A 45,385-nucleotide genomic window follows, 5' to 3' on the forward strand; every position below is an offset into this window, starting at 1 on the left:
GACCCTGGCGTGCACGGTCTGGATGTTCGGGTTCCACCGGCGGTTGGTGCGCCGGTGAGAGTGTGAGACCGACTTGCCGAAGCCCGGCCCCTTGCCACAGACGTCGCACACGGCAGCCACGTCGAACACTCCTCGAAAAGAATCGGTAAACGAACCACCCGGCGGCACCGGGCAACTCGAATAGCGTAACTGGTGCGCTCTCCGCCGCCTCAGCGGGGTCGCTACCCTCGCCTGCGGATGCCTCGATACCGGCTATGGAGGATACGCGGGTGCGGGCCTTGGACGCGGAGGCGATACGGGACTGGGTCGACGCCTGTGTGCGCGAGCTGCGCGCGTTACGGGCCGAGATCGACGAGATCAACGTCTATCCCGTGGCCGATTCCGACACCGGCTCCAACCTGTTGCACACGGTGACCGCCGCGCGGAACGCGCTGGCGGAGGCCGCTCCGCCGGACGCCGGTACGGCCCTGACCGTCCTGGCCGACGCCGCGGTACGGGCGGCGAAGGGCAACTCCGGGATCATCCTGTCGCAGGTGCTGCGGGGGATGGCGCGCTCGGCCGGAACCACACGGGAACTGGACGGCCCGGCGTTGGCGGACGCGTTGCGCGCTGCCGACACCACGGCGACGACCGCCGTGGCGCGGCCCGTGGCGGGCACGATGCTCAGCGTGCTGCACGCCGTGACGACCGCGCTCGACGAACTCGTGGCCGACCCGGACCCCGGCGACGTCGCCACACTGGCCGCCAAGGTCGCCGCCGACGCGCTGGCGCAGACCCCGCACCAACTTGCTCCTCTCGCCGTGGCGGGAGTGGTGGACGCGGGCGGGCGCGGACTGCTCGCCGTCCTCGACGCACTCGTGGAGGTCCTGACCGGAACGCGGACCCGAACGCCCGTGGACGTCGTCGAGACGGTTCCCACCGACCCCGCCCCCCAGGTGTGGGAAGTCATGTACCTACTCACCGTGTCGGACGAGAACCGGGCGGAAGACCTGTCCGGACTGCGCCGGGAGCTGTCGGCGTTGGGGGACAGCGTGACGGTGGCGGAGGCGGGCGAGTCCGAATACGCAGTCCACGTGCATTGCGCCGACATCGGCGCGGCACTGGAGGTGGGGATCGACCACGGCAGGCCCCATCACGTGCGGGTCGAACCGTTGCTCACCCCGAAACCCACCGACACGGCCGCCACGGGCGCTGACCGCGCCGTGGTGGCGGTGGTACACGGTGACGCGCTGGCTCGGCTCATCGACGGCGAGGGCACATCGGTGCTCGCCGTGGACGCGGACCGGGAACCGACCACCGAGGAACTCCTGACCCTGATAGGCGGGGCGGCCGCCACACACATCACCGTCCTCCCCGGGGGTGTCCGGCTGACCGCCGCCGCCGAACGCGTCACCAACCATCCGATGTTGGCCGGACGGGACGTCGTCGTGGTGCCGTGCGCCTCGCCGGTACAGGTGCTGGCCGCACTCGCGGTCCACGACCCGGACCGCAGGGCCGGCGCCGACGTGGTGGCTATGGCCGAGGCCGCGGCGGCCACCCGAAGAGGTGAACTCACGGTCGCGGCCGAGGACGCCATCACGTGGGTCGGCCGGGCCGCCGCGGGGGACGTGGTGGGATTCATCGACGGCGAGGTGGTGCTGATCGAGCCGAGGGAAACGGCCGGTCGAGTGGAACGCGCGGCGATCGGGGTGCTCGACCGCATGCTCGCGGTGGGCGGCGAACTGGTCACCGTGCTCGTGGGAGACGACGCGCCCGAAGGCATCGCCGACGTCCTGGCCGAACACGTGCGCGCTGAACGGCCGGATGTCGAACTGGTGTGCTATTCCGGTGGACAGACCGATGCGATGCTGTTGATGGGTGTGGAGTGACATGGCCGGGTTGGGTGACGGGCTCACGGGTGTGGTGGGCGCGAGGACGGCGAAAGCGCTGGCCGCCTCGCTCGGCCTGCACACCGTCGGAGACCTGCTACGGCACTATCCGCGCCGCTACGCGCGCAGAGGCGAGCTCACCGACATCGCGGGCCTGGAGATCGGCGAGCACGTCACCGTATTGGCGCGCGTGGAACACGTCACGAAGAAACCCATGCGGTCCCGTAGGGGCTCGATCCTGGAAGCCACCATCACCGACGGCCAGCGCAGACTGACATGCGCGTTCTTCGGCAACCAGACATGGCGGGAACGGGAATTGCGGCCGGGCCGGACGGGATTGTTCGCGGGCAAGGTCACGATGTTCCGCCGCACCCTCCAGCTGGCCAACCCCGAGTACGAACTGATCGACACGGGCTCGGCCGACCCCGCCGACGGGTTGTCGACCGTGGACGACTTCCTGTCGCAGATCATCCCGGTGTACCCGGCCGCCCAGGGGCTGCCGTCGTGGCGCATCGCCAAGGCCGTGAGTCAGACACTGGAGTTGCTCGACGAGGAACCGGACCCGCTCCCCGAGTGGTTGCGCCTCGAACACCACCTGCCCACGCTGTTCGAGGCGTTGCACGGCATTCACCGCCCACGCAGCGACGCCGACCTCCAGGCCGCCCGCACCCGCCTCAAGTGGGACGAGGCACTGGCGGTGCAGCTGGTGTTCGCGCGGCGACGACACACCACCGGCGCCCGACCCGCGCCCGCTTGCCCGCCACGGCAGGGCGGTATCGCGGAGGCGTTCGACGCGCGACTGCCCTTCCGACTCACCGAGGGGCAGCGTGAGATCGGAGAAGCCATCAGCGCCGACCTGGCCGGGGAACACCCGATGAACCGCCTGCTGCAGGGCGAGGTCGGCAGCGGCAAGACCGTCGTCGCGCTACGCGCGATGTTGCAGGTGGTGGACGCGGGCAGGCAGGCGGCCCTGCTCGCCCCGACCGAGGTGCTGGCCGCCCAACACGCGCGGTCGTTGCGGGAACTCCTCGGTGACCTGGCGAAAGCGGGAGAACTGGGCGCTTCGGAAGTGGCGACCCGGGTCACGTTGCTCACCGGCTCCCTACCCGCACGGGAACGCAAACAGGCGTTACTCGACACGGCCAGCGGTGCGGCGGGGATCGTGGTCGGCACCCACGCGCTGCTCGGGGAACACGTCTCGTTCGCCGACCTGGCGTTCGTGGTGATCGACGAACAGCACCGCTTCGGTGTCGAACAACGCGACGCCCTGCGCTCGCGAGGAGCCGAGAACACCAACCCACACGTGTTGGTGATGACCGCGACCCCTATCCCCAGAACCGTCGCGATGACCGTCTACGGCGACCTGGAGACCTCCTCGCTGCGACAGCTGCCGTCGGGCCGATCGCCGATCTCCACCACCGTGGTACCCGCGGCGGAGAAACCGGCCTGGTTGGAGCGGGCCTGGGAACGACTGCGGGAGGAGGTCGCCAAGGGACACCAGGCGTACGTCGTGTGCCCACGCATCGGCGACGAACCGCCGTCGGACAAGACCGAACGCCCCCCGATCGCGGTACTGGATCTCGCGCCCGAGCTGGAGAACGGTGCGCTCGCCGGGCTGCGGATCGGAGTGCTGCACGGTCGACTGCCCGGGGACGAGAAGGACGCGGTGATGCGTGCTTTCGCCGCGGGCGAACTCGACGTGCTGGTGGCGACGACCGTCGTCGAGGTCGGTGTCAACGTCCCCAACGCCACCATCATGATCATCATGGATGCCGATCGGTTCGGAGTCAGCCAGCTGCACCAGTTGCGCGGCCGGGTCGGCCGAGGCGACGTGCCCGGCCTGTGCCTGCTCGTCACCGAGGCCGTCGACGGCACGTCCACCCGAGCGCGGTTGGCGGCCGTCGAGTCCACCACCGACGGTTTCGAACTGTCGAAACTCGACCTGGAACTGCGCAGGGAGGGCGACATCCTCGGATCCGCGCAGTCGGGTAAACGTTCGGGGCTGAAGCTGTTGTCGCTGTTGCGGGACGAAGAGCTGATCGCCACGTCACGGCGAGTGGCGCAGCGGATCGTGGACGCCGACCCCGAGCTCGTCGAGCACCCGGGACTCGCCAAACTGGCGGCCGACACGATCGACGACGAGCGTGCCGAGTATCTCGAGAAGAGCTGAGCGCCGTGTCCGCAGGTTGTGCAGCTGTGTCCGCACTTCCCGTAGTCGTGTCCGCAGGTGGCGTAGTTGTTCCTACGCCACACCTCGCGGACACGACGCCGTGGGCTGCGGACACGACGCCGTGGGCTGCGGACTGTCCCACATACCGGGCGCATGAGCCCCGTCACGGTAGGGTGACCTCCCGCTGGGCGGGAAACCCGGGGTAACGTGCCTTTCGCGACCGATCCGAAAACAGGAAGGACCGGGCATGTTCCGCAAGGTACTCGTCGCCAACCGGGGTGAGATCGCGATCCGCGCGTTCCGCGCAGCCTACGAGCTGGGCGTCGGAACCGTCGCGGTGTTCCCCCACGAGGACCGAAACTCACTGCATCGGCTGAAAGCCGACGAGGCGTACGAGATCGGCGAGTCGGGACATCCGGTGAGGGCCTATCTGTCGGTCGACGAGATCGTGAGCGCCGCGAGGATGGCGGGCGCCGACGCGATCTATCCGGGTTACGGCTTCCTTTCCGAGAACCCGGACCTGGCCCGGGCGTGCGCCGAAGCCGGGATCGCGTTCATCGGGCCGAGTGCCGAGGTGCTGGAGCTGACCGGCAACAAGGCACGCGCGGTGAATGCGGCGAGGCAGGCCGGTGTTCCCGTGCTCGGTTCCTCGGAGCCCTCGTCTGATGTGGACACATTGGTCGAGGCGGCCGAGGAGTTGGGCTTCCCGGTGTTCGTGAAGGCCGTCGCCGGTGGTGGGGGCCGCGGTATGAGGCTGGTGCAGGACCGGGCCTCGTTACGTGAGTCGATCGAGGCGGCGGCGCGCGAGGCTGAGTCGGCTTTCGGTGACCCGACCGTGTTCCTGGAGAAGGCGGTCGTCCAGCCTCGCCACATCGAGGTACAGATCCTCAGCGACGGTACCGGCGACGAGAACGGTGTCATCCATCTGTACGAACGGGACTGTTCGGTACAGCGGCGGCACCAGAAGGTGGTCGAACTCGCTCCGGCCCCCAATCTCGATCCCGAGCTGAGGGAACGCATCTGTGCCGACGCGGTGCGGTTCGCCCGGCAAATCGGCTACCGTAACGCGGGCACGGTGGAGTTCCTCGTGGACCGCGACGGCAACCACGTGTTCATCGAGATGAACCCGCGCATCCAGGTGGAGCACACGGTGACTGAGGAAGTCACCGATGTGGACCTGGTGCAGGCACAGATGCGCATCGCCGCGGGGGAGACCCTGGCCGATCTCGGGTTGTCGCAGGAGGCTGTGTACCTGCGCGGCGCGGCGTTGCAGTGCCGCATTACCACCGAGGACCCCGCCAACGGGTTTCGTCCCGACACCGGCATGATCAGCGCATATCGGTCGCCCGGTGGTTCGGGGATCCGGCTCGACGGTGGTACGGCGTTCGCGGGCGCGGAGGTCAGCGCGCACTTCGATTCCATGCTCGTGAAGCTCACCTGCCGGGGCCGTACGTTCGCCGCGGCCGTGGACAAGGCGCAGCGCGCGGTGGCCGAGTTCCGCATTCGAGGGGTGGCCACCAACATCCCGTTCTTGCAGGCCGTGCTCGACGACCCCGATTTCCGTGAGGGGCGGGTCACCACGGCGTTCATCGAAGAGCGGCCGCATCTGTTGACGGCCCGGCGTTCCGCCGACCGTGGCACCAGGTTGCTGACCTATCTCGCGGATGTGACCGTCAACAAACCCAACGGTGAGCGGCCCCGCCTGATCGATCCTGAGAAGAAGCTGCCGAAGGTGCCGGAGGGCGACCCACCTTTCGGGTCGAAGCAGAAGCTGGAGGAGCTCGGTCCCGAGGGCTTCGCGCGGTGGATGCGGTCGTCGCCGACTCTCGGGGTCACCGACACGACGTTCCGGGACGCCCACCAGTCGCTGCTCGCCACCCGGGTGCGCACCAAGGACCTGCTGACCGTGGCGCCGGTCGTGGCGAGGACCACGCCGGAACTGCTGTCGGTGGAGTGCTGGGGCGGCGCCACCTACGACGTCGCGCTGCGGTTCCTCGCCGAGGACCCGTGGGAGCGCTTGGAGGCACTGCGTAAGGCCATGCCGAACATCTGTCTGCAGATGTTGCTGCGGGGCCGTAACACCGTGGGGTACACGCCGTACCCCACGGAGGTGACCGAGGCGTTCGTGGAGGAGGCGACCGCCACCGGCATCGACATCTTCCGCATCTTCGACGCGCTCAACGACGTCGAGCAGATGCGCCCGGCCATCGACGCGGTGCGGGCAACGGGGAAGGCCGTGGCCGAGGTGGCGTTGTGCTACACCTCCGACCTGCTGGATCCCGACGAGAAGATCTACACGCTCGACTACTACCTCAAGCTCGCCGAGCAGATCGTCGGCGCGGGGGCGCACGTCCTCGCGATCAAGGACATGGCCGGGCTGTTGCGGGCGCCCGCGGCGGCCAAGCTCGTGGGAGCGTTGCGCAAGGAGTTCGACCTGCCGGTGCATGTCCACACGCACGACACGGCGGGTGGGCAGCTGGCGACCTATCTCGCCGCCATCGGCGCGGGTGCCGACGCCGTGGACGGGGCCGTGGCGTCGATGGCGGGTACCACGTCACAGCCGTCGCTGTCTGCTCTCGTGGCCGCCACGGATCACTCCGATCGGCCCACCGGGCTGAGCCTGCAGGCCGTCGGCGACCTGGAGCCGTACTGGGAGACCGTGCGCAAGATCTACGCGCCGTTCGAAGCCGGGCTGGCTTCGCCCACCGGCCGGGTCTACCACCACGAGATCCCCGGTGGGCAGTTGTCGAACCTGCGTACCCAGGCCGTCGCGCTGGGGCTGGGTGACCGGTTCGAGGAGATCGAGGCGATGTACGCCGCGGCCGACCGCATTCTCGGCCGGCTTGTGAAGGTCACACCGTCGTCCAAGGTGGTCGGTGACCTCGCCCTGCATCTGGTGGGCGCGGGGGTGTCTCCGGAGGAGTTCGAAGCCGAGCCCGGCAAGTACGACATCCCCGATTCGGTGATCGGCTTCCTGCGGGGTGAGCTGGGTGACCCGCCCGGTGGCTGGCCCGAGCCGTTCCGCAGCAAGGCGTTGCAGGGTCGTGCGGAGTCGCGGCCGACCGTGGAGCTGTCCGCCGAGGACCGCCGGGAGCTGGAGAACGATCGGCGCGCGACGTTGAACCGGTTGCTGTTCCCGGGGCCGACGGAGGAGTTCGAGGCACACCGCCACGACTACGGCGACACGAGTGTGTTGCCGAGCAAGGACTTCTTCTACGGGCTGCGTCCGGGCGAGGAGTACGCCGTCGACCTCGAACCCGGGGTTCGGTTGCTGATCGAGTTGGAGGCGATCGGGGAGGCCGACGAGCGCGGCATCCGTATCGTCATGGCGACTCTCAACGGGCAACTTCGGCCCATCCAGGTACGGGACCGTTCGGTGGCCGTCGACCTGCCCGCGAAGGAGAAGGCGGACAAGGACAACCCGAAACACGTCGCCGCGCCGTTCGCGGGTGTGGTGACGGCGGCGGTGTCGGAAGGCGACTCGGTCGAGGCGGGGGACACCGTGGCCACCATCGAGGCGATGAAGATGGAGGCCGCCATCACCGCTTCGACGAGTGGCACGGTGTCGCGACTGGCGATCAACTCGGTGCAGCAGGTGGAGGGTGGCGACCTGCTGATAGTGCTGGAGTAGTACCGGCTTTTTCCGGCGGCATCGCCGACGCTGTCGATGTCGCCGAGGTCGCCCGATTCCGCTGTGGTGCCCGTAGGGTGAGTGCCATGCGAGTGCATGCGGTACCGCAGTGGCAGGGCGCGGGTTGGGACGGAGCGTCGTCCCGGCTGACCACCGGATGCGAGGTGTTGGCCTCGCTCACCGAGGAGGTACTCGACACGCCCGTTTCGCGGGTGCCCGTCGGCCGAGAGGGCTCGCCCGTCGAACGTGGGATGGCTAACCGGGCCGCGTTGCTCGACAACCGTGGCGCACAGTTGACGGTGTTGGAGAACCCCGAGGGCCCGGTACTCACGCTCGGCGGGGACTGTGCCGTCGACCTCGTGCCGGTCGGTGTGGCCCGGTACCGGTACGGGCCCGGACTCGGTGTGCTCTGGTTCGACGCGCACGCCGACGCCAACACCCCCGACACGTCGCCGTCCGGCGCGTTTCACGGCATGGTGCTGCGGTCGTTGCTGGGGCAGGGCGACCCCGATTTCGTGGCCGATCCCGCCGTGGAGCCGGGCAAAGCCGTCCTCGTGGGCGCCCGGGTCTTCGATCCCGCCGAGCGGGCCGCTCTCGACGATGGCCTGTTGCGGCACGTGCCCGCGTCGGCCACCCCGGACGACGTGGTGAACGCGTTGCGCGCGGCGAACGTGAGCACGGTGTACGTGCACGTCGACGTGGACGTACTCGACCCCGGCGAGTTCTCCGGCCCCCACTACCACGAACCCGGTGGTCTCGGTATCGATCGGCTCGTCGCTTGTCTCGACGCCCTCGCCGAATTCGACGTCGTCGGAGCCTCCCTCACCGAGTGCACGGCCCAAGACCGGGCGGAGGTCACGCCGTTGATCCCCGTGGTGCAGGCACTGCACCGTCGGTTGGAGCCGTAACCGGACGGAATTGTCACAGCCGCACAACAGGGACGGCGGGATTTCGTCATATCGGACGCGGCCGCCCCGAACCGTCGGTTTCCGGTGATACCTTTTCTGGTCTGCTGAACTGATCGTGGCAGTGCGTCCCTCAACGGTGCGGGAAGGGAGCTTGTCAGCGTGGCAGGACGATCAGCGTATGGTGCCGCCGACTCAGTCGTGCTTTCGGGGCAACTCGCCGAGATCATGCGGCCCGAACTGGAGAGCGTGGCCGACGAGATCGTCACCGAGATCCGTGCCGTGATCCCCGAGTACCGCAGACCGCTCGACGGCCCCTACGGAAAGTCCATCAGAGCCGGTGTGCAGCACGCGGTGTCGTTGTTCCTCGCCCAGATCGCCGATCCGAGTGCGTCCAAACAGCACGCACACGAAGTGCACCGAAGACTCGGACAGTACGAGATGCGGGAGGGCCGCAGTCTCGACACGCTGCAGGCCGCCTATCGCGTGGGGGCACGGGTGGCGTGGCGGCGGATCATGGAGGTCGGTCGGCGCAGCGGGTTCTCGTCGGCGGTGATGTCGCACCTGGCCGACGCGATCCTCGGGTTCATGGACGAGTTGGCGTCGGTGGCGCTCGACGGTTTCCTGGAGGCTAAAGCGAGTTCCGCCGACGCCCTCGACACGTGGCGGCGACGGCTGCTGCAGCTGATCCTGGAACGTCCCGCCGTGGCACCCGAGGCGATCGACGAGCTCGCACAGCTCGTCGGGTGGGCGATGCCGAAGAAGGCGACGCCGGTCGCCGTGCGCCCGCTGCATCGACTCAGTCCCGCGCATCGACTTCCGCTCGACGCGGATGTGTTGGCCGAGCTGACCGGGGTCGAACCGCGGCTGCTCCTGCCCGGACCGATGACCCGAGAACGCATCGCCTCGCTCGAACAGGCGTTGCCACGGTGCCGGTTGGCTGTGGGGCCGTGTGTGCCGTTGGACGGGGTGGCCGATTCGTTGCGGTGGGCGCGTAAGGCGTTGGCGTTGGTGGACGAGGGCGTGTTGCCGCCACGTCGGGTCGTGTGGGCCCAGGAGTGCCTGCCCGTATTGCTGTTGCACTCGGACGAGGCGCTGACCACCCAGCTGCGGCGGCGTCTGCTCGCGGCGTTCGACGGGTTCACGCCGCGTCAGCGTGAACGCATGTTGGAGACCTTGCGGGCGTGGATCGACGCGCAGGGGAACGTGGTGGACATGGCCGAGCGGTTGGAAGTGCATCCGCAGACTGTGCGGTACCGGATGCGGCAGTTGGAATCGACGTTCGGTGACCGACTGCGCGATCCGGACGCCCGATTCGAGTTGGAACTGGCGTTGCGCACCATGCCGATGTCGACGGTGTCTCCGGCATTGCCGAGGCAACGTCGGCCGTGAAGCGTGCGAACGGCTACGCAGGCTGCGGACACGGTGGGCGGCGTCAGGTTTGGGCCAGGTCGGTCACCAGCCAGCGGCCGTCGTGACGTTCCACCGTCACCAGGAGTTGGGCCGCGGCGTGCGTCGGTTCACCGCCGCTTCGGGTCGCGGTCTGGTCGGCGAACACGAGTACCCGTGCGTGCTCTTCCGTCAACGACAGCACCGCAGTGTCCACCACCCGCGTGGTGACGGTGAGCCGCTGCTCCGGAGCGTTCGCGCTCACTTGGGTGAACAGTCGCCGATACTCCTCTCGCGCGTTTCTCCGCAGCAGGTCCTCGGCGGAGCGGACGGTGGCTTCCACATCGTCGAAGCGGTACGTCAGCACCTTGTTCACCGACCGCGTGACAGCCGAACGCACTTCCAGCGTGGCATCGACGTCGACGTGGGTGAGATCGAGCGCCGAGGCCGAGGTCCGCGCTTCGTGCGCCCACAGGGTGCCCGCCGCCCCGAAACCGGTGAGTAGGGAAGTGACGACCAGAAACGTCAGGAGACGGCGGTTCACGACGCACCACCGGTGGGAATCGGTTCGAACGACGCGACCTTCCAGCCGTCGTCGGTATGCCGCAGTTGCGCGCGGTACCGGTTGCGTGCGAACACCGGGTCGGCGCTCTCGCGTGCGGTGGTGACCTCCACGGAGGCCAGCAGGGTGGCGGTGCCGGCCTCGGCGTTGAACTCGCTGAGTCCGGCCGTCAGCACCGTTCCGGTCGCCACGGTGCCGGCCTGTTCCACGGCGCTGAGTGTCGCCGGTTCGGTGTCCTCCAGTTCGGAGCGCAGCGGCCCCGTGGCGACGTCCAGCCACCGACGCAGACCGCCCTCGACATCTTCGTGGTCCATTGTGGTCAGCTCGGCTACGTGTTGGCGGCCTGCCCGCAGGGCTTCGTCGCGGGCCTTCGCCGTGTCCAGGTCCTCGTCACCGGCGGCCGAGATCCAGGCCAGCACACCCCGGACCGCGAACATCGCGGCGATGACGACGACGGCGACGGCGGCGCCGGTGAGCACGCGCCGCCAGCTCATTCGTCGAGCCACAGCATGTCCTCCAGCGACTCGCGAGTGTGGTCGTCGTCGGCGAGCACACCCGGTGGTACCGCCGGTGGCAGTCCGCCTTCCGGCACGTGCTGAGAACCCCGCACGGCGCGTGGGTCCCCGTAGGGCACGGTGCACTCGGCGTCGGTGTTGAACGGCGCGTCGCCGCTGTCCTCACCGGCGCGGTGTGGCGTGCCTTCGTAGCCGCTCAGGCATGGCACCGGGTCGAAGAACGTGAGCGCGACCGAGAACTCGTCGCCGTCGAGCGCGGCGGACGTGGCCGCGGTCGCCTTCGGCAGCATGACGAACAGGTGCTCCACGCCGTCGACCCGGTCGGAGAACAGCTCGGACGTGGTCACCAGGTTCGCGATGAGTGCCGAGAGTCCGGGGTCGGTGTCGGCCAGCAGCCCACTGAGCTGTGTGGCGGCCCCGGGTGTGCGGGCGATGAGTTCGCGTAGATCCCCGTCGGCGTCGGCGAGCTCGCGGGCGAAGAGCTTGGCGTTGTCGGCGAACGAGCGCCAGGCCTCGGCCGATTCCGCCTGGGTGCGCAGCACAGTCGCACCGTCTTGGATGAGGGCGGAGGTCTGTGGCAGGTATTCGGTGGCGGTGTGGGTGAACTCGCGTGAGGAGTCGAGCAATACCTGCAGGTCGTCGCCGGTGCCCTGGAACGCGGTGTACAGCTCGTCCACCACGGTTCGCAGGGACTCGGTGGGCACGGATTCGGTGAACGCGCTGAGGTTGCCCAGCAGGGTGTGCACGGGGAGAGGGAGCGCGGTGGACTCGCGTGGAATCACCGAGCCGTCTTCCAAGTGGGGGCCTTGGCCGGTGCGGGGTTGGAGGTCCACGTACTGTTCGCCGACGGCCGACCGGTTGGCGACCACGGCTCGGGAATCGGCGGGGATCGCGGGAGCGTCCTCGTCGAGGATCAGGACGGCTTCCATGCCGTCGTCGGTGAGGCGGAGTTCGTCGACCTCGCCCACGGCCACGCCTCGGTAGGTGACCTCGCTCCCGGAGAACAGGCCGCCCCCGTCGGCGAGTTGCAGGCGGACGACGAAGCCGTCCTGGCCGAGGAGACGGCCGAGCCCGGCGTAACTAGCGCCGACGAACGCGGTGGCGATGAGTGCCACGACCACGAACGCGACGATTTGCTTCTTGACCCGACGGGTGAGCATCAGCGGTCACCTCCGTCGACTGCGGACTCGGCCGGGGTGGCGGTGGTGGGCAGCGGCAGCATGGGGATCGGTGCGGTGTAGCCGTCGGCGGGGACGATCTCGACGAGGGTGTTGAGGTAGTCGCCCTTGATGCCGTCGAGTACGGCGTCGGTGAACGGGAACGAGGCCAGGATCTCCAGGGACCGGGGCAGGGACTGTCCCGCGTCGGCGAGGCCGTCGAGGGTGGGGGCGAGCGCTTCGAGGTCGGCCACCAGGTCGTCCCTCGTCTTGTCGATCACGTCCACGGCGACGTCGGAGAGTTCGTCGAGCGACTTCAGCATGGTCACCAGTTGCTCGCGCTGGTCTCGAAGTTCCGCCAGTCCCGGGGTCAGGTCGTTGAGAGCGCCTTTGATGGCGTCCTCGCGTTCGGCGAGGGTGGCAGACAGCCGGTCGAGGCCGTCGAGCGCGGCGGTGATGTCGTGGCGGTGGGAGTCGAGATCGGACACCAGGTGGTCGATGTGGGACAGGAACTCCTTGATCTCGGTCTCGTTGCCGGCCAGCGCCTCGTTCAGTTCCCGGTTGATGGTGCGCAGTTGGGCGATGCCGCCGCCGTTGAGCAGTAGTGACAACGCGCCGAAGACCTCTTCGACCTCGACGTGCCGGTTGGTGCGGGAGGCGGGGATGAGCGTGCCGTCCGTCAGGGGTGCTCTGGGTTCGTCCCCGTGGTGTCGGGGTGCCTCGAGTTCGACGAACTTCTCGCCGAGCAGGCTGGACTGGCGGACGTTGGCCAGTGTGTCGGCGGGCAGCTCGATGCCGCCGTTGACGAGCAGCACGACCTCGGCCCGCCAGTCGTCGGTGTCGGCGAGTTCGATGGACTCCACCCTGCCCACGGCGACGTCGTTGACCTTCACCGCCGCGTGTGGCACGAGGTCCAGCACGTCGTCGAAGTGCGCGGTGACGCGGTAGGGGTCGTCGCCGAGGTCGGCGCCGCCCGGCAGGGGGAGGTCGTGAACCCCGTCGAACTCCGTGGCGCAGCCGGAGGCCAGCAGGCACACCACCACGGTTCCGGCCGCGATCGTGCGGGAAAGTCGGTTCACCGGCCACCTCCCGACGCGGAGACCAGGGGCAGGTATTCCAGCGGTGTGATGCGTCCCTGAAGGGTGCCGCTCGCCGGGTCGTAGGCGTTGTAGGCGTTCTCGGCGGCGATGGGAGCGACGTCGAGCGCCTCGGCCAGTGAGGCGCGCCGGTCCACCACCAGCCGGGTGGTCTCGGCCAGTTTGTCTACGTTGGACTTCAATGCCGCGCGGTTGTCCGCGACGAACGACTGGACGTCGGCCAGTGCGTTGCCGAGGGTGGCCAGGGCCGCGGACAGTTCCTCGCGGTCGGCGGCGAGGGTGTCGGAGACGTTGGCGAGCTGTTCGGTGGCCTCGCGTACCTGCGTGTCGTTGCCCGCCAGCATCCTGGTGAACGTCGACAACGAGTCGATGGCGGCGAACAGGTCGTCGTCGGAATCGGCCAGTGTGCGGGCCAGGTCACCGAAGTTACGCACGCTTTCGGAAAACGACTCGCCGGTGCCGTCGAGCACGTCGGACCCGGTGTCGAGCAGGTCGGACAGGGCACCGTCGGCGTTGGCGCCTTCGGGTCCGAGCGCGGTGGCGAGGTCGTCGAGACTGCGGTACAGCTCGTCGAGTTCCACGGCGACGGCGGTGCGGGCGCGGGGGATCACGGTGTCGTCCGCGAGCCGGGGACCGCCGTGGGCCAGGTCGGACAGTTGCACGTACCGGTCGGCCACCACGCTCGGCGACACGATCAGTGCGCGGGTGTCGGCGGCCACGGGTGCGTCGCCGTCCACGGTCATGGTCACGCGCACCCGGTCGCTTTCGGGGGACACCGACTCGACCTCACCGACGGCGACGCCGAGCACTTTCACGTCCGAGCCTGGGTAGACGCCGACGGTGCGGCTGAAGTAGGCCGTCACCGTCTTGTCCCCGTGGTCGGTGAACACCCACCACAGGGCGCCTGCCGTGGCCACGGCGGCCACGGCCAGCACCGTGGTGAGTCTGGTCAGTGTCCACCGGAATCGGGTCGTCACCGGATGTCACCTCCGTTCCGGGGCTTTGCAGGGATGGCGGTTGTCGGCGACCAGCCCGCACACGTACACGTCGAGCCAGCGGCCGCTGCCCACGGCGTTGTTGACGACCCGGAAGTACGGTCCGGCGAGTTCGAGAGTGCGGTCGAGTTCGTCGTGGTGCTGCCGCAGGATGTTGGTCACCGTGTCGAGTTCGGAGAGTGTGGGCGCGAGTTGTTCGGTGTTGTCGGCGACCAGTCCGGAGATCTGTTCGGCCAGGTCCTGCGCTCCGACGAGCAGGTCGTGGATGGCTTCGCGCCGGTGGTCGAGTTCGGTGAGCAGCAGGTTGCCGTCGTCGATGAGGCGGTCGAACTCGTCGCTGGAGTCGGCGAGGGTGTCGGCGACGGTGTGCGCGCTGGCGAGGAGGTCGGCGAGTTCCTCGTCGCGGGAGGCGATGGTCTGTGACAGCGAGGTCAGGCCGTCTAAGGCGCTGCGTACGTGTTCCTCGGCGCCGTCGAAGGTGTCGCCGAGGGTGCGGAAGCTCTCGGCGAGTTGTTCGGTGTCGATGGAACCCGCCGTGGTGGCGAGTTGTTCGAACGCGGTGGTGACGTCGTACGGCGTGGTGGTGCGGCCGAGCGGAATGGGGTCGTCGGGGTCCTGCACCGCGTCGCCCATGGGGTGCAGGGACAGGTATTTCTGCCCCAGCAAGGTTTTGATCTTGATCTCGGCCGATGTCCTGTTGCCGATCCAGGCGTCGGAGACACGGAACGACACGAGCACCCGGTCCTCGGCGAGCTCCACATCGGTGACCTCACCGACCTTGATGCCGGCCACCCGCACCTCGTTGGCCGGTGCGAGCCCGGCCGCCTCGGCGAACTCGGCCTGATAGGTGGTGCCGCCGCCGATGAGGGGCAGGTTCTCGTAGTTGACCGTCGCCATGGTCACTCCCGCGAGCAGGACGGTGCCCACCACACCGAGTACCAAAGGGTTGCGTTTCCGAAAGGACGTCATCGGTTACACCTCGCCGGGAGGGCTCCGTCGTTGATGTTCGTCGGCGGGTCGGTCAGCAGGATGCCGTCGCACAGGTAGACGTTCAAAAACGATCCGTACGAGGCCGTGCGCCCCAGTGCGGTGAACTTCTCCGGGGTCGTGACGAGGAACCGTTCCAGGTCGTCGGAGCCGGACACGAGGTTCGTCGACACGTCCCGCAACCCGGCGATGCTCTCCCGCAACGGCTCACGTGCCTGTTCGAACAGACCGGCCGTGGCCGTGGTGAGGGCGGCCATGCCCTCGATGGACTCGCCGATGGCCTCGCGGTCCCCTGCCAGGCCCGACACCAGTTCCTGCAGTGTCGAGACGAGGCCGGACAGCGCGTCGCCCTCGTTGTTGATGGTGTCGAGCACCGAGTTCAGGTTCGTGATGACCTCGCCGATCACCCGGTCGCGGTCGGCGAGAGTCTCGGTGAGCGATCCCGTGTGGCGCAACAGGCTTTCCACGGTGCCGCTTTCCCCTTGCAGTACCTGGATGATCTCGCCCGAGAGCTGATTGACCTCACCGGGGTCCAGGGCCGAGAACAGGGGTTGGAAGCCGTGGAACAGCTCGGTCAGGTCCAGTGCGGGCCGGGTGCGTTCCAGCGGGATCTCCGCACCCGGCCGGAGATGGTCGGAGCTCGGCGGGTCGCCGCGTTCCAGGGCGATGTAGCGCTGGCCGAGCATGTTGCGGTACCGGATGGTGGCGGTCACGTCGGCGGGCAGTCGGCGAGTCGCGTCCACCGAGAAGCGCACCAGGGCGATGTGCTGGTCGATGATCTCCAACTCGTCCACCTGTCCCACCCGCACACCGGCGATGCGCACGTCGTCACCGGTGTTGAGCGACGTGACATCGGTGAATCTGGCGCTGTAGCCGACACGTTCGTTCACGCCGACGTTCGAGATGGACACGGCCAGCAACACCATCGCCACGGTGGTGACGAGCACGAACGTCAAGCCCTTGAGCAGTGGTCCGGCGATCTTCCTCATCGCAGTGTCACCTCCGTGCCGCGGTAGACGGGTCCGAGGAGGACGCTGCTCCAGTCGGGGACCTCGTCGGCGGCGACACCCAGGTCCGCGGCGAGCAGTGTGGACAGCAACTGTCGTTCCTGCGGCGAGTTGGGCAGACCGAGGTCGGCGCCGGCTCCCGGAACAGCGGGGCCCGTCGCGTCCCGGGCGGGAGCGGGTGGTGTGTCGTCTCGCGGTGCGATGCCGCTGGGGTAGCAGCGAGGACCGGTGTCGGCGTGGGGGCGCGGATCGTCCGCGCCGGGCACGTACTTGCCGCGCGGCGAGGTGGTGACGGTGCCGTTCATCCGCAGGGCCGGGGTGTCGGTGCCCTTGCCGAGGACCGCGTCCATGGCGGGCTTGAGTTCGTCGAGGGCCTTAAGAGTGCAGCCGAATCCGGGGGAGTAGCGCGCGGCGGCCTCCAACGGTGCTCGGCTCTCGGCCGACAGCCGGATGAGGTTGTCGGCATTGGCGCGCAGGAATCCGGTGAGGTCGGTGGCGGTGACGGTCACCTGCGCGTACAGGCCTCGCAATTGGGTGCTGCGCTCCTCCACAGTCCCGAGCGTGATGCCCGCGTCGGTCAACGCGTCGAGGATGTCGGGGGAGATGTCGCCGTACAGCTGCGCCACCTCGCCGAGGTCGCGGATGTTCTCGTGCAGCTCGGGCAGGTTGGGGTTGAACTCCTCGAGGTAGTTCGCCGCGGTTACGAGGGTGTCGCCTATCTGCTCGCCACGGCCGTCCAGTGCTGTGGCCACCGCGCTGAGGGTGCTGGCGAGTTTCTGCGGCTGCACGGATTTGAGTACGGGCAGCAGTTCGTCGAACACGCGCTCCAGTTCGATGGCGTTGCTTGAGCGGTCCTGGGTGATGACATCGCCGTCGGACAGGGGAGCCGCGCCGGATCCGTCCGGAACGGACAGCTGCACGTAGCGTTCTCCGAACAGGGTCTTCGGAACGAGCAGGGCCGTGACGTCCTTCGGCAGTCGTGACACGGTGTCCGGGTCGAGCGCGAGGTCGATCTCCGCGCCGTCGGGCACGGCCCTGATCGCCCGGACCTCACCGACCAGTACGCCCCTGGCCTTGACATCGGAGTTCTCCCGTAGCTGGTTGCCCACGTGGTCGGTGCGCAACGTGACCGACACCGAGTCGGTGAACTCCTTGTTGTAGACGCGGACGGACAGGTCCACCAGCAACACGAGCACGAGACAGAAAGCCACACCCGCGAGGCGGACCCCGAGTTTGCGCAGTCGTGTGTTCCTCATCCGGCCACCCGCACGGTTGTCGTGGCGCCCCAGATGGCGAGGCTGGCGAAGAAGTCGAGCAGAGCCACGGCGACGATGGCGGTGCGCACGGCACGGCCCACCGCCACGCCGACGCCCGCGGGTCCTCCACTGGCCCGGAAGCCGTAGTAGCAGTGCGTCAGCACCACCACGACGCTGAACAGCAGCACCTTGCCGAACGACCAGAGTACGTCCTCCGGTGGGAGGAACAGCTCGAAGTAGTGGTCGTAGGTGCCCGCGGATTGGCCGTAGAACCAGATGGTGATCTGTCGCGAGGCGACGTAGGAAGTGAGCAGTCCCACGGCGTACAACGGGATGATCGCGCAGAAGCCCGCGATGATGCGGGTGGTGACGAGGTAGGGCACGCTCGGTACGCCCATGACCTCCAAGGCGTCGATCTCCTCGGAGATCCGCATGGAGCCCAGTTGGGCCGTGAATCCACAGCCGACGGTGGCGGACAACGCGAGTCCCGCCACCAGTGGGGCGATCTCGCGGGTGTTGAAGTACGCGGAGATGAACCCGGCGAACGCCGCCGTGCCCACCTGGTCCAGGGCCGTGTAGCCCTGTAGGCCCACGACCACGCCGGTGAACATCGTCATGCCGACCATCACGCCGACCGTGCCGCCGATCACGGCGAGCGCGCCGCTGCCGAAACTCACCTCGGCGAGCAGTCGCGTGATCTCACGTGGATAGCGCGCCAGCGCGCGGGGAATCCAGGCCAACGCGCGCAGGCTGAACAGGATCGACTCACCGAGCGTGTCCAAGAAAGACAGTCTTCGGTCGAGGGCGTGGACGGCGCGTTGCCGGACGGGGGTGGTCACGACTCACATTCCCTTCGGCGGCACGAGCTGCAGGTACACGGTCGTCAGCACGAAGTTGACGAGGAACAACAACAGGAACGTGATGACGACCGACTGGTTCACGGCGTCACCGACACCTTTCGGTCCGGCAGCCGGGTTGAGGCCGCGGTAGGCGGCGACGACACCGGCGACGAACCCGAAGATCAATGCTTTGATCTCGCCGATCCACAGGTCGGGCAGCTGAGCGAGCGCGGAGAAACTGGCGAGGTAGGCACCTGGGGTGCCGTCCTGCATGATCACGTTGAAGAAGTAGCCGCCACACACACCGACGACGCTGACCATGCCGTTGAGGAACACGGCGACCGCCATGGCGGCCAACACGCGGGGAACGACGAGCCGCTGCACCGGCGAGACCCCGAGTACTTCCAAAGCGTCGATCTCTTCGCGAATGGTGCGCGAACCCAGGTCAGCACACATGGCCGAGCCGCCCGCGCCCGCGATGAGCAGGGCGGTGACGATGGGGCTGGCCTGCTGGATGATGGCCAGCACGCTCGCCGCCCCGGTGAACGACTGGGCCCCGATCTGGGTCGTCAGCGACCCGACGTGCAGCGCGATCACCCCGCCGAACGGGATGGCCACCAGCGCGGTGGGCAGAATCGAGACGCTCGCGATGAACCAGAATTGCTGTACGAACTCACGGAATTGAAACGGCCTGCGAGGAATGTACCGCAGTACGTCGAGAGCGAGCGCGTACAGCCTGCCGGTCTGACGTAGTGCGGCAGCGCCGGGAAACGAACGCCCGCGTTCGCTGTCGACGTCGATGGCCACTCGCTGTCTCCTTCGGTCGGCGAAAACCGAATTCCATAAACTCATGGAACGACGGTTTTGTTCGTCGACACGCTTGTGTTGTGCGTGTGCTGACAATAACGCCGCACCGTGTCTTGTGGTTACGCTTGAATTCTAGTGCTTTCGTGACAAATTCCCGGGAAGTATTCGTGCTGCTGTGAGCATCCCGTACCCCCGCTGGGATCGGAACCGTTGGCATGCTCGCCAGGACAAAGTCCCGAGAGGATTTGATCGGATCATGACAATCGTTGCGCCGAACGAGCGAGTAAACCTTTCGGAAACATCGACATTTCTTGTTCACCGCTTGGTGAACGGCTAACGTACTGGCTGGTAGGTTGGTTCCTTCGCCTACCGGCAAGCATCGTCGGCCGATGTTCACCGCGGACTCGAGAACCACCGTCTTCCGCGTCGCTTGCTTTCGACCGTTCCCTGCTCCCGTTCGGAAAGGAATCGCTATGCGTAGGCGTGTTTCGGACATCGTCGCCACCACTGCCGCGGCAGCGCTCGCCCTCGGCTTCACCGCGATGTCGGTATCGGCCGAGCAGCAGGAGTGGATCGTCGACCCGGGCGGTGCGTACGAGGCCACCGCCGGCACGACAGTTCTGACCAACACCGCCAACGGTGTGCAGCTCACCTGCTCCGGGTCCGACGCGAGCGGGGTCCTGGAAGGCAGCGCGAGCGGTACTCCCGCACAGCTCGGCAGCATCGAGAACATCACCTTCGACGACTGCTCGGGTCCGTTGGGGCTGACCTTCGAAGTCGTTCCCGGCGGGGACGAGGACTGGACCATCAACGGCGAGTCCTACGCGGACGGTGTCACCACCGGATACATCGGCGGAGTGGTGGCCACCCTCACCGGCACCGGCTGTGAAGCCACCGTCGAAGGGGAGGCGCCCGGCACCTACGACAACGCCACCGACACGTTGGCTCCGGCACCGATCGAGGGGTCGGTGCATGAACTGGTGGTCACCTCCGTCGACTCGGGCGCGAACTGCTTCGGCCTGATCAGCGAGGGCGACACCGTGACGTTCGAGGCGTCGTACACCGTGACGCCGGGTCAGGACGTCATCCAGCAGTGATCTCGATGATCTCGATGACCTCGACGGCCTCGCGGCTGTACGAGTGAGCGGTCTGTCCGGTCGGTGCGCGGTTCGCGGCCGACCGGACAGACCTTCCCGAGGCCGACGGACTTCGGCTCCCGAGTGGAAGAGACAGCATGAAACGGACCCGGTTCGCCAGGCAACGTAAGGTGGCCCCCACCGTCGTGATTGGCGCGGTGGTGCTGGCGGGAGTGCTCGGCGTGCCGAGCGCCTCCGGCGGGCAGCCCGTGCCGGACGACGGCGCACGAGTGGAGCACGAGAGCGCGGAACTGCTCTACCACTGCGAAACGGGAACCCGGCAGCACGAGGTGAAGGTGTCGGTCGGGTTGTCGCTGCCCGAGTCGTCCCCGGTCGAGGCGACGGTCGAACCGACCGACGTGACGGTCCGGCTGGCATTGGGTGAGCCGGTCGTCGCCGAACTCGCCGAGCGCGGAGTGTCGTCGGTGACCGGCAGCACGCGGTTCAGTGCCTCGGTCGCGACCGAGGCGCAGGACGACGCCGTGCCGGGAGCCGTCGCGTTCCCCGAGCTGGCTATCGACTCGACACCGTTGCCGGACAACGGCGAACTGCGCGTGGCGGCCACCGGCGTCGGGCCCGAGATCACCCCCACCGTCCCCGGGGAACTGACGTTCTCGGCCGGTCGGCTCAACCTCATCCTCGGGTGGCAACCCGAGGAATCCGAGCCCGAAGCGGGTTCCGAGAACGGGCCGGACGACACCGACGACGGAAACCCCGACGACGGTCCGGAAACGGAGGTGCCCGCTGTCGCCTTCGACTGCGCGCCGGAATCAGGCCAGGACGTGACGATCGGATCCTTTGCGGTCCGTGGTGAGGCGCAAGAAGAACCGGGTGATGAGCAGCCGTCACCGACTCCCGGCGCCGAGGCGCCGTCTCCCGACGGCCGGGCTGCGCCGAAGAACGAAGTCGCGCAAGGGGAAGTCCCGGACGAGTGCGAGCAGATCAGCGACGAGGGCGTGGCCTGGTGCGCCTATCTCGGCGGGTACAGCAACATCGACGGATTGGGCGCGGCCAGCCGGATCGAGCCGGGAATCGTGAACCTGGCCGTGGGCTCGGCGATGTTGTGTGAAGACCGTCCGGGTTTCTGCCAGACGACCGTCGGCGAACTGAATTACCAGGGCAAGAAACAGTTCCCACCGAGCCGGAACCACTTCCACGCCTTTGATTTCATGCCCAACTCGGCGATGGTCGAACTGAGCCAACTGAGCCCGATGGAGATCGAGATCTTCTTCCTCCCGACTCCGCCGTACGACGGCCTGGTGACCGTCAACGTGGACATGTCCATTCGGGTCTACGACGTCGAGGTGAACGGTACCGCCTTGGAGGTCGGCGACAACTGCCGCACCGAAGAGCCGATGGGGGTCGTCCTGACGGCGACCTACCCGAGCTATGACGTCGACTCGGGCGGCATCCTCGACGGTTTCACCGATATCCCACCGTTCTCCGGATGCGGGAAGAACGGGGAGCTCGATGCGCTCATGACGGGACTGATCTCCGGCGAGGAATATTACGTGAAAATGACCCAGGGAGCGATCTGCGAGCTCCGTAACGGGAATGGTTGCCCGCCTCCTCACCCCGAATTGCAGCAATAGGGACGCTTTTTTGAAACGACGGATCACGAAGGAGAATCGCGATGAGGCCGAGAAGAGCGAGTGAGTCCTCACGACGGTCGAGACCCGGGCGTGGGGCGGTCGTCCTCGGCGGGACACTGGCCGCGGTCGCGCTGACCGCGGCGACGGTCTCGGCCCCGGCCGTGGCCGACGAAGCCGAGGCCGGTGTCACCGAATCCACATTGGCCGGCCAATGGGCGCCTTTCGACCGGTGCCCGGTGGACGATCCCGAGATGTTGGCCGCGGACGGCGCCGACCTGGCCGCGTTGTGCCTGGCGTCGTCGTCGGAGTCCGGGATGATGGTGATCGGGGAGAAGACCGTTCCCACCGCGGGTACCGACCTGCAGATGGGGCTTCTCGGCGACGGCGTCGATTACACGTCCGTGTCGCCCGAGGGCGCGGGTATCCGAGCCGAACCCGTGACCGTGCCAGGCGGACTGCTCAACCTCATGTGCCCCAGCGACATCCCCGTGCTCACGACCCTGTGCGAGAAAGCCGCCGACAGCAGACTCAACCGTGTGGTGGCCACCGTCGAACCCGCCGGCACACCCACGGACTTCAGTCTCGACGCCGGATTGTCCGTGGGACAGCCGATCGTCACCCTGCCGGTGAAGATCCGTCTCGACAACATTCTGCTCGGCGGTGACTGCTACATCGGTTCCGACGACGAGCCGATCCTGTTGCGTCCGCACAACACCGCCCAGCCCACGCTGGAACTCGTGCGTTACGCCCCCGATGGCACCGAGCAAGTGGACGGGGAGATGAGCAACATCGTCCTGTCCGGTGCCGACCAGGCCGATGACTCGTTCGCGGTGCCCGAGGCGAACGGCTGCGGGCTCTTCGGCGCACTCGACTGGGCCGTCAACGCGCAGTTGGGTCTGCCTTCGCCCGAGGGCGCCAACAGTCTCGTGCTCGATTCGGCCTCCACTGCGACCGGCGGTTTCTACAACCCGGCCGCCCACGCTCCCGACCAGGGCCGTCTGCTGGCCGACTACTGGCACGCCGCCGCTCGATGAGCCGAACCGGCCACCCCGTCGCACTCAGGCGGGGTGGCCCGTGGCGAACAACATCGTGGGGATCTCGTTCTCCGACAGTCCTAACAGGGCGCTCAGCGCCGCGTCGTCGAAACCGGCGACAGCGCAGCCCGCCAGTCCCAGGGCCGTGTTCACCAGGTACAGGTTCTGCACGGCCACACCCGAGTCCACATGCAGTGTCCGGTAGTGTCGCAGCGGGTACGTGCCGAACGCCACGTCGAGACGCGCCGTTATGGCCACGGTGACGGCCGCGTGCCAGGCGAACTCGTCCTGCAGGTACACCTGCTCCAGCTCCGGTCCCGGGTCGGTCTCGGTGAGCTGCACCAATTCGTGCGACACCGGTTCGTAGCGGTACACGCCCCGGTCCAGCCCCGTCACGCGCCGCACCACGGCGTAGGCGCGGAGGATGTCCAGCCCTCCCGCGCTGGGGGCCATGCTCAACGGGTATTCCTCCACGCCGTAGGCGGGGACGAACCGCTGCACGCCCATCGAGAACCGCAGTAGCGCGCTCAGCGCCGTCAGCGTGAGGTCGTCGTAGGAGTACTCGTACGACGAGTGCCGCCGCGCCAGGGTCGCCACCAGTCCCGCCTTGGGAGGGCGGACATCCGGTAGCGGGATGCGTCTGGCCAGCGGCAACGGTTCCACCGGCACGGGCCGTTGCGTGTTCAGCAGGCGATGCACCGCCAGCGCACGTTCGGTGGTTTCCTGAGGATTCACAACGGCTCCCGCCGCTTCACCACGTCACCGACCACGGCCGCATCGTAACTCGTTCGGGTGGTTCGTTGCGGAGGATCGGGAAAGCTGAGCATGTCCGGCCGACGTCGACCGGCTCGCGCCGGTCATTCCTCGGGCGTCAGCCAGTCGTCGTCGGAGGCCAGCACCGTGAGCTGCTGGGTGGCCCGGGTCAACGCCACGTACAGCACCCGCCGTCCCGTCAGCGACTCGGTGACCAGCTCCGTAGGCTCCACCAGCACCACCGCGTCGTATTCCAGGCCCTTCGAGTCGAGACTGCCGACCACCTTCAGTCGGTCGTCGTGACTCGCCAGCCAACGGCTGACCTCGGGGACCCGGTCCATGGCGCAGATCACGCCCACGGTGCCCTCGACGTCGTCGAGGAGCTCCTTGGCCGCCAACTGAGTGGCGTCCTCCAGGGTGTCCGGCTCGACCCGGCGGATCTGTGGGGGAACTCCCGTGGTCCGTACCGCGCGCGGCAACTCGTCCGGTTGCGCGTGGCCAGCCACCACCCGCGAAGCGAGCTCGAAGATCTCCGCCGAGTTCCGGTAGTTGGTGCGCAGCGCGTAGCGTCTGCGCTTGGTGCGCGCCCCGAACGCCTGGTTCCGCGCCGTCGCAGCCTCCTCGGGGTCCGGCCACGAGCTCTGCACGGGGTCGCCCACCACGGTCCAGCTCGCGTACTTGCCGCGGCGGCCCACCATGCGCCACTGCATGGGGGACAGGTCCTGTGCCTCGTCCACGACGATGTGGGAGTACTCGTCGTAGTGCTCGGGCCGGCGGCGAGGCCCCTCCTGCTGTTCCAGTTCCGGTTCCGAGCCCCGCCTGCGCCGTCGTTTCGGCGGTGGGCCGAGCAGTACCCGCAACTCGTCGAGCAGGGCGATGTCGGCCACCGTCCACTCGCGATCCCGGTCGGCCAGCGACCGGGACAGCAGAGTGATCTCCTCGGCTTTCAGCACGTTCCTCGCCGCGCGCGCCAGTCGGCGCTCGTCACCGAGCCACCGCAGCACCTGCGCGGGATACAGCACCGGCCACCACGTCACGAGGAATCGGTGGAAGTCGATGCGTTCACCCAGCTCGGTGATCAACTCGTTCCGGTCGATGGTGCGGCCGTCGGCGCTCGCGTACTCCTCCGCCTTGTCCGCCAACGCTTCCAGCAATGCCTCGGCTGCCCGGACGCGCGAGCGGTTCGGCGGGTGCGAGTAGCTGTGCACCTTGCGTCGCACCTTGTCGAGTTCCTTGGCGTTCAGCTTCAGGACCTCGCCCTTGTAGACGATCCTCATCTCGGTGGGGGCGTCCGGCGGGGTGTCCCGCAGCGCCTTGCCGAGCACCTTCCGCATCCGCAGCGAGCCCTTGATGGCCGCCAACGGCGCGGGGTCGTGGCGGGTGGCGTCCAGTCCGTCCAGCACCTGGCCCAGTGAACGCAGTTCGACGTTGGTCTCGCCCATCGACGGAAGGACACGGGAGATGTAGTTCGTGAACACTCCCGACGGGCCCACCACGAGGACGCCCGCGCCCCCGAGCTGACGCCGGTAGCGGTACAGCAGGTACGCGGCTCGGTGCAGTGCCACCGCCGTCTTCCCGGTGCCCGGACCGCCGGTGATCTCGGTCACCCCGCGCCACGGGGCGCGGATGACCTCGTCCTGTTCCTTCTGGATGGTGGCGACGATGTCGCGCATCGTGTCGCCCCGCGAACGGCCCAGCGCCGCCATCAACGCGCCTTCGCCGACCACGTTCATGTCGTCCGGAACCGCTTCCGGCATCAAGACGTCGTCGTCGATGTCGAGCACCGACTGTCCCGAGCAGCGGATCACCCGGCGGCGCACCACGTCCATCGGTTCCTCGGCCGTCGCCTGGTAGAACGCCGCCGCCGCCGGCGCCCGCCAGTCGGTGACGAGGTTGTTGAACTCCGCGTCCCGAATGCCGAGCCGTCCGACGTAGACGGGTTCCGAACTGCTGTGGTCGAGCTTGCCGAACACCAGACCCTCGTACTCGGCGTCCAACGTCTGGAGGGTCTGGTTGGCGTGGAACACCATCATGTCGCGCTCGTACAGCATCGAAGCCTGCTCGAACACGGCTTCCCGCTGCGCGCCACGGCCCAGCTCGTAGCCGCGGGCACGCATGGCCTCGGCCTGTGCACGCAACTCCGCGAGCCGGGCGTACACCCGGTCCACGTGTCTTTGTTCGATGGCGATCTCGGCCCGTCTGACCCGGGACTCCGACACTCGCGCTCCTCGCACTCCTCGCCTCGGAAAGGGTGAAGAACGACTTTACGCGATGGCCGAGCGGCCCCGACCGCGTCCCGCCTTTCGGGCCGGGTGCGAGCATGGGGGCGTGACAAGGATCGTGGCAGGCAGGGCTGGTGGGCGGACGCTGCGGGTTCCGCCCAGGGGAACCAGACCGACGACGGAGCTCGTGCGGGAGGCGCTGTTCAGCTCTCTCGAATCCGCGGGCGAGTTGGACGGCGTGCGCGTGCTCGACCTGTACTCGGGGTCCGGGGCCCTGGGGTTGGAGGCGCTGTCGCGCGGCGCGCGGGAGGCGGTGTTCGTGGAGGCCGACCGGACCGCGGCCGAGATCCTGCGCGGCAACATCGCCCGTGTCGGGCTCGGTGGTGTGGTGCGCCAAGGCAAAGTCGAGACCGTGGTGTCCGAGCCCGCGCCCGAGCCGTTCGAGTTGGTGTTGGCCGACCCGCCCTACGCGGTCGACGCTAAGACCCTGGGCGTGGTGTTGACCCGCCTGGTCGAGGGTGGCTGGCTCGCGCCCGACGCGTTGGTGGTGGTCGAACGCCGCTTGCGGGACGGCCCCCCACACTGGCCGGAGACGTTGCGGGTGCTGCGGACCCGCCGTTACGGCGACAACGGGTTGTTCCGCGCCGAGTATCCGGCCGAGTGGAGTCGGGGTAAGGCCGGGACCGAGTGAGAGCCGTTGCTCACATCTTGCGCACGACTCCGCCGCGCTTGGTAGCGTCCGCGCCATGCGGCGAGCGGTCTGTCCCGGTTCCTACGATCCAGCGACCAACGGGCACCTCGACATCATCGAACGCGCCGCCGCGCTGTTCGACGAGGTCGTCGTGGCCGTGCTCATCAACAAGAAGAAGCAGGGGCTGTTCACCATCGACGAACGGCTCGACATGCTGCGCAAGGTCACGCAGGGCCTGCCGAACGTGCGCGTGGATTCCTGGCACGGCCTGCTCGTGGACTACTGCCGCGAGCACGACATCGCCGCCATCGCCAAGGGCCTGCGTTCGGTCAGCGACTTCGATTACGAGTTGCAGATGGCGCAGATGAACCGGGAGCTGAGCGGGGTGGAGACGTTGCTGATGTCGAACAACCCGGCGTACAGCTTCCTGTCGAGCTCGTTGGTCAAGGAGGTCGCCACCTACGGCGGCGACGTCACTGACATGGTTCCCCCCATCGTCCACGAGCGACTCAAGGCGAAACTCGCCGAGCAGTCCTGACCCCGCGCACTTCGTGTCCGCAGCCTGTGTAGTCGTGTCCGCAGTCTGCGTAGCCGTGTCCGCACCGCACGCTGCGGACACGACCGGCGACCGTGGCGCGGGACGAAGCGAACACCGCCGAACACCGCCGGACCCTGCCGGATACGGCCCGGGGCACCTTGCGTAGTCGGTGGGACACGCCTGGCACGGTGATTACCACCAATCGGGCGGTGAAGGCGGCAGACTAGTGCCGTCGCGTGGAATCGATGCCGCGAGGGAGTTGCCGTGTACCGGGTTTTCGAGGCGCTCGACGAGCTCGTCACGATCGTCGAAGAGGCTCGTGGGGTCCCGATGACGTCGAGTTGTGTCGTCCCGCGGGGGGACGTACTGGAACTGCTCGACGATATCCGTGACGCCCTGCCCGGCGAGGTGGACGACGCCCAGGACGTCCTGGACAAGCGCGACGAGATCATCCGCAACGCCCGCGAGCAGGCCGACGAGACGATCAGCTCCGCCAGCGCCGAGGCGGAACGGCTGATGGAGGAGGCTCGCGCGCACGCCGAGCGGATCCTGGCCGAGGCCCGCGACGACGCTGACCGCACGATCGCCGAGGGGGAGGCCGAGTACGCCGAGGTCACCGAGCGTGCCCGCACGGAGGCCGACCGCATGGTGCAGGCCGGTCGGGATGCTTACGAACGCGCCGTCGAGGACGGCAAGCGCGAGCAGGCGCGTCTGGTGTCCCAGACGGAGGTCGTGCAGGCCGCGCATGACGAGGCCGCTCGCATCATCGACGAGGCGCACGAGGAAGCCGATCGGCAGCGCGCCGACTGCGATGCGTATGTGGACGGCAAACTCGCGGAGTTCTCCGATCTGCTCTCCACCACTTTGCGCACGGTCGATTCGGGCCGTAATCACCTGCGTTCGCCGCTGCCGCCCCCCGCGCGTCAGACGATCTACGACTATCAGGCCCAGTGACGCCCGATCTCGCGTACCCTGAGGGAGACGGCTGGCCCCGCGTCGACTCCGAGGCTCGGTCGTGCCTGTTTTGATTGTTTCGCGAATCGCGCAGAAAGCCACGCAGAAGAAACCCTGATGTCTGAAGAGACCCCCAGCCCGCAGCGTGCCGACGCACGCAATCCGTGGTTGTTCGACACCCATGAACTGAGCCGCCGCGCCGGTTCGAGTTTCCACCTGCAGCGGAAGCTGCCCGTCCCGACGACGCTCGGCGTGCCCGAGGTCATCGAGGTGCCCGAGGGTTCGATGGTGGAGGTGGACCTCCTGCTGGAGTCGGTCGTCGAGGGTGTGCTGGTGAGTGGCACCGCGTCGACCGCGACCCAGGGGCAGTGTTCGCGTTGCCTCGACCCGGTGGCGGGTGCGGTCGAGGTGAGCGTCACCGAGTTGTTCGCCTACCCGGATTCGGCGACGGACGAGACCACCGACTCCGACGAGGTCAGCAGGATCGTCGACGACTGGATCGACCTGGAGCCGCTGGTGCGGGACGCCATCGTCCTCGCGCTCCCGTTGGTCCCGTTGTGCAGCGAGGACTGCCAGGGATTGTGCTCCGGTTGCGGTATGAAATGGGCCGAGCTCGAGCCCGGACACGGGCATGAGACTATAGATCCTCGGTGGGCCGCGCTGGTGCAGCGCCTGGAGGAGACTCCGGGTGGCGACACGGCCAGCGGCTCCGACCGGTAAACCTGTCGGACAGTCCCTGTTCGACCGTATTCGCAAGACCGCTCGCTGCTTGCGAGCAGACCTGTGTGAGGAGACCCAGCCGTGGCCGTCCCCAAGCGGAAGATGTCGCGTTCCAACACTCGCTCGCGCCGCTCGCAGTGGAAGGCGAGCCCGGTGCAGCTGGTGCCCTGCCAGAACCGTGCGTGCCGGCAGCTGAAGCCGCAGCACGTCGCCTGCCCGACGTGTGGCCAGTACGGCGGCCGTCAGGTTGTCGAGCCTGCGTAAGGTCGTCGGTATGGGGGGTAAGTCGCCAACTGGACCGACAGCCGATCCCACTTCCCTTCTCGAAGCGCTTGGTGTCGATCTCGACAGCGAGCTGCTGACTCTCGCCCTGACGCACCGGTCGTACGCCTACGAGAACGGCGGGCTCCCGCCGAACGAGCGACTGGAGTTCCTCGGCGACGCGGTGCTGGGGCTGGTGGTCACCGATCACCTGTACCGTCAGCACCCGGATCTGCCTGAGGGACAGTTGGCGAAGCTGCGTGCCAGCGTGGTGAACATGCACGCGTTGGCCGGAGTGGCGCGGGGTCTCGGGGAGGGAGGTCTCGGGGCGCACCTGCTGCTCGGTAAGGGGGAGGAACTCACCGGCGGTAGGGATAAGGCGAGCATCCTCGCCGACGGTCTCGAGGCCGTCATCGGTGCCGTCTACCTGCAGCACGGCATCGAGACCGCTCGATCGCTGGTGCATCGCCTGTTCGGCAAGCTGCTCGCCGAGGCACCGCGTAGGGGGGCCGGCCTGGACTGGAAGACCAGTCTCCAGGAGCTCACCGCGTCGGCGGGTCTCGGTGTGCCCGAGTACAAGGTCGCGGACACCGGGCCCGATCACCGCAAGGAGTTCAGCGCGGTGGTCCTCGTCAGCGGCCGGGATCTCGGGCACGGTGACGGCACCACCAAGAAGGAGGCCGAGCAGAAGGCCGCCGAGGCCGCTTGGCGCGCGCTCGACGAGGAGCTGACGGCCTCGGGTGAGGCCGAGGAGCAGGTGGAGTAGCGGCGCGTGCCCGAGCTGCCTGAGGTCGAGGTCGTGCGGGTGGGTCTCGAAGAGCATCTGGTCGGGCGGGTCGTCTCGTCGGTCGAGGTGTTACATCCGAGGGCGATCCGTCGGCACGTGCCGGGCGAGGCCGATTTCGTCGGCCGTCTCGTCGGCTCGAAGATCACGGCGGTTCGTCGTCGGGGCAAGTACTTGTGGTGGGAGCTGGCCGACGGCACGGCCGTGCTCGCGCACCTCGGGATGAGCGGCCAGATGTTGATTCAGCCGCAGAATGAGGCCGACGAGAAGCATCTGCGGGTGCGGATCGAGTTCGCCGACGGCGGGCCGGAACTGCGGTTTGTGGATCAACGTACCTTCGGTGGGCTGTCGCTGTGGGATCTGGTGGAGGTCGACGGCACGGTGCTGCCTTCGGCCGTGTCCCACATCGCCCGTGACCCGATGGACCCGTTGTTCGACATCGCGGCCGTGGCTCGTGCGTTGCGGGCGCGTCGCACCGAGGCCAAACGCGCGTTGCTCGACCAGACCTTGGTGTCCGGGGTCGGCAACATCTATGCCGATGAGGCGTTGTGGCGGGTCGGGTTGCATTGGGCCCGGCCCGCGGACCGCCTCACTGTGGCGCAGGCGCGTGATGTGTTGACGGCCGCGACCGAGGTGATGGCCGAGGCGTTGCGGGTGGGTGGCACGTCGTTCGACGCGCTCTATGTCAACGTCAACGGCGAGTCGGGGTACTTCTCCCGTTCCCTCGACGCCTATGGCAGGGAGGGCGAGCCCTGTCGTCGCTGTGGTTCGGCGATCGTGCGTGAGGCGTTCATGAACCGGTCGTCGTTCCACTGCCCGCGTTGTCAGCCGAAGCCGCGTTCGCGGCGGCGCTGAGCGGTTTCTCGATATCCCGCGATCTCTTCGACATGCACCGACCCGCTCTATTTTTTATTTTTTGCACACTACTGTGCATTGCGTGGTACTGCTCACAGCATAGGAAGGGTGGGGCCGGTGGAAACGAGTCAACTGCTGAAGGGCGTGCTCGACCTCGCGGTTCTGGCGGTGCTGCGGCACGAGGACGGCTACGGCTACGAAGTGGTGCGCAGGCTGCGCCAGGCGGGACTGGAGGAGGTCGGGGACGCCTCCGTGTACGGCACGCTGCGGCGGCTGTACAAAGCCGGGCTGCTGACCACGTACGTCGTGGCCAGTGAGGAAGGCCCTCACCGCAAGTACTACGGCCTCAACGAGCTGGGCCGTGCGCGGCTCGCCGAGTCGGTGAAGACGTGGAGGGGTTTCGCGGCCACCATGGAGCATCTGTTGGGAGAGGAACCATGAGTACACACACTCAGCCCACTGTTCGCGCCTATCTGGCCTGTGTGCGGACGGCGTTGGCGGACCTGCCGGCCGGCGAGATCGACGAGGTGCCGTTCACCGTGGCCGTGCCCGGTATGCCCAGTGAATGAGGCGGTCCGTCAGAAATCGCGTTGTCCCGACATCGCCAGCTGCGCCAGCAGGTTGCGTCCGCTCTCGGCGTTGCGTGGCTGACACAGCACGTCGTAGCGGCGGGCCACCAGCTGGCTGTGGGAGATGAAGTTACGACGCTTCCGCGCGACCGCGTAGTTCGCAGCGGCGAACGCCACCCCGAAGCCCATACCGGAGAGCAGGCCGATGAAGATGGCCGTGAATGCGGGGCCGGGCGAGAACAGACTGAGCAGCAACCCGACGAACAGACCGAACCATGCACCGGACATGGCTCCGCCGCCGAGCACCCTGCCCCAGGTCAGCCGCCCGGCGACGCGCTCGACCAGCAACGGGTCCACGCCGACGATCGTCACGTCCTGCACGGGAAAGTCCTTGCCGGCGAGGTGGTCGACCGCGCGCTGCGCTTCCGCGTAGGTGTCGTAGGAGCCGATGGGCCAGCCCGTGGGCATGGTCGGCAGCCCCGATGCCTGGGGCGTCGGAGAGAACGCCGTCTGGGAAAACGCGTGGGTCATGCTTTCACCTCTGCGGTGACGCTGGTTGTGCTCTACATCAGTATCAACGTCACCGGAGGGTCGATCAGTGCCCGGAGGGGCGCAGTTCACAGTGAGACGGCGTGACGGAGCGTCACGCGGGTGTCAGTCCCTGCCGGGTGCCGTTCGTTCCGTGCATGTCGGCGATGCCGCTGGGGGAGCCCGCGGGAAGCCATTTACCGAAGTGCCGTACGGAGAACAGCTCGTCGAGCACCATGTAGGCGGCGCCCACGAGCCCTCCTTCCTCGCCGAGGCGCGCGTTCTCGATGCGTAGTTCGCGTGTGGACAGGGGAAGGGATCGGCGGTAGATGGTCTCGCGGATGATGGCGAGGAACAGGTCCCCCGCTTCCGCGACCTTGCCTCCGAGCAGGATGGTGGAGGGGTTGTAGAAGTTCACCAACGTGGCGAGCATGGCGCCGATGCGTCTGCCCGCGGCCACGAGCAGTTGTACCGCGTGGTGATCGCCCGCGCTCGCCGCGGTGGTGACGTCGGCGGCCGTGACGGTCCCTTTGGTGTTCAGGATCGCGGTGAGGACGGGGCTTTCCCCTGATCGTGCCAGCTCTTCGCCGTCTCTTGCGAGTGCGGCCCCTCCGGCGACGGCTTCGAGACAGCCGGTCTTGCCGCAGCGACACACCACGGTGTTGTCGTCGGAGACGGCCGCGTGGCCGATGTCGCCCGCGCAGCCCTGAGCGCCGCGGTGCAATTGTCCGTTGTGGCTGATGCCCGCGCCGATTCCGGTGCCGATCTTGACGTAGAGCAGGTCCCCGAGTCCGTCGGACAGGCCGGGGGTGCGGAGTTCGCCGAGGCACAGCAGGTTGACCTCGTTGTCCACCCACACAGGAGCGTTGTATCGCGCGGCGAGTCGTTCGCGGACGGGATAGTTGTTCCAGCCGGGCATGATCGGTGGTTCGGACGGGCGGGCGGTGGCGAATTCCACGGGGCCCGGCAGCCCGAGGCCGACACCCCACACGTCGGACGGCGAGCCGTGGATCTCCCGCAGCAGGTCGTCGAGTGTGGACTCGACTTCGGCGAGCACGGGATCGGGGCCTTGGGCGATGTCGCAGTCCCGGTGCCGTTTGGTGAGCACCGTGCCCATGAGGTCGGTGATGCCCGCTGTGAAGCCGGTGGCGCCGAGTTCGGCGGTGAGGATGCGACCGGCGTCCTTGCGGAAGCGCAGAGTCCTCGCCTGCCGTCCTCCGGTGGAGGGGTTGAGGTCACCCTCCTCCAACAGGCCCGCGTCGAGGAGCGTGGTCGTGCGTTGGGTGATGGCTGTTCTGCCGAGGCCGGTGCGCTGGCTCAGCGCGGGACGGGTATCGGCGATTCCGCTACGTACAAGGTCGAGCAGACGTGCGTAACTCTCCAGCAACTCTGCACTGGGCTCATCCACCGGCGGACCCCCTTATGTCTGAGTCCGCCCATCATATCGTTGGTAGAGCAAAACTTCTGTTCATCTCAGACGTTAGCGTGTAGATCGAATACTTAAGGGGGTATTCGAGGTGGTCTCGGTTATGGAGAAGGCCGCGAAAAGCGGAACGTGATTACGCCGTTCAGGCGACAGGGATGACGCAGTGTGTTTAGAAGTGTTTAGAAGGTGGTCGTCGTCGACGTGACCGACGGTGTGGGGCTGGGCGGCGCCGTCGGTGAATCGTTTCGACTCGTGCTGGTGGAGGAGACCGTGGGCGCACCGCTGGGAGAGGTGCCCCCACCGGACGTGGAGGTGGGCTCACCGCTGGGTTCGGGGTCCGGTGAGCCGGTGGGGTCGGGCTCGGGTTCGGGTTCCGGCTCGGGTTCGGGCTCGGGCTCGGACGGACTCGATGGACCATCCGTCGGCTTCGACGGGTGCGGACCCGGGGTCGAGGAGGACGAACTCTCCGTCGGCCTCGGCAGAGGGCTGCTCTCGTCGCCGCCGTCGGGAGAGGACGATCCGCCGGCCGGGGGCGCCTGCGTCGGCGAGTGGACCGACGTGCGCGTGTGGCCGTTCTCGTCGGTGGTGATGACCGTGGTGGGTGCGTCGGAGCTGGGCAGATTGCCGGTCACCGCGACACCGTCGATGACGACGGTGGTTTCGGCGGGCACGGCCTGGCCCGGAACGAGCTCGGCGGCACCTCCGCCCGTGGGCTGGCTGGTCTCGGCCGTCGGGTGCTGCGCGGACGGGTCATCGGGCTGGATGACCTGCGCGACGGTCGCGAACACCGTGCACAGCGCGAGGCCACTGGCGGCGAGGGCGAGATAGCCCGAACGAGGAAGCCGCCCCGTGGACTCGGGGGGCGGTGCGACCTGGTCGCGCGGCGGCTGCCCTGGCGAGTTGGTCATACCTGACTCCTTCGACAGATGCCGACAGATGTCCCCGAGTCTTGCGCGGCACCGTATCACCAGCGCTGATCCGGTCGCGAACGCACTCACTCGCGTGAGTAGGCCACGTCACTGTGCAGGTCGCCGTGTTTCACCGTGCCTCGCGGTGTCTCGCCGTGTCTCGCCGTGTCACCGTCCGCCCGCTGCGGCACGATGTCGGTGTGGACAGTGCGCGCGAGGAGAGTGCTGCGACCGAGCCGGTGCGTCTGACAGCGTGGGTGCACGGCCTGGTCCAGGGCGTGGGTTTCCGCTGGTGGACACGCAGCCGGGCGTTGGAACTGGGGCTTGTGGGCAAGGCGACGAACCTGGCGGACGGTCGCGTGGAGGTCGTCGCGGAGGGACCGAGGGACGCGTGCGAGCGCCTGCTGGCCGCGCTGCGTTCCGGGCAGACACCCGGTCGAGTGGACCACGTGGCGCAGCGGTGGTCGGAGCCGAAGGGCAACCTGACGGGTTTCGTCGAGCGCTGAGTCCGAACCGCCCGAACTGCCCGAGTCGTCCCACCGTCCGGTCGCCGGTCGGGCGTGCCACGCCGAGACCCGCCTACCACGTACCTGACCTGGGCAAGCGGTAGCATCATCCGATCGAAAGACGCGTCCGCGGATCGAGACGGGAACAACCGGTACGGGAAGGGTCTACGCCGCGTGCACCTGAAAAGCTTGACGCTCAAAGGCTTCAAGTCCTTCGCGTCGGCGACCACCCTGCGCTTCGAGCCGGGTATCACCTGCGTCGTCGGGCCCAACGGGTCGGGTAAGTCGAACGTGCTGGACGCACTGCGGTGGGTCATGGGCACCCAAGGGGCCAAGGACCTGCGCGGCGGCAAGATGGAGGACGTCATCTTCGCTGGCACCGCCGGACGGGCTCCGCTCGGCCGCGCCGAGGTGACGTTGACCATCGACAACGCCGACGGCGCGTTGCCCATCGAGTACACCGAGGTGTCGATCACGCGGCGCATGTTCCGCGACGGCGCCAGCGAGTACGAGATCAACGGTGACACGTGCCGCCTGCTCGACATCCAGGAGCTGCTGTCCGACTCCGGTATCGGTCGCGAGATGCACGTCATCGTCGGGCAGGGGCAGCTGTCGGAGATCCTGCAGGCCAAGCCCGAGGAACGCCGTGCCTTCATCGAAGAGGCCGCCGGGGTGCTCAAGCACCGCAAACGCAAGGAAAAGGCCCTGCGCAAGCTCACCGCCATGCAGGGCAACCTCGACCGCTTGAACGACCTGACCACGGAGCTGCGGCGCCAGCTGAAACCGTTGGGCAAGCAGGCCGAGATCGCGCGGCGCGCCCAGGTGATCCAGGCCGAACTGCGTGACGCGAAACTGCGGCTGTACGCCGACGATCTCGTCACCCAGCGCAGGGAGATCGAGAAGGACGAGGCCGACGAGAAGGCCGCTCGCGCCCGCCGGGCCGAGGTGGAGCAGACGCTGGAGTTCGTCACCTCGGAACAGACGGAACTGGAGGCCACGCTCGCCGAGGACGCGCCGAGACTCAACGCCGCCCAGGACACCTGGTACCGGCTGTCGGCGTTGGCCGAACGATTGCGCGGCACCGTGCGCCTGGCCGCCGAGCGCAAACGGCACCTGTCGGCCGAGGTCGACACCGGAGGCACCGGCCGTGACCCGGAGGAACTGCTCGCCGAGGCCGAGCAGGCCGCCGAGCGGGAGGCCGAGTTGAACGAGGCCGTGGTGGAGGCCCGGGCGACGCTCGCCGAGGTCGTCGAACGCCGCGAACACCTCGAACAAGTCGTACAGGCCGCCGAACGTGCGCATCTCGCCGCCGTGCGCGCCATCGCCGACCGGCGCGAGGGCATCGCGAAGTTGTCCGGGCAGGTCGAGGCGTTGCGGAGCAAGAGCGGTGCCACCGCCGAGGAGATCGACCGCCTCACCAGCAGCATCGAGGAAGCCACCGCCCGGGCCGAGGCCGCGATGGAGGACCTGGAGGCGGCCAGGACCGAGGGCGGCGTCGAGGAATCCGACGACGAGGAGCTGCGCGAACGCCACCAGCGCGCGGTGGAGGCCGAGAAGGCCGCCAAGGCGCGCGTGGACGAACTGGTCAAGGCCGAGCGGGCCGCCGAGCGCGACATCGCCTCCGAGAAGGCACGGGTCGACGCGTTGTCGATGGGGCTGGCCCGCAAGGACGGTGCCGGTGCCCTGTTGGGCGCGGCGGACAACGTGCCGGGCCTGTTGGGGTCGGTGGCGGCGCTGCTCACCGTCGATCCCGGCTACGAGGCCGCCCTCGCCGCGGCGCTCGGCCCGGTCGCCGACGCCGTGGCGGTGTCGGCGCGGGACAACGCGGTCGCCGCGCTCCGCTATCTCAAGGACCACGACGCCGGACGCGCGGAACTGCTGGTCGGCGACACCCCGGCTCCCAGCGACCCTGCCTCCTGGCCCGCGTTGCCGGACGGCGCGCGGTGGGCACGTGAAGTCGTCACCGCACCCGACGCGTTGCGGCCCGCCGTGGAGCGCGCGTTGGACCGGGTCGCCGTGGTGCCTTCGCTCGACGAAGCCCGCGCGCTCGTGTCCGTGTACCCGGAGGTCACGGCGGTCACCGGCGACGGCGATGTCCTCGGCGCCCACCGGGCCACCGGCGGTTCGGCACGGGACGAAAGCGTCATCGAGGTGCAGGCCGCCGTCGACGAGGCGCAGGAGCGGCTCGCCGTCGCCGAACGCGCACTGGAACGCACGGCCGCCGAGCTGGAGGGCGCCCGCGCCGAACAACAGGATCGGCGCGCCGAATTGGAGCAGGCCAAGGAAGCGCTCAGCGAGGCCAAGGTGCGCAAGGTGCGATCGGCTGAGCGGTTGTCCAGCCTGGAGAAGGCCGCCCGCTCGGCACAGTCGGAGGTCGAACGGCTGACCGAGGCACGGGCGAAGGTCGAACGCACCCGCGAGGACGTCCTCGTCCAGCTGGAGGAGCTGGAGGAGCGGCTCGCGGCCGTGTCCGAACAGCCCGTGGACACCGACGTCGACACCAGCGAACGCGACGAAGCGGCTGAGATGCTGGCGAAGGTGCGGCAGGAGGAGATGGACGCCCGTCTCGCTCTGCGCACCGCCGAGGAGCGTGCCCGCAGCATCGCGGGCAAGTCCGATGCGCTGCGTCGCGCGGCCGAGGCCGAGCGGCAGGCCCGGGAACGCGCCGAGAAGGCCCGGGTCGCGAGGGAACGCGGCGCGGCCATCGCCGCCGCCGTGGTCGAGGGCGGTGAGACCGCGCTCGAACGCATCGAGACGTCGTTGCAGCGGGCCGCCGCCGAACGGGACACCATCCAGGCGCGTCGTGAGCACACCGAACAGGCTCTGAACCAGGTGCGCAACCGGGTGCGGGAGCTGACGACCGAGCTGGAGAAACTCACCGACGCCGTGCACCGCGACGAGGTGGCGCGAGCCGAGCAACGGCTGCGGCTGGAACAGCTCGAAACCAGGATCGTCGAGGAGTTCGGTATCGCGCTCGACGACCTCGTCGCCGAGTACGGACCCGACGTGCCCGTACCGCCTGGCCCCGGGGAGATGGCCGAGTACGAGGCCGCCAGGGAACGGGGTGAGACGGTGATGGAGCCGCAGCCCATCCCGTACGACCGCGACACGCAGTCCCGCCGCGCCAAAAGGGCCGAGAAGGACCTCGCGCAGCTCGGCAAGGTCAATCCGCTGGCACTGGAGGAGTTCGCGGCGCTGGAGGAGCGCTACAAGTTCCTGTCCACGCAGCTGGAGGACCTCAAGGAGACTCGCAAGGACCTGCTGACCGTCGTCAAGGAGGTCGATGACAAGATCCTCGAGGTGTTCACCAGCGCCTACCACGACGTGGCGCGGGAGTTCGAGACCGTGTTCTCCGTGCTCTTCCCCGGTGGGGAGGGGCGCATGGTGCTCACCGAGCCCGACGACATGCTCACCACGGGCGTGGACGTGGAAGCACGCCCGCCCGGCAAGAAGGTCAAGCGGTTGTCGCTGCTGTCCGGTGGCGAGAAGTCGCTGGTGGCGGTGGCGATGCTCGTGGCGATCTTCCGGGCCCGGCCTTCGCCGTTCTACGTCATGGACGAGGTCGAGGCCGCGCTCGACGACACCAACATGCGCAGGCTCATCGGGCTGTTGGAGCAGCTGCGGGAGAATTCGCAGCTCATCATCATCACGCACCAGAAGCCCACGATGGAGATCGCCGACGCGTTGTACGGCGTGAGCATGCAGGGCGACGGCATCACCAAGGTCATCTCGCAACGGTTGCGGTCCGCCGATGCCGTGGAGCAGCCCGCGTAGCCCGGTGCGCATCCTCGGGCGGCCGAGAACATCGGGGACGCCGAGCCCTCGCCCTCGCGGATTTCATTCGATCGAGCCCACTCGACCGTGGTGTTCTGCGACGATGCGCGCATGACCGAGCAGACAGAGCATGGCTGGCCGTCGGGGGATCCACGCCGGTTCTTCGATGCGCCCATCGATCCGGAGCATCTGCGGGGCAATAGCCCGAACGTCTACCGGCGCACCCTGTGGCTGTCGGTCGGTGTCTGCGTGGGCGGTGTCCTCGTCGGCCTGGGAGTGTGGGCGATCGCCGACGGCATGGACCGCGTGGATCCTTCGTGGTGGTCGATGGTGCTGGGTGTGGTGGCCGTGCTGGCGGGTATCGGCGTGTTTCTGCGCGGGCTGTTCGCGGGCAATGCCACGAAGCCGTACCGGGGCGGGCAGCTCGTGCCCGGCATGGTGGTGGAGCAGGCCGACGCCGCCGTGCAGCTTCTGGTGCTCGCCGATACCTCCCGTGATCTGGCCTCACCACCGGAGTTCGCGTACCGGTTGGTGACTTTCAACGCCAGGGAGGGAACACGGTTCGTGCCCGGCCAGCCGGTTCCGTGTGTGGCGCACGGGTACATCGCGCCGCCGTGGAGCAAGCGGTGGTGGAGTTTCGAGGCGTCACCGGTGGCATGGGCGACCGCTGACACCGACGTGCTCGACGCCGCGGGCAAGGCGATCCCGCGGGCCGAGTGGGACCAGTTGCTCGCCGGCGCCGAGCGCGTGGCCGGCATCCGACGTCGTCTTTCCCGCCTGGGGCGCATCGGATACGAGGACCTGCACGAGTCGTTGCGCAGACCGCCGACACGGCTCGGTGTTCCCGTGGAGTGGCAGCCGGACGGTCGGGCCCGGTTCGTGGGGTCGGTCGCGCACAGCACGTCGACGTGAAACGGTCGACGACGTGAAACGGCCGGGCACCCACAAGGGCGCCCGGCCGTTTCTTCGAGGGATCAGGCTGTTTCCTTCTCCTTCGCCAGGTCCAGCTCGTCCGGGCCCGCGGCACGGTGGCGCAGCGACATCAACCCACCGACCAGCAGTGTGATCACCACGCCGAGCGGCACGTACCACGGGAACGCCAGCGGCAGTTCCTCACCGTCGCGGGTGAACGTCACGCCCAGGACGAACACGGCGGCCACGACGATCGTGCACAGGAACGCGACGATCGCGTCGGCCTGCCGCGCCCGCTTGACGAAGATGCCGAGCGCGAAGGAGCCCAGCAGCGCACCGTAGGTGTAGCTGGCGATGCTCAGGCCCACCTCGACCACCGGCTGGTCGGTGCTGGTGAACATCGAGGCGAACATCACGAACACGCCCGCCCAGATCAGCGTCCACAGTTTCGCCTGCTTCAGCACCACCTCGTCCGGCAGCTCCTTCTTCGTCACCCGCTGGTAGATGTCGCTCACGGTGGAGGTCGACAGCGAGTTCAGCGACGACGAGATCGTGCTCATGGCGGCGGCCAGGATGCCCGCGATCAGGATGCCGGACAGCCCGGCGGGCAGCTGTTCGACGATGAACATCGGGAACAGCTCGTCGTTGTTCGACAGACCCATCGAAGCCGGGTCGGCGCCCTCGTAGAACGACCACAGCATCGCGCCCACCAGCAGGAACAGCGCGAACTGCACGAAGACCACCACACCGCTGGCGATCACGGCCTTCTGGCTGTCGCGCACGTTCTTGCAGGTCAGCAGACGCTGCACCATGAGCTGGTCGGAGCCGTGCGAGGCCATCGCGAACAGCGCGCCACCCACGACGGCGGTGATGAACGCGTACTGGTTGGTGATGATGTCGGAGGTGAAGTCGAAGAACTGGAACTTGCCCTCGTCGGCCAGCGAGCCGAACCAGCCGTCGGGCAGCTTGCCCGCGAGGAAGAACACCGCGGCCACCGCGCCGAGGACGTAGATGCCCATCTGGATCGCGTCGACCCAGATGACTGCCTTGATCCCACCCAGGTAGGTGTAGACGACGGCGACCAACGCGATGGCAGCGATGATCACCCAGTAGGGGACGTCGAGGCCGAGCGCGGCGAGCACCATCTTGACCGGGATCGCCGTCGCGAACAGCCGCACGCCGTCGGCGAGCAGACGCGTGATGAGGAACGTCACCGACGCGGTGCCCTGCATGCCCTTGCCGAAGCGTTGGCCGAGGAGGCCGTATGCGCTGACGAGGTTGCCGCTGTAGTAGCGCGGCAACAACACGAAGGCCACCAGGACACGACCGATGAGGTAACCGATCGCGAGCTGTAGGTACGTGATGTTGCCCAGATAGGCCACGGTCGGCACGCTGATCACCGTCAGCGTGGACGTCTCAGTGGCGACGACGGAGAACGTCACCAACCACCAGGACACCTGTCTGTTGCCGACGAAGTAGTCGGCCGACGACTTCTGTTTGCCGCCGAGCCAGATGCCCAGCAGCGGCGAACCGATCAGGAATATCGCGATGATCGCGAGGTCCAGGGCGCGCATGGCTGTCTCCTACGGTGTGTCGGGGGGTGTGACCCGCAGGCGGGTCACGGGCTGCGGGTGTGGGGTGGGCAGCGGTAACGGACCTGACCCGGGGGTGATCGCGCCGAGCGGACGCGGTCCGGCTGCTCCGGTCGCGCTGGGCACGTTGGCGGGCAGGCCGTTCCAGGTCAGCCAGCCGAGCAGCGCGGTGAGGTAGGCCTCCTTGCCGTCGGACGGCAGACCGTTGTCATCGCTGGGCACCACGGTGACCCGGGCGCGTAACGCGTTCACGAGGGCGGGGTTGCGCAGTCCGCCGCCGGAGGCCACGACGGTGCTGACACCGTGGCGCTCGCATTCGGCCGCCACCGTTGCCGCCGTGAGCTCGGTGAGCGTGGCGAGCAGGTCGGGGCCGTCGATCTCCGGCAGTCCCTCGGTGGCCTGTCGGAGATAGGCGGCGTGGAAGTACTCCTTGCCGGTCGACTTCGGGGGGACCAGGGCATAGTACGGATCGGACAGCAGTCGCGACAGTAGGTCTTCTCGCACGGTTCCCCGCGAGGCGAGTGCGCCGTCGACGTCGCTGTGCTGCGCGCCGCCGGTCACCTCGGCGGCGGCGATGTCGAGCAACGCGTTGCCTGGGCCGGTGTCGTAGGCCAGTACCGAGCCGTCGGGGCGCACCACGGTGATGTTGGCGATGCCGCCGATGTTGAGGGCGGCGACGGGTTTGCCCTCACGTTCCGCATCGGTGCGTAGCCACAGTGCGTCGAGGGTGCTTGCCAGCGGCGCGCCGTGTCCGCCCGCGGCGACGTCCCGCACTCGCAGGTCGGCCACGACGGGCAGCCCCGTGCGTTCGGCGATCCACGCGGGCTGGCCGAGCTGCAGCGTTCCCTTGGCACTGCCTTCCTCGACCCAGTGGAACACGGTCTGGCCGAGGGAGGCGACGAGGTCGGCGTGACCGCCCGCGATCTCGTCGACGGCGGTGGCGGCGGCGTCGGCGAACGCCTGGCCGATGCGGGTGTCGAGTTTGGTGAGCTGTTCGGCGCTGCAGTCGGCCGGCGGGAGGGCCGCGAGGATGTCACGTCGCAGCTGCTCGGGATACCGGAGTTCGCGGTAGCCGAGCGGGGTCAGGGTGAGTTCGTCGTCGGCGGCGCGGAACGCGGCCACGGCTACGTCGATGCCGTCCACCGAGGTACCGGACAACAACCCGACGACACGAAACTCGGACTTGCTTTCAACCACGCCAGTGGTCTAGTCCACAGCGGCCTCGCGCGCAAGATGTTCGGTAAAGGATTGTCCAAAAAGATTTGCAATGAGTTGGATGCTGACCGTACTTGCCGAGGGTGAACTGCCGCCGACGAGGCTGGGTGCGAGGATGACAAGCGTGTCGAACACCTGGTTGTGGATCATTGTCATCGCGGCCGCTGTGCTGTTGGTCGCACTCGCGGCCGGGCTGACGATCGCACGCAAGCGCCGGATCAGCCTGGAGCGCCGCAGAGAAGAGGAAAAGCCCAAGGGAGGCCGGTACCAAGCCGGTGGCGGCATCACTCTGGCGCCGGGCGGCGAGAAAACGCCGATCCAACCCCAGGCGCCACCGGAACCGCCCCCGCACCCGGTGTCCGAGCGGACCGAGACCGACGGCGAGCCGGGCGTGGGCGAGGACGCCGCCGTGCCGAGGGACGCCCCTCGTCGCGACATCGTGGACGTCGACCTGCCCGAGCAGACGCGCGAGGTCCCCGAGACCAAGCCCGTGCCGAAGCCTCGCCCGGAGCCCGCTCCCGAGGCTAAGACGGCACCCGAGGCGGCGCCGGAGGCGGAACCCGAGGCTCCAGAGGCTCCCCAGGCGCCTGAGGCGCCCGTCACCGACGAGGCGACGCAGGCCCCCGCACCCGAGAAACCGGAGAAGGTCGAGCCGGAGGTCGCGCCCACGGCTCCCGAGGCCGAACCCGCACCCGCGCCCGAAGCAGCTCCCGAGGCACCAGTGGAGCCGAAGGAGGAGGTCGCCCCCGCGACCGGCCGGATTGAGCGACTGCGGGGACGGTTGTCGAAGTCGCGTTCCGCGCTCGGCCAGAGTCTGTTGGGGCTGTTGGGCGCCGGTGACCTCGACGAGGAGTCGTGGGAGGACGTCGAGGACACGTTGCTGATCGCCGACCTCGGCGCGGCCACCACCACCGAGGTCGTGGAGACGTTGCGGACCGAGCTGTCCGCTCGCGGCGTCCGCACGGCCGAACAGGCCCGGGCGTTGCTGCGGGAGGTACTCGTCAACGCCCTCGGACCGGACTCCGACCGGTCCGTGCGTGCCTTGCCGCACACCGTGGACGGGACGAAGCAGCCCGCTGTGGTGCTCGTGGCCGGGGTGAACGGCACCGGCAAGACGACGACCACGGGCAAACTCGCCCGGGTGCTCGTCGCCCAGGACCACCACGTGCTGCTGGGTGCCGCCGACACCTTCCGTGCCGCCGCGGCCGAGCAGCTGCAGACGTGGTCGGAGCGCGTGGGTGCCGAGGTGGTTCGCGGCAAGGAGGGCGCCGACCCGGCTTCGGTGGCGTTCGACGCGGTGAAACGCGGCATCGACAGCGGTGTGGACGCCGTGCTCATCGACACCGCTGGTCGGCTGCACACCAAGGCCGGCCTGATGGACGAGCTCGGCAAGGTCAAGCGAGTGGTGGAGAAGCAGGCGAAGGTGGACGAGGTGCTGCTCGTCCTCGACGCCACCACCGGTCAGAACGGCCTCGCGCAGGCCCGCGTGTTCTCCGAGGTCGTGGACGTCACCGGCATCGTGCTCACCAAGCTGGACGGCACCGCCAAGGGCGGCATCGTCTTCCAGGTGCAGCGTGAGCTCGGTGTGCCCGTGAAGCTGGTGGGTCTCGGCGAGGGTCCCGACGACCTCGCGCCGTTCGAGCCCGAGGCGTTCGTCGACGCGCTGCTCGCCTGAGGACGGCGTCACGCACGACCGCACGATCACGAAGGCCACCTTCGCCGCTTCGGCGGCGAAGGTGGCCTTCCGTGTTATCGGGTGTGTCGGAAAAAGGGCGGGGTCAGTTCACACAGGGCAGCTCACCGTCGGGCAGTGAGTGATCGGGCCGGTCGCCGTCGGGGGTCTCGCCGTCGAGGAACGGTGGTGTGAAGGCACGTACCTGTTCCGTATCGATGTCGATCACGGCCCTGCCGTCCGGCAGTTTCGCCTCGTCGTCGGAGAGCGGGATCGTGGCGACGGACAGACTCGGCCGTTCCATGCCGGCCAGCCGTTCGGCGAGGCCGAGTATGTCGAGCTCGGCATCGGTGCGCACGTGTCCGGCGACGACGTCGGCCACCTCTTTCAGCTGCTCGCCGCTCTGGGTCACGGAGTCGAACAGTGACCGGGTGAACGCCTGCAATCGCACGACGCGGTCGAGGTCTCCGTCGGGCAGGTCGCGGCGTTGTTCGAGGAACGTGACCGCATCGTCACCGCTGAGCTTTCGCCGCTGTTCGGTGCCCGGATCGTCAACAGGGGTGTTCACGCACACCTCCACGCCGCCGACGGTCTTCGTCACGGCACCGATGACGTCGGTGTCGACGAGCGCGTAGTGGTCGATGGTCGTGCCGGTGAGATCGGCGACCGTCGAGACGAGGGTCTGAGCGCCCGCGCGGTCGGCGGCCTCGGCGTCCTTCCCGTCGGCCAACGCTGCTTCCCGGCCGTACCGGTAGGCGGAGTTCAGTTGCTGCTCGCCGTGCCCGGGAACGTTTGTCCAGATGTTCCTGGGCAGCGACACCACAGAGACGCCGTCGGAGTGCACGCGGGTCAGCAGGATCGAGTCGGTGTAACCGTGGTCGTCCATGCCCGCGACCAGCACGGTGACAGGTGCCGAACCATCGGTCGCCGCGGCGAGCCGTTCGTCCGGTGCGTCCTGGCCCAGCAGGCGCGGGATGACCACGACGGCGGTGAGGACGACCACGGCGACGGCCACGGCCACGCCGATCAACGCGGGACCCCTACGCCGGGCCGACTCGGTCGGGCGGTTGTTCAGCCGGGCCTGTACCACCCCGGGGTCGACGGCGCGGTTGGCCTCGTATTCCAGTGCTTCCCTGAGCAGGGCTTCGGTGCGGTCGTCGGTCATGAGTGAGCCCCCTTGACGGTTTCGGTGGTGCGAGCATGGGCGGCTTCGGCCGCACGCAGGTTGGTGAGTGCTCGCGAGATGTGGCTGCGGACGGTTCCGGCCCCGCACCCCAGCGCCGTGGCGTAGCGCAGGAGCCGGTCCAGCCGTTGCTGGACGAAGTCGTCGAAGCGGTAGGGCGCCGCTTCGCGGGGTATTCGTTCTGTCACGCCGACTGAGATGCCGACGACCCCGTCGATTGTTGAACGAGGGTCGAAAAAAGTTACCGGTTCACTCGTCCCGGTTCACTCGTCGTTGCGTTGGACGAGGTGTTCCGCCAGTCGCGCCGCCGTTCGCTGCACGGCGGGGGCGATGTCGCGTACAGCTTCGTCGGTCAGCCGGCCTTCGGGGCCCGAG

General features: G+C 68.2%; 41 protein-coding genes and 1 pseudogene. 21 read left to right on the plus strand and 21 right to left on the minus strand.

What is annotated here, in order from left to right:
- On the minus strand, positions 1–120 hold a 120-nt coding region (gene rpmB / locus M7H19_RS00955), incomplete at its 3' end, for a 50S ribosomal protein L28 (protein WP_277068951.1).
- 149 nt (positions 121–269) lie between these two features.
- On the opposite strand from rpmB, the gene M7H19_RS00960 reads away from it, so the two are divergent.
- From M7H19_RS00960 to M7H19_RS00980, 5 genes are all read left to right on the plus strand, one after another.
- A complete protein-coding gene (locus M7H19_RS00960) occupies positions 270–1,868 on the plus strand; it encodes a DAK2 domain-containing protein (RefSeq protein ID WP_298175873.1) in 1,599 nt (532 codons plus the stop codon).
- A 1-nt stretch (position 1,869) separates the two neighbouring features.
- The gene (gene recG, locus M7H19_RS00965) at positions 1,870–4,038 is read left to right on the plus strand and encodes an ATP-dependent DNA helicase RecG (protein ID WP_298175875.1); all 2,169 of its coding nucleotides are present in this window, start codon (positions 1,870–1,872) and stop codon (positions 4,036–4,038) included.
- A 247-nt stretch (positions 4,039–4,285) separates the two neighbouring features.
- The gene (locus M7H19_RS00970; RefSeq protein WP_298175877.1) at positions 4,286–7,669 is read left to right on the plus strand and encodes a pyruvate carboxylase; all 3,384 of its coding nucleotides are present in this window, start codon (positions 4,286–4,288) and stop codon (positions 7,667–7,669) included.
- Positions 7,670–7,755: 86 nt separating this feature from the next.
- Positions 7,756–8,577, plus strand: coding sequence for an arginase family protein (locus tag M7H19_RS00975; RefSeq protein ID WP_298175879.1), 822 nt, complete (start codon positions 7,756–7,758; stop codon positions 8,575–8,577).
- 159 nt (positions 8,578–8,736) lie between these two features.
- Positions 8,737–9,966 (plus strand): helix-turn-helix domain-containing protein, encoded by a 1,230-nt coding sequence (locus M7H19_RS00980; RefSeq protein WP_298175880.1) that lies wholly within the window; start codon positions 8,737–8,739, stop codon positions 9,964–9,966.
- 43 nt (positions 9,967–10,009) lie between these two features.
- Here the strand turns inward: M7H19_RS00980 and M7H19_RS00985 are convergent, their stop codons facing one another.
- The 10 genes from M7H19_RS00985 to M7H19_RS01030 are packed head-to-tail and all read right to left on the minus strand — an operon-like array spanning position 10,010 to position 19,185.
- Positions 10,010–10,507 carry a hypothetical protein gene (locus tag M7H19_RS00985; RefSeq protein WP_298175882.1) on the minus strand — a complete coding sequence of 166 codons (498 nt, stop codon included), beginning with the start codon at positions 10,505–10,507 and terminating at the stop codon, positions 10,010–10,012.
- Positions 10,504–11,031, minus strand: coding sequence for a hypothetical protein (locus M7H19_RS00990; RefSeq protein WP_363321323.1), 528 nt, complete (start codon positions 11,029–11,031; stop codon positions 10,504–10,506). Before M7H19_RS00990 ends, M7H19_RS00985 begins: the two co-directional genes overlap by 4 nt.
- Positions 11,016–12,200, minus strand: a complete 1,185-nt coding sequence (locus M7H19_RS00995; protein ID WP_298175884.1) for an MlaD family protein — start codon at positions 12,198–12,200, stop codon at positions 11,016–11,018. Before M7H19_RS00995 ends, M7H19_RS00990 begins: the two co-directional genes overlap by 16 nt.
- On the minus strand, positions 12,200–13,276 hold the full coding sequence (locus tag M7H19_RS01000; protein ID WP_298175886.1) for an MCE family protein: 1,077 nt from the start codon (positions 13,274–13,276) through the stop codon (positions 12,200–12,202). The genes M7H19_RS00995 and M7H19_RS01000 overlap by 1 nt, the downstream gene beginning before the upstream one ends.
- Complete coding sequence (locus M7H19_RS01005; protein ID WP_298175888.1) at positions 13,273–14,271, minus strand: MCE family protein; 999 nt, start codon at positions 14,269–14,271, stop codon at positions 13,273–13,275. The genes M7H19_RS01000 and M7H19_RS01005 overlap by 4 nt, the downstream gene beginning before the upstream one ends.
- A gap of 6 nt (positions 14,272–14,277) precedes the next feature.
- A complete protein-coding gene (locus M7H19_RS01010) occupies positions 14,278–15,258 on the minus strand; it encodes an MCE family protein (protein ID WP_298175889.1) in 981 nt (326 codons plus the stop codon).
- Positions 15,255–16,265, minus strand: coding sequence for an MCE family protein (locus M7H19_RS01015; protein ID WP_298175891.1), 1,011 nt, complete (start codon positions 16,263–16,265; stop codon positions 15,255–15,257). Before M7H19_RS01015 ends, M7H19_RS01010 begins: the two co-directional genes overlap by 4 nt.
- Positions 16,262–17,539 (minus strand): MCE family protein, encoded by a 1,278-nt coding sequence (locus M7H19_RS01020; protein ID WP_298175893.1) that lies wholly within the window; start codon positions 17,537–17,539, stop codon positions 16,262–16,264. The genes M7H19_RS01015 and M7H19_RS01020 overlap by 4 nt, the downstream gene beginning before the upstream one ends.
- Positions 17,536–18,378 carry an ABC transporter permease gene (locus M7H19_RS01025; protein ID WP_298175897.1) on the minus strand — a complete coding sequence of 281 codons (843 nt, stop codon included), beginning with the start codon at positions 18,376–18,378 and terminating at the stop codon, positions 17,536–17,538. The genes M7H19_RS01020 and M7H19_RS01025 overlap by 4 nt, the downstream gene beginning before the upstream one ends.
- A 3-nt stretch (positions 18,379–18,381) precedes the next feature.
- Positions 18,382–19,185: an ABC transporter permease gene (locus M7H19_RS01030; protein WP_298175899.1), complete on the minus strand. Its 804-nt coding sequence runs from the start codon at positions 19,183–19,185 to the stop codon at positions 18,382–18,384.
- Positions 19,186–19,658: 473 nt separating this feature from the next.
- Between M7H19_RS01030 and M7H19_RS01035 the strand changes: the two genes are divergently transcribed.
- The 3 genes from M7H19_RS01035 (at position 19,659) to M7H19_RS01045 (ending at position 22,947) form a co-directional block, all read left to right on the plus strand.
- A complete protein-coding gene (locus M7H19_RS01035; protein WP_298175901.1) occupies positions 19,659–20,282 on the plus strand; it encodes a hypothetical protein in 624 nt (207 codons plus the stop codon).
- 137 nt (positions 20,283–20,419) lie between these two features.
- Positions 20,420–21,913 carry a DUF6801 domain-containing protein gene (locus M7H19_RS01040; protein ID WP_298175903.1) on the plus strand — a complete coding sequence of 498 codons (1,494 nt, stop codon included), beginning with the start codon at positions 20,420–20,422 and terminating at the stop codon, positions 21,911–21,913.
- Between the two features lie 41 nt (positions 21,914–21,954).
- Positions 21,955–22,947, plus strand: a complete 993-nt coding sequence (locus M7H19_RS01045) for a hypothetical protein (RefSeq protein ID WP_298175905.1) — start codon at positions 21,955–21,957, stop codon at positions 22,945–22,947.
- 24 nt (positions 22,948–22,971) lie between these two features.
- Here M7H19_RS01045 and M7H19_RS01050 read toward each other — a convergent pair whose 3' ends face one another.
- Positions 22,972–23,682, minus strand: a complete 711-nt coding sequence (locus M7H19_RS01050) for a SagB family peptide dehydrogenase (protein ID WP_298175907.1) — start codon at positions 23,680–23,682, stop codon at positions 22,972–22,974.
- Positions 23,683–23,804: 122 nt separating this feature from the next.
- A complete protein-coding gene (locus M7H19_RS01055; RefSeq protein WP_298175909.1) occupies positions 23,805–25,919 on the minus strand; it encodes an ATP-binding domain-containing protein in 2,115 nt (704 codons plus the stop codon).
- A gap of 109 nt (positions 25,920–26,028) precedes the next feature.
- Here M7H19_RS01055 and rsmD point away from each other — a divergent pair, with 109 nt between their 5' ends.
- The 9 genes from rsmD to M7H19_RS01100 all read left to right on the plus strand — a co-directional run bounded on the left by rsmD (position 26,029) and on the right by M7H19_RS01100 (position 31,294).
- Positions 26,029–26,613 (plus strand): 16S rRNA (guanine(966)-N(2))-methyltransferase RsmD, encoded by a 585-nt coding sequence (rsmD, locus tag M7H19_RS01060; protein ID WP_298175911.1) that lies wholly within the window; start codon positions 26,029–26,031, stop codon positions 26,611–26,613.
- Between the two features lie 55 nt (positions 26,614–26,668).
- Positions 26,669–27,151, plus strand: coding sequence for a pantetheine-phosphate adenylyltransferase (coaD, locus tag M7H19_RS01065; protein ID WP_298175913.1), 483 nt, complete (start codon positions 26,669–26,671; stop codon positions 27,149–27,151).
- 264 nt (positions 27,152–27,415) lie between these two features.
- Positions 27,416–28,105, plus strand: coding sequence for a DivIVA domain-containing protein (locus M7H19_RS01070; RefSeq protein ID WP_298175915.1), 690 nt, complete (start codon positions 27,416–27,418; stop codon positions 28,103–28,105).
- Positions 28,106–28,222: 117 nt separating this feature from the next.
- Positions 28,223–28,825, plus strand: a complete 603-nt coding sequence (locus M7H19_RS01075; protein ID WP_298175917.1) for a DUF177 domain-containing protein — start codon at positions 28,223–28,225, stop codon at positions 28,823–28,825.
- A gap of 81 nt (positions 28,826–28,906) precedes the next feature.
- Positions 28,907–29,089, plus strand: a complete 183-nt coding sequence (rpmF, locus tag M7H19_RS01080; RefSeq protein WP_298175919.1) for a 50S ribosomal protein L32 — start codon at positions 28,907–28,909, stop codon at positions 29,087–29,089.
- 10 nt (positions 29,090–29,099) lie between these two features.
- The gene (gene rnc, locus M7H19_RS01085; RefSeq protein ID WP_298175921.1) at positions 29,100–29,852 is read left to right on the plus strand and encodes a ribonuclease III; all 753 of its coding nucleotides are present in this window, start codon (positions 29,100–29,102) and stop codon (positions 29,850–29,852) included.
- A 6-nt stretch (positions 29,853–29,858) separates the two neighbouring features.
- Positions 29,859–30,725, plus strand: a complete 867-nt coding sequence (gene mutM / locus M7H19_RS01090; RefSeq protein ID WP_298175923.1) for a bifunctional DNA-formamidopyrimidine glycosylase/DNA-(apurinic or apyrimidinic site) lyase — start codon at positions 29,859–29,861, stop codon at positions 30,723–30,725.
- Between the two features lie 117 nt (positions 30,726–30,842).
- Complete coding sequence (locus M7H19_RS01095; RefSeq protein WP_298175925.1) at positions 30,843–31,166, plus strand: PadR family transcriptional regulator; 324 nt, start codon at positions 30,843–30,845, stop codon at positions 31,164–31,166.
- On the plus strand, positions 31,163–31,294 hold the full coding sequence (locus M7H19_RS01100; protein WP_298175951.1) for a hypothetical protein: 132 nt from the start codon (positions 31,163–31,165) through the stop codon (positions 31,292–31,294). The genes M7H19_RS01095 and M7H19_RS01100 overlap by 4 nt, the downstream gene beginning before the upstream one ends.
- A gap of 9 nt (positions 31,295–31,303) precedes the next feature.
- Here M7H19_RS01100 and M7H19_RS01105 read toward each other — a convergent pair whose 3' ends face one another.
- The 3 genes from M7H19_RS01105 to M7H19_RS01115 form a co-directional block, all read right to left on the minus strand.
- Positions 31,304–31,825: a general stress protein gene (locus M7H19_RS01105; RefSeq protein ID WP_298175927.1), complete on the minus strand. Its 522-nt coding sequence runs from the start codon at positions 31,823–31,825 to the stop codon at positions 31,304–31,306.
- Between the two features lie 112 nt (positions 31,826–31,937).
- Positions 31,938–33,230: an ROK family protein gene (locus M7H19_RS01110; RefSeq protein WP_298175929.1), complete on the minus strand. Its 1,293-nt coding sequence runs from the start codon at positions 33,228–33,230 to the stop codon at positions 31,938–31,940.
- 197 nt (positions 33,231–33,427) lie between these two features.
- A complete protein-coding gene (locus M7H19_RS01115; RefSeq protein ID WP_298175931.1) occupies positions 33,428–34,156 on the minus strand; it encodes a hypothetical protein in 729 nt (242 codons plus the stop codon).
- A gap of 200 nt (positions 34,157–34,356) precedes the next feature.
- On the opposite strand from M7H19_RS01115, the gene M7H19_RS01120 reads away from it, so the two are divergent.
- The 3 genes from M7H19_RS01120 to M7H19_RS01130 all read left to right on the plus strand — a co-directional run bounded on the left by M7H19_RS01120 (position 34,357) and on the right by M7H19_RS01130 (position 39,348).
- Positions 34,357–34,662, plus strand: a complete 306-nt coding sequence (locus M7H19_RS01120) for an acylphosphatase (RefSeq protein WP_298175948.1) — start codon at positions 34,357–34,359, stop codon at positions 34,660–34,662.
- Positions 34,663–34,836: 174 nt separating this feature from the next.
- Complete coding sequence (gene smc, locus M7H19_RS01125; RefSeq protein ID WP_298175933.1) at positions 34,837–38,436, plus strand: chromosome segregation protein SMC; 3,600 nt, start codon at positions 34,837–34,839, stop codon at positions 38,434–38,436.
- A gap of 111 nt (positions 38,437–38,547) precedes the next feature.
- Positions 38,548–39,348 carry a DUF3239 domain-containing protein gene (locus tag M7H19_RS01130; RefSeq protein WP_298175935.1) on the plus strand — a complete coding sequence of 267 codons (801 nt, stop codon included), beginning with the start codon at positions 38,548–38,550 and terminating at the stop codon, positions 39,346–39,348.
- Positions 39,349–39,410: 62 nt separating this feature from the next.
- Here M7H19_RS01130 and M7H19_RS01135 read toward each other — a convergent pair whose 3' ends face one another.
- The gene (locus tag M7H19_RS01135) at positions 39,411–40,922 is read right to left on the minus strand and encodes a sodium:solute symporter (RefSeq protein WP_298175937.1); all 1,512 of its coding nucleotides are present in this window, start codon (positions 40,920–40,922) and stop codon (positions 39,411–39,413) included.
- Between the two features lie 9 nt (positions 40,923–40,931).
- Complete coding sequence (locus M7H19_RS01140; RefSeq protein ID WP_298175939.1) at positions 40,932–42,137, minus strand: anhydro-N-acetylmuramic acid kinase; 1,206 nt, start codon at positions 42,135–42,137, stop codon at positions 40,932–40,934.
- A gap of 133 nt (positions 42,138–42,270) precedes the next feature.
- Here M7H19_RS01140 and ftsY point away from each other — a divergent pair, with 133 nt between their 5' ends.
- Entirely contained in the window at positions 42,271–43,830 is a 1,560-nt protein-coding gene (gene ftsY / locus M7H19_RS01145) for a signal recognition particle-docking protein FtsY (protein WP_298175949.1), read from the plus strand.
- 103 nt (positions 43,831–43,933) lie between these two features.
- Here the strand turns inward: ftsY and M7H19_RS01150 are convergent, their stop codons facing one another.
- The 3 genes and pseudogenes from M7H19_RS01150 to M7H19_RS01160 form a co-directional block, all read right to left on the minus strand.
- Positions 43,934–44,992 (minus strand): LCP family protein, encoded by a 1,059-nt coding sequence (locus M7H19_RS01150; protein ID WP_298175941.1) that lies wholly within the window; start codon positions 44,990–44,992, stop codon positions 43,934–43,936.
- On the minus strand, positions 44,989–45,198 hold the full coding sequence (locus M7H19_RS01155; RefSeq protein WP_298175943.1) for a hypothetical protein: 210 nt from the start codon (positions 45,196–45,198) through the stop codon (positions 44,989–44,991). Before M7H19_RS01155 ends, M7H19_RS01150 begins: the two co-directional genes overlap by 4 nt.
- A gap of 75 nt (positions 45,199–45,273) precedes the next feature.
- Positions 45,274–45,385, minus strand: a pseudogene (locus M7H19_RS01160) (IclR family transcriptional regulator); the annotation flags it as partial.

Origin of the sequence: Saccharomonospora sp., assembly GCF_027317685.1 — a bacterium.
In the GTDB taxonomy this organism is placed as follows: domain Bacteria; phylum Actinomycetota; class Actinomycetes; order Mycobacteriales; family Pseudonocardiaceae; genus Saccharomonospora.

Bases quoted from the DNA above. Each gene is read 5' to 3' on its own strand.
- recG (WP_298175875.1), top strand. From the start codon at position 1,870: ATGGCCGGGTTGGGTGACGGGCTCACGGGTGTGGTGGGCGCGAGGACG.
- M7H19_RS00970 (WP_298175877.1), top strand. From the start codon at position 4,286: ATGTTCCGCAAGGTACTCGTCGCCAACCGGGGTGAGATCGCGATCCGC.
- M7H19_RS00975 (WP_298175879.1), top strand. From the start codon at position 7,756: ATGCGAGTGCATGCGGTACCGCAGTGGCAGGGCGCGGGTTGGGACGGA.
- M7H19_RS00995 (WP_298175884.1), bottom strand. From the start codon at position 12,200: ATGCTCACCCGTCGGGTCAAGAAGCAAATCGTCGCGTTCGTGGTCGTG.
- M7H19_RS01010 (WP_298175889.1), bottom strand. From the start codon at position 15,258: ATGACGTCCTTTCGGAAACGCAACCCTTTGGTACTCGGTGTGGTGGGC.
- M7H19_RS01015 (WP_298175891.1), bottom strand. From the start codon at position 16,265: ATGAGGAAGATCGCCGGACCACTGCTCAAGGGCTTGACGTTCGTGCTC.
- M7H19_RS01020 (WP_298175893.1), bottom strand. From the start codon at position 17,539: ATGAGGAACACACGACTGCGCAAACTCGGGGTCCGCCTCGCGGGTGTG.
- M7H19_RS01035 (WP_298175901.1), top strand. From the start codon at position 19,659: ATGCGTAGGCGTGTTTCGGACATCGTCGCCACCACTGCCGCGGCAGCG.
- M7H19_RS01040 (WP_298175903.1), top strand. From the start codon at position 20,420: ATGAAACGGACCCGGTTCGCCAGGCAACGTAAGGTGGCCCCCACCGTC.
- M7H19_RS01045 (WP_298175905.1), top strand. From the start codon at position 21,955: ATGAGGCCGAGAAGAGCGAGTGAGTCCTCACGACGGTCGAGACCCGGG.
- coaD (WP_298175913.1), top strand. From the start codon at position 26,669: ATGCGGCGAGCGGTCTGTCCCGGTTCCTACGATCCAGCGACCAACGGG.
- M7H19_RS01075 (WP_298175917.1), top strand. From the start codon at position 28,223: ATGTCTGAAGAGACCCCCAGCCCGCAGCGTGCCGACGCACGCAATCCG.
- rnc (WP_298175921.1), top strand. From the start codon at position 29,100: ATGGGGGGTAAGTCGCCAACTGGACCGACAGCCGATCCCACTTCCCTT.
- M7H19_RS01100 (WP_298175951.1), top strand. From the start codon at position 31,163: ATGAGTACACACACTCAGCCCACTGTTCGCGCCTATCTGGCCTGTGTG.
- M7H19_RS01105 (WP_298175927.1), bottom strand. From the start codon at position 31,825: ATGACCCACGCGTTTTCCCAGACGGCGTTCTCTCCGACGCCCCAGGCA.
- M7H19_RS01115 (WP_298175931.1), bottom strand. From the start codon at position 34,156: ATGACCAACTCGCCAGGGCAGCCGCCGCGCGACCAGGTCGCACCGCCC.
- M7H19_RS01130 (WP_298175935.1), top strand. From the start codon at position 38,548: ATGACCGAGCAGACAGAGCATGGCTGGCCGTCGGGGGATCCACGCCGG.
- M7H19_RS01135 (WP_298175937.1), bottom strand. From the start codon at position 40,922: ATGCGCGCCCTGGACCTCGCGATCATCGCGATATTCCTGATCGGTTCG.
- ftsY (WP_298175949.1), top strand. From the start codon at position 42,271: ATGACAAGCGTGTCGAACACCTGGTTGTGGATCATTGTCATCGCGGCC.
- M7H19_RS01150 (WP_298175941.1), bottom strand. From the start codon at position 44,992: ATGACCGACGACCGCACCGAAGCCCTGCTCAGGGAAGCACTGGAATAC.